The following is a 57,671-nucleotide window of genomic DNA, read 5'->3' as shown; positions in this document are numbered from 1 at the left end:
TCTCTGTTCCAGCTTGGTTATAAACCGTTGAATTCTCTTTTCTCTTGTTTCGGGTGTTTTTGCCTGATGCAAATGGTAGTATATAATAAAAAGGTTGGTTTTGTTAAGCGTATCAAAAAAGGCCCTGGCTTTTGTATTATTGTTTAACTCTTTCATAAAATCCTCCGGAATGATCGCCTCCTGTTGCGGAGCGTAAGCTTTTTCCCAGCGACCATCAGCTTTGGCCATATCTACCTGTGCAATACCCGGAGGGCGCATTTTTCCACTGGTGGTTAACCTTTGGATGTGCTCCGTGTTCCGGTAGGACCAAGTACTTCTGGCCCTTCTGGGTGTGAATTTTTGAATAAAGGATACCTCATCCAATTTCTTTTTAATCCCATCTATCCATCCAAAGCAAAGAGCCACATCTAAGGCCATCGCGTAATTAATGGATTTTATGCCCGAGTCCTTTTTGAATATCTTCAGCCAGATGCCATCTGTATTTTCATAGTTCTTGTCCAGCCATTTTTCCCATTGTGCGGAGGTTTTAAAAGAAAGCAACGGTAGCTCTTTTTTTGATGATGGAATGGTTTGTTTCATGAAACAAAGAAAACCGAGCCACATGACAGCCCTATGTCAGTAGTGCAAAAAGATGTTATCGATTAAATGAGAGGTGAAGAGGTGTTGATGAAGTGATCAGAACATTCCCTACACCCCTTCAATAGAGGAATCTCAATGCCCCGCTTTTTTAATTATCCTAACGCGCCATAGGATGAAGCCGGGTGATGGCATCCATTAACATACTTAATTTACGCCCCAAACTGCCGTAAATGATGGTCGATATGTTTATAAACAAAGGGACCGATCTGTTCGCGGGTCATAGAACCAAAAAATGGATGTATAAAGCCTGGATTGGAGAAATTAGCATAATCCCTGATCTTGGCGAGCCATTCCGTCCGCTCTGATACCATGTCGCCATTGCCGGTAATTCTAAGTTCGGGAAGAGTAGGGGTATTTCTCGCCAGGGGCGATTCATCTTTCATAACCCTGCGTAAAGCCACCCGGCCAAAAATACGACCGATAAATGCACGTTTGTATTTTTGCCTGCCTTGCATCATGTCTTCCCAAAGGTTGCAATGCCTTACCATCTGGTAAACATTCATTTTGCCCCATTGCGCCTTGCTGTCTCTGTTTAATGAATTCACCCTGCCAATGAGTTCATCCCTTGTTTGCTGGTCGAAGATCGATTTCATAGCTTAAGATTCAATTTGTGCCAATGAAAACCAGTTGCCAGAATCGTCTGTAAACAAGGCTTCATAGCCATAAAACTCTTTTGTTGGTACCTTTTTGAATACCACTCCTTTAGCCTTTAATTCTTCGTAGGTTGCCAGCAGGTCGTGGCAGGTGAATACGGCCGCACCGAAGGTTCCTTTTTGGATAAGGTGGGTCATGGTTTGTACGGTTTCCTTATCAAACATGCCACCTTCGGCAACCAGGAACAGGGTTATTTCCAGTTCGGGTTGTTCGGGCGGGGTTACGGTCAGCCACCGGGCACCTTCGCCCATGGGGGCATCTGTGTGTACCTTGAAACCCAGCTTGTTTACATAGAAATCGTATGCGCGGTTCTGGTCAAGAACATAAATGCACATGTGCGTTACTTTGGTGATCATTTTTTGTATGTATTTGGTTAACAATACAAACATGGGCAATGCATCACATTATTACCTCTTGAAAATTGCTATTTTTTGATGTAGCCGTGCGATTCTGCAAAGCAATTTGGAACAGCAGATAAGGGATTAGCTCGAATGGCCTGCTGCTTTGCTTTTTGACTGTTTTGAAACACTGAAGGTGTTTTACCCACCACTTTTTTAAATACGGCTGTAAACGATGTGGGACTGTCAAAACCGATGCTTACACAAACATCCATAATGGTATTGCCTTCGGCCAATAATAGGCGGGCTTTGTCTATCCGCACTTGGGTAAGATAATGATGCGGGGTTTTACCGTATATGGATTTAAAAAGCCTGATAAAGTGATATTTGGAGAAGCATGCTTCATCGGCTATGTTGGAAATATCAATGTTTTGGGAGAAATGACTGTCGATGAATAGTTTGGCTTGCACTATCCGTTTATACAGATACAGTTTCTCGTATTGTTCCATTTGGTTATAAATTAAGTATTCTGAACCAGAATTTACGGAATTTAAGAATTAACATAATAATAAATTCGATTGCTGAATCCGAAATTAAAAATAAATCAAAATTCGAACATCTGAAACGACGGCGCCCTCAACGAAGTTAATTCGAAATCAAGATGCTTTCCAGTAATTACCCGATACGATGATCATGTCAAGCATTTTGATGCTGTTATCGTAATAGTCGTAATCTCGGAGTTTAAAGGCAACCAGGTAATCCCATAGTTTATTGAGCCATTGTTGGTTACGCTGATCAACCGTGGCTGATACGGTGAAAGGGGCTATAAAACTCAGCGCTTCAAAATACCGGCCTTTGATATCATTCCCGGCCAGGGTATATCCTGCCGAAATATTATCGGGATTGCCATTGGTGGTTTCGCGGATCCAGTGGTTTATTTTATCGGTGAAAATCTTAGCTCTTTGGTCACCATATAATAAATAGTCGCTGGCTATTCGCCAGGGTACGCGGCAGGCATTGTAGTTATAATAACCATCGTATGGTGATTCGAGATAATTGCGTTGTGCCGGATGATGGGTTTTATTGATGCCGCGGATAAAATCGGGTACCAGGCCGGCATCGGGGCTGTATTGGGCTTGCATAGTAGAGAAGAGGTGATAATTATTATCGATTGCTGATTTCCATTTGCCGTTATGTAAAGTGGCTTCAAAGGCTTTAAAATGGGCCGGCATAAAGTCGGATGAACGCATATCGAAGTAGTCGGCGCTATCATATTCAATGGCGTCGCTCAGCAAAACGGAATAAGTCTTGGGGTTGATCTCGTGCTGCATAATGGCCGCTATGATGCTTTGCGCTTCGTGCAGGTAATTGATACTGCCGGTATTGCCCCATTGTTTGCCAGCCAGCAGCAGGGAATAGGCAATATCCATATCGCCATCGGTAGCGGTGCTGTGGTCAAGATCTTTACAGCCTTTTACCTGAGCCCAAGCCATGAGGTAGGGGGATGTTTTAGCCGGGTGGGCTTTGAAATACCGGTAAAGGCCGTCAAAAGTATGTCGTGCAGATGGATCATAACCGGCCATCAGTACGGTTATAACCATACCGTAGCCCTGACCTTCGGATACACATTCTTTGCCTTTTCTTTCAAACCAAATATAATATTGATCAGGTTTGCAGCCGGGTTTTACGTAGCGCTTTTTCCACTGATTATAAAATAGTTCTACCTGTTTATCCAATTGTTGTTGGGACAGGTGGTTGGGTTTGATGCTGCCTTTGGTGTAGGAGTAATGCTGCGGGAAGGGCATGGAGACCTCACCTAAATCCTCTCCTTTGGAGAGGACTTTACTCTGTATCTCTTTAATTCCCTCTCCTTTGGAGAGGGCCGGGGTGAGGTTTCCAATACTTATACCCAGTACAAAAAGGAGGTTAAACCACCTGTTCCAGTAATTCTTCAAAATGCTCTTCTTCCATACACATTTGATTCTCGGCAAAATACAGTTTCAGGCAGGCCAGGAAATTCTGGATAACCGGGTTATCCTTGCAGGTAGCGGCATACCAAGTGCGTTTGGCTACGCTGTGGTGTAATGGTTTGGCCACTACGTTCCGGTTGGCCAGGTAAGGTTTCACTATCCAGTCGGCCATTACGCTGATGCCCAGGCCCGCGTTTACCATCTCGATGGTAGCATCGGTGTAGTGGATGCGGTTGAGTGTTTTGGGTTTTACGTGTTGTTCCTGTATCAGGGTTTCAATAAGCGGGGTATCCTGGTAGCTGGGATCATAAAGGGCCAGTATCAGGTCCTGATCCTGAAAATCGCAGATATTGATTACATCCTTTTTGGCCAGTGGATGATCTGCTGGTAAAATAGCATTTAGGCGGTCCTCAAAAATAGGTTCGTAAGTTATTTTGGTGTTCACCATCTGGGTACGTACAATACCCAGATCCAGGTCGCCTCGCATGAGGTATTCCAACGGGCGGCGGGTGGCATCCGATACGATGTTGATATGGATATCCGGCCACTGGCTTTTAAAATCTTTGATAACACCGGGCAGCCAGTGGTAGGCCGTATAGCACTGCATACTGATATTGAGCTTGCCGGTTTTACCGTTTTTATAGTTGCGGATGTCCTCTTCCATCGAGCGTATCTCGGCAATGATCTTCTCAGAACTGCGCAAAAAGCGATAGCCAATCTCAGACAAATGTAATTTTTTGCCTTCGCGGTGAAAAACTTCAATATCCAGCTCTTTTTCCAGTTCCTTTAACTGGTGGCTCAGGGCCGATTGAGTAAGGTGCAGCGTTTCGGCTGCTTTAGTTAATGTGCCCTCTTTTGATATGGTATCAACTAAGCGGAAGTGGTGGAGTGCTATGTTCATTATGAATTTTACTAATGATTATGACAAAATTAATTCATTTTTTTCATACATCCTATAGCCCTACCTTTGCCGTGTATAAAATACACGTTATGTATAAGCTACCTTCAAAACAACTACTTCTGTTTTTAGGTGTTTTATTTGTCTTCCAGGCTCAGGCTCAGCAAAAAGTTTTAAACATCAAAGATGCTGAACAAATGGCACTCGCTAACTACGGTACCATCAAATCCAAAGCTAATCAGTTAAACGCTGCTAAGGCATTTCTAAAAGAAACACGTACAGAATATCTACCAGATGTAAGCATCTCGGCACAACAAGACTACGGAACGGCCAACGGCCAAAACGGACCTTTGTATGGTTACCGTGGTTTATCCGTAGCATCATCAGGCCCCGCCCAGGCTAATCAAAACTGGAACGCGGCATTTGGCTCCTTGTATTTAAGTAACGTAAGCTGGGATTTTTTCAGCTTCGGTAAATCAAAAGAACGGATCAAAGTACAAAAGAACATTGTTAACCGTGAAGAGACGGATCTGGTACAAGAGCAATTTCAGCACGAAGTTCGTGTAGCCAGCACCTATTTAAATCTACTGGCGGCTCAGCAACTGGAAAAGGCACAGCAGGATAACCTGAACCGTGCTATGGATCTGCAAAAAGTTGTGGCGGCCCGTGTAAAGAATGGACTGAATCCGGGTGTGGATTCGGCTTTGGCCAACGCGGAGGTATCCAACGCCAAAATCTCGTTGACCAATACGCAGCAAACTGTTCAAGATCAGAGCAACCAACTTTCGGTTTACCTGGGCATCCCGGCGCAGGATTTTTTATTGGACAGCGCCTTTGTAACCAAACTGCCTACCACATTGGATGCTACAAGCGCGGTACAACTGGCAGACCACCCGCAATTACGCTATCTGCAAAACCGCATCGGCGTAAGCGATGAGCAGGCCAAATACCTCAGAACTTTCAGCTACCCTACATTTACCTTGTTTGGTGTGTACCAGGGCAGGGGATCAGGTTTTAATTATGATTATACCACCAACCCAAACAGCGTTAACAGTAGTTATGGCGCCGGGGCCAATCCAACCCGGTACAATTATCTGTTTGGTGTAGCCATGGTTTGGAATATTACCAGCCCATTCAGGGTGCATTACCAGGTACAATCGCAAAAATATACCTCAGCGCAGTTCAAAAATGACTACGACTTGGTGCAGCAGCAACTGACGGCACAGCTGGCATTGGCACAAACCCGCATCGGTAATTCATTGAAAAACTACCGCGAGGTACCGGTTGAGGTTTCGGCCGCGAGCGATGCTTACAAGCAGAAATATACCTTATATAAAAACGGACTGGCCAACATTGTTGATTTTACCCAGGCTCTTTATACACTGAACCGTGCCGAGGTTGACCGCTACATTGCCTTAAACAATGTATGGCAGGCACTGCTGTTTAAATCGGCAGCTACCGGCGATTTCGGCATATTCATTAATAATTTTTAATAACAGTAATACACATTTATAATGGGAATGATCAAAGGGGCGCTACAAAAACCAATTACCATATTGGTTATAGTTGCCGGACTGTTTTTTTTCGGGATCAATGCGGTACGTACTATCAAGATAGATATCTTTCCTGATCTTAACTTGCCGGTTATCTACGTATCCCACCCTTACGGAGGTTTTACTCCCGACCAGATGGAGGCTTATTTTGGTAAGCAGTATGTGAACCTGCTGCTTTTTGTTTCGGGTGTTAAAACCATCGAAACCAAAAACGTACAGGGTTTAACACTGATAAAAGTTACTTTTTACGAAGGTACTAATATGGCACAAGCCGCGGCGGAGGTCACGGCGTTCACCAACAGGGCCCAGTCGGCATTCCCACAGGGTTCACAACCTCCATTTATTTTGAGGTTTGATGCCTCTACGCTACCGGTTGGTCAGTTGGTACTTAGTAGTCCTACCCGATCAAACAACGAATTGCTTGACTTCGCCCTGGTTTATATCAGATCGGCATTTACATCGGTTCCGGGATTGGTAGCACCTGCTCCTTTTGGTGGTAACCAGCGAACCGTGGTAATCAAGGTTGATCCTGGATTGTTACGCTCGCACAACTTAACACCCGATCAGATCGTGGCTGCTTTGCGTGAGAATAACCAAAACACCCCCGCGGGTAACGTACGTATAGGCGACTATAACTACCTGGCACCGGCAAATACTACCATCAAAAAGATTCCGGATTTTGGTAATATCCCACTATACAAAAATGGTGTACAAACAGTTTTTTTACATGATGTAGCTACTGTAGAAGATGGCGCGGACATCACCAACGGTTACGCACTTATTAACGGTAAACGTTCGGTTTATTTGCCTATCACCAAATCGGCTACGGCTTCAACCTGGGATGTGGTGCAGAATTTGAAAAAAGCGCTTCCCCGTTTCCAGGCTTTGGTTCCGGATGACGTAAAATTGTCGTTTGTATTTGACCAATCGGTTTACGTAATTAATGCGGTAAAGAGTTTGGCCGAAGAGGGCGCCATAGGTGCGGTACTCACTGGTTTAATGGTGTTGCTGTTCCTGGGTGACAAACGCGGTGCACTCATCGTAATATTAACTATACCAACCTGTATTATATCAGCTATATTTTTCCTTTCGCTTTTTGGGCAAACCATCAATATAATGACGCTGAGCGGTTTGTCGTTGGCTATTGGTATCTTGGTGGATGAGTCGACAGTAACGATCGAGAACATACACCAACACTTTGATATGGGTAAACCCAAAGCCCTGGCTATATGGGATGCCTGTAAGGAGATCGCTTTTCCTAAATTACTGATCTTGTTCTGTATCCTGGCAGTGTTTGCACCGGCCTTTACTATGAAAGGTATTCCTGGAGCGTTGTTCCTGCCGCTGGCGCTGGCCATTGGTTTCTCCATGATCGTATCTTACTTCCTGGCGCAAACCTTTGTACCCATCATGGCCAACTGGATCATGGTAAACAAACATGAAGACCACAGCCATGCAGATGGTTTTGCTTTGGAAGATGAAGGCGAACCATGGGAGCAAAAAGAAAAAGCCATGAAAAGGGCTTTGGAGCATACGGGTAAAGAAGTAACCCGTTTTGACAGGTTCAGGGATAGCTTTATGCGCCTCATGGACAGGATGCTGCCCAACCGCAAGATCCTGGTAACTGTTTATGTTGTTGTTGCTTTTGGCTTAGCCTTCCTGCTCTTTAACATTATTGGCCGCGACGTATTACCAAAAGTAAACTCCGGAACATTCCAGGTACGTTTGCGTGCGCCCGATGGTACCCGTTTGGAGCGTACCGAGATAGAAGTAGTGAAAGCGCAGCATATACTGGGTAACATTGTGGGTAAAAATCACATTGCTATTACGTCTACTATGGTGGGTACGCACCCATCTTCGTTCTCCACCAACCCGATATATATGTTTATGGCTGGTCCGCAGGAAGCAGTTATGCAGGTGAGCTTAACAGAAGACTATAAAGTGAACCTGGATGATCTGAAAGAAAAATTCAGGGACTCTATAGCTCAAAAAATGCCTGGCATAAAGATCTCCTTTGAGCCGATAGAACTGACTGACAAGATCCTGAGCCAGGGATCGCCAACACCGATAGAAGTTACCCTGGCCGGTAAAAACAAAAAACAAAACCAGGAATACGCGTTCAAGATATTGGATAAATTAAAACAGATCAAATATCTGCGCGATGCACAGATAGGCCAGTCGTTTAACTATCCGTCGTTAGATATTACTATCGACAGACAAAGAGCAGCGCAACTGGGTGTAGGTTTAAATGATATATCCCGCTCGTTGATCGCTTCTACCTCATCATCGAGGTTTACCGAAAAAAATAACTGGATAGATGAGCGCGTAGGATTAAGCTACCTGGTACAGGTGCAGGTGCCTGAATATCAAATGGCCAGCCTGAACGATGTGAAGGAAATACCGGTATTGGCTAACCAGGCACGCCCTACGCTGGGTGATGTGGCCGATGTGAAAACCGGCTTAGCTAATGGCGAAGATGATAACATTGGTGCTATACCAACCCTGTCTGTTACGGCCAATATCAATAAAAAAGATTTAGGTACCGCAACGCATGATGTGCAGGAAGCTATTAAATCTATAGGAAAATTGCCGCACGGGCTAACCGTTGAAATGCGCGGTTTAAGCCAGACATTAACCGATACATTGGATAGTTTACAATCAGGTTTGTTGGTAGCTATTATCGTGATATTCCTGATGCTGGCAGCTAATTTCCAGTCGTTCAAAATGTCGTTCGTGGTACTATCAACGGTGCCTGCGGTATTGTTCGGTTCGTTATTATTGGTTAAAATAACCGGGGCAACGCTCAACCTGCAATCATACATGGGTATGATCATGTCGGTAGGCGTATCCATCTCCAACGCGGTATTGTTGATAACCAACGCCGAAGAATTGCGTAAACACAACGGGGATGCGTTGAAAGCCGCCCGTGAAGCAGTGGCCCTGCGTTTGCGCCCTATATTAATGACCAGTTTGGCGATGGTTGTGGGTATGATCCCGATGGCATCCGGCCTGGGCGAAGGCGGTGACCAGACATCACCACTCGGCCGTGCGGTTATTGGCGGACTTATTGCTTCCACATTTGCGGCCCTGTTAATATTACCATTGGTTTTTGCCTGGGTACAAGGTAATGCCACCACACAATCAGTTTCATTAGATCCAGAAGATAAAGAAAGTAAATTTTATGTCCCTTTGCACCATCATGAAAAAGCTTAAAAATAGATCCACCATTATGCTTGCCGTATTAGCGGTAGCAGTAAGTTTCCTGAGTGCGTGTCATTCAGAGGAAAAAGAAAAAGAAAGCGCCGAAGAGCAACAACAGGAAGCAGTGGAAACCCCATCGGTCGAGCTGGTTTCGGTTCAAAAAGGAAAACTGAGTGGTTCAGTTACCATTCCCGGCGAACTGATCCCTTATCAGCAGGTCGACCTGTATGCCAAGGTGAACAGCTATGTGAAAAAACTGCTGGTTGATATCGGTTCCGAAGTACACCAGGGACAATTACTGGTTGTTTTAGAAGCACCGGAGATCAACTCGCAATTAGCAGGCGCGCAGTCAAGAATTAAGCAACAGGAGGCCATTTACTATGCCAGCAAAGCTACTTATGACCGATTGTTAAGTACCAGCAAAACTCCCGGTACCGTATCGCAAAATGACCTGGAGCAGGCTGAAGCCAAAAAGAACTCTGACCTGGCCAACGTAGAAGCAGCCAAATCGGCTTACAAAGAAGTTGCTGCTAACCTGGCTTACCTGGAAATACGCGCTCCGTTTGATGGTGTGATCACCAGCCGTAATGTAAACCTGGGTGCTTATGTAGGTCCGGGTGGTAAAAGCACCGATCCACTGTTTACTTTACAGGATCAGAAAAGACTGCGTTTGGTAGTATCCATACCAGAAAGCTCTACAGGTTCATTAAGCAACAAAAGTGAAGTTGATTTTACGGTGAAAGCTTTGCCTAACCAAAAATTCACCGCGCAGGTGAAACGTTTGGCCGGTGCTTTGGATGAAAAATTAAGAGCCGAGCGTTTAGAAATGGACGTATACAATAAAGATAAAAAGCTTTTGCCGCACATGTTTGCCGAAGTTAACGTGCCCCTGCCAGGTGGCGATAGCGCTTATGTGGTGCCAAAAACCGCTGTTTACACTTCTACCGAAAAGGTGTTTGTAATTAAGGTGGTAAATCATAAAGCGATATGGGTTGACGCTAAAAAAGGCTTAACATCGGGCGATTTGATGGAAGTTTACGGCGATATTAAACCAGATGATAAACTGGTAAAAGTAGCCTCAGACGAGATCAGGAACGGATCAACAGTAAAAGATAAATAATTAGTTGATAGGATAAGGATTGAGTTAATTCAGTTGACTGATTACTTTTGTTTTGCATCCCGCTTTGCTTTAAGCAAGGTGGGATGTTTTTTTATGGATAATTATAGATATAAAAAGGAATGTCATTTCGAACGAGCGGATAATTTAATCATGTCATTGCGAGGAGGAACGACGAAGCAATCTCATCGCGTTCAATATGCGAGCGAGGAGATTGCCACGCTACGCTCCAATGACATGATTGGGCAAAGATGCCGAAACAAGTTCGGCATGATGGGATTGTTTGCTTCTTACTTTTGCAGCAACTGCAGTATTTTAGTACCTATAAGATCTGTACTTTCTGCCGCGTTGGATAGTATTACTACAGCAAGGCTCTTTTGCGCATTAAAAGCCAGGAAGCTGCTGCTGCCGTAGGTACCGCCGTTATGAAAATAATACTCCACACCGTCAACAATAATAATATGCCAGGCAAGGCCCATTTTGGCATCCTTACTGAAAGTGATCTGATGAGTTAGCTCAAAAGCTTTACCGAGCTTGTCAGGAGCCGGTGTCATATTGGCCTTTGCATATACCAGCAAATCATTTACTGATGAATGGAGGGCCCCGCAAGGGGCTAAAACGTCAAAATCCCAGGCAGGAGTAGCTTCACCGCTGGCATTATATACGGTAGCGAAGTTGCTTAACCGGGCCGGACTTAAACGCTGGGTAGTACTTGACATGACCAGCGGGCGGCAGATGATTTCGAGCACCATTTGCTCAAATGTTTTACCACTCAATTTGGACAGGATGGTGCCAAGCAATCCCACACCTAAATTGGAGTAATCGTATCTTTCACCGGGTTGGCTATTCAGTTTACAGGTTTTAAGGTAGGCAAACAGCTGCTGCTTGGTGTAATCTTTATAAGGATTAAGCTCATCGGTCGCGCTAGCCTCCATATTATCCGGAATACGGGCTAAACCCGAAGTATGATTGCTTAATGATTCCAGCGTGATCAATTTTAACTCCGGATTTTTGGCCACAGAATCGGGCAGGTATTTAATAACAGGATCGGTCAGTTTTACTTTGCCTTCGTTTACATAGTAAGCCAGTAAAGTAGCCGTAAACGTTTTGGTGATAGATCCTATCTCATAAATGGTATGAAGTGTGGGCAGTTGCTTGTTACCTTTGGTGGTTTCGCCATAGTTGTAGGTGCTTATTTGGCCATCTTTTAAAACGCCTACACTTAAGCCCACGGTATTGGCTTTTTGAATATACCTGCGTACAACAGATTCGATCGCTTTGTCCATGGAGGTTAATAACTTATTGGTTGAGGCAGCCTGATTTAGCTTATCGGCGGTTACCTGGTTAAATGGTTGAAACAGGAAAAGATCCAGTTTATTGTCCTGATCAAGACTCATTTGCAGCTGTAAAGTAACCGCGCCGAAGATCAGCTTATAGGTACTTACTTTGTTATTAACAAAACTAACAAGCGATGAACCTTTAATATCGCCCAGTGGGAAAAGCTGCTGGTTGGCCACAGACCGGAAGCCTTCGGGAGTTAAGGTTTTTTTGAATAATTCACCGCCAAGGGAATAAAGTGAATCGGCTTTCTGGGCGTTAAAATATTTTTGAACCAGGGCAAATACCGAATCTGTTTTTACCTGCTGACGACTTTGAGACTGTGCGGATAAGGTATGAAATAAGGAAGCTATGAAAAGGCATAAACAGCAAATATTCTTAAACTTTATCATTTTACTTTGCTTATCAACGCTGACAACAAGCGTTGTTATATAAATAGGGTTAAGAAAACTGAACCTGCTTGCTTAATGAAATTTAAGGCGTTTGCCCGGCCAGCAGGTACAGTACAGCCATACGCACAGCTACACCGTTCTCTACCTGGTCAAGAATGATGGATTGCTTGCTGTCGGCTACATCGCTGGTGATCTCCACGCCGCGGTTGATAGGACCGGGGTGCATTACCGTGATCTCTTTATCTAATGAATCCAGGATGGTTTTATTCAAGCCAAAAAGCATAGTGTATTCTCGCAGGGAAGGGAAATACTTAATGTCCTGACGCTCCAGCTGTATGCGTAGCATGTTGGCTACATCGCACCAGTTTAGGGCTTTTATTAAATTATGTTCAACTTTTACGCCAAGCGAACCGATGTATTTAGGGATCAGCGTAGTCGGGCCGCAAACCATAACCTCGGCACCCAGTTGTTTCAAACAAAGAATGTTGGAAAGCGCGACACGGGAGTGCAGTATATCCCCCACGATCACCACTTTTTTGCCCGCCACATCACCATATTTTTCGCGGATGGAGAAAGCATCCAGCAAAGCCTGGGTAGGGTGCTCATGAGCGCCATCGCCAGCATTTACTATCTGGGCCTTTACATGTTTCGACAGGAAGATGCCCGCGCCCGCATAAGGGTGGCGCATCACCACCATATCTACCTTCATGGCCAGAATATTGTTTACCGTATCGATCAGCGTTTCGCCTTTGCTTACCGATGACGATGACGCCGCGAAGTTCACCACATCTGCCGAAAGACGCTTCTCGGCCAATTCGAATGACAGGCGGGTACGGGTGGAGTTCTCAAAGAAAATATTGGCAATAGTTACATCGCGCAAAGATGGCACTTTCTTGATCGGCCGGTTTAAAACGGATTTAAAAGTATCGGCAGTTTCAAATATCAGCTCGATATCTGCCCGGTTCAAATCTTTTATGCCTAATAAATGCCTTGTGCTTAGTCCTGCCATGATTTTTTATTTCGGATTTCGGATGTTCGATTTCGGATTTTTTTATTCTCTGAATTTCGATTCTGAAATTTATTTTTTTGTCCCTCTCGTCATTGCGAGGTACGAAGCAATCCCCAACTTACAGAGCGACCCTGTATAGCTTAGAGATTGCTTCGTACCTCGCAATGACGCTTTAATATATGTACTTTCTTATAATACTACTCCGCTGCTTCCGATACCAGCACAATTTTATCTTCGCCATCGGTATCTTTCCAGCTTACTACTACTTTTTGCGATGCGATGGAATCCACTTCAATCCCTACATAATCTGCCGATACGGGTATGTGTCGCGAGTAACGGCGATCAACCAGTGCCAGTAACTCCACCTTCTCCGGGCGACCAAATGCCTGCATGGCATCCATGGCGGCACGAATGGTTCGGCCAGTCCAGAGCACATCATCCATCATCACTACTTTTTTGCCTTCAATAATAAAATCTATCTTGGTTTGATTGGGTACCAGTTGCGATTCGCGCCTGCGGAAATCATCGCGGTAAAAGGTAATATCCAGGTCGCCCTGCAAAATGGTTTTGCCGGGTAATATTTTTCTGAGTTCTTCGGCTACGCGTTTGGCCAGGTATATGCCCCGCGGCTGAATACCAATAAGCACCGATTGTGAAAAATCATCATGATTTTCAATCAACTGGCGACATAAACGTTGTATGGTGATCTGAAATTTTTGTCCGTCGAGCAGTGTAAGATTTTGCATCGTATGGGTGGATTTGGGCAAAAATAGTAAATAGTTTTGAGTTTTGAGTGATGAGTTTAAAAAGCTGTTAACGGAAGTACAGTAACTAAAACATGAAGTCCCAGAATTTATTTCGGGATCCCATTATAAAAGTATATAAGATGCTTCACAAGCAACAAAAAAGCCCTTCCGTTTATTCGGAAGGGCTTTGTGAGAATATGCTTCAGTTAAAGCTTACGCTTCTTCTTCAGATCCTTCAGCTTTTTTAGCTGGTGCAGCCTTGCGGGCTTTGTTTTCAGCACCTTCCATTTGCTCTTTTAACTGAGCTAATACGCTAAGATCGCCTAAAGTTGATTTTTCAACTGATTCTTTCACTTTTTTCACCGCGTTGCTAGCAGATTTTGCCTCTTTTTTGCGGTTTTCAAATTCCTGTACACGAGCATCAGCGCGAGCTTCTTCCCAGATACGTGAGTGTGAAATAACGATACGTTTGTTCTCTTTGTTAAATTCAATGATCTTGAATTCAGCGGTTTCTTCAGCTTTTACTGATTTACCGTCTTCTTTAACCAGGTGTTTGGTTGGCGCGAAGCCTTCAACACCGTAAGGTAAAGCTACGATAGCACCTTTGTCAGTTACTTTCAGTACAGTACCTTCATGAATTGAATCAATGGTAAATACGGTTTCGAAAGTATCCCAAGGGTTTTCTTCCAGCTGTTTGTGACCTAAGCTTAATTTGCGGTTCTCTACGTCAAGCTCTAAAACAACCACGTCTAATTTTTCACCAACTTTAGTGAATTCGTTAGGGTGATTTACTTTTTTAGACCAAGAAAGGTCAGAGATGTGGATCAAGCCGTCGATGCCGTCTTCCAGTTCAACAAACACACCAAAGTTGGTCATGTTTTTAACTGTTGCAACGTGCTGAGTGCCGATAGCATATTTCTCAGCAGCATTTTGCCATGGATCTGGAGTTAATTGTTTAACACCCAATGACATTTTGCGCTCTTCGCGGTCAAGTGTTAACACTTGTGCTTCAATCTCGTCGCCAACTTTCAGGAATTCCTGAGGGTTGCGCAGGTTTTGTGACCATGACATTTCTGATACGTGGATCAAACCTTCAACACCAGGGATGATTTCCAGGAATGCGCCGTAATCAGCAACGGTAACAATTTTACCTTTAACTTTTGAACCAACCTGAATATCTTCAGAAAGGCTTTGCCAAGGATGAGGGGTTAATTGTTTTAAGCCCAGAGCAATACGTTTTTTCTCGTCATCAAAGTCAAGCACAACAACGTTGATTTTTTGATCCAATGAAAGAATTTCGCGTGGATGCTCGATACGGCCCCAAGATATATCAGTAATGTGCAGTAAGCCGTCAACACCACCAAGGTCAATAAATACACCAAAGTCGGTAATGTTTTTAACGGTACCTTCCAATACCTGTCCTTTTTCAAGGCGTGCAACAATTTCTGTTTTTTGGTTTTCCAAATCGTCTTCGATCAGCACTTTGTGTGATACCACTACGTTTTTAAACTCGTGATTGATCTTAACAACTTTGAATTCCATTGTTTTACCTACATACACATCGTAATCACGAATTGGTTTGATATCGATTTGTGAGCCAGGTAAGAAGGCTTCAACACCCATGATGTCAACAATTAAACCACCTTTAGTTCTGCTCTTCACAAAACCAGTGATGATCTCATCATTGTCAAGGGCCGAATTAATGCGCTCCCATGATTTTTGAGTTTTTGCACGTTTACGTGAAAGTACTAACTGACCGTTAGCATCTTCCTGTGACTCTACAAATACATCAACTTTGTCACCGATCTTCAGATCAGGTGTATCACGGAATTCTGATACTGAAACTAAACCGTCTGATTTAAATCCTACGTTCAGTACCACATCTTTGTTGTTAACATTAACAACAGTACCGGTGATAATTTCGCCTTTGGTGATAGAGCTGAAAGTTCCATCATACATTTTCTCGAATTTCTCACGGTCGCTATCGGTATAGTTACCAAATTTTTTGTCATCTGCATCCCAGTCGAAATCCGCACTTGGAGTAGCTGCAATTTTTGATTTGATCTCTTCGATAGATATTGAATCAGCTTCTGATTCAATGGTTTCTTTTTCGCCAGATGCGGTAACTGTTCCCAGTTCAGCTTCTTTCGCTTTTAATTCTTTTTCTGCTTCTTGTTTTTTTGCCATTAAATAATTTTTCTCCTTTTCCCAATTTGTTAATTGGGACTGCAAAGGTAGGTATATAATTTTATTAAATAAAAGAATATTTTAATGTTAATTGCTGATATTTAAGCCTTTTTGATATAAACCGGGCCTTTGTCATAGCGTTTTTACCGTTTGAAGTCTGAAAACTACCTGGGTAAATGACTTTTAACAATAGGTTAAATAAAATTTGATGGATTAAATAGCGATGAGCTTATTGGCTATTTCTTCAAATATCGACATGAAATCGGGCAGCAGATAATCGCGATAATTACTCAACACCGAGTTCATTTCTGTTTCGTGTTGCGGGGTGAATGGATTTCGCCAAATGCGCATGCAAATACGTTTTAAAGCATAGGCAATCTGGTGCGTCTCGGCGTAGGTATGCAAGTACTGACTGCGTTTGAAATCGTCATAAAACTTAAAAAAAACGCTGCTATCGGCTAATCCAGAAAAAGTTAAAAACTCGCTGATCACTGTAGTTTCGCAGGCTGCCAGGTTCGCGTAAAAATCGTCGACCTGTATTTTGCCGGTTGTAAGCAGCAGGTTATCGATGATGAGTTCCAGTGCCACGTGCCCCAGGAAAAAAGGTTTTACCGGCGACCCCTCAATAGCGGGCAGCAATTGCTTTTTTAACTGGTGGGAATGAAGAGTAAAAAAATCAGACGAGTGGAAATAGCGGTCAACCGCCAGATGTTTATTCCAGCCGGCGATAATGGAATTTACATTTTTATTGGTATGGTGCAGCTTTTCGGGGTGAAGGATGATGTTTTTATCGGCATTTTTTAAAAGATCGGGCAAAACGATACCTAAAATATGGTAACAGTTGTTGATATCACGATCAAAGTAATAATGCGATAAAAAATTCATAGACGCTGTGGTGCAAAATAGTGGCTTTTGCTCAAGGTACAAAAAATAAGTAATTATTTGAAATGGACTTTACCTTTAGTTAACCCTGTATTGGCCGGATTTAGCTATTCGGCTCAGCCAATTATTCTCTTATATTTGCAGCCTTTGAAATATTGAATATGAACTTTGTTGAAGAATTACGCTGGCGCGGTATGCTGCATACCGAAATGCCCGGTACCGAAGAAAAGCTAAATAAAGGCATGACTTCGGGATATATAGGGTTTGACCCAACTGCCGATTCATTGCACGTGGGTCATTTAACCCAGATCATGACGTTGATCCATTTTCAGCGGGCTGGTCATAAACCGTATGCTTTGGTTGGTGGTGCTACCGGTATGGTTGGCGATCCGTCGGGTAAATCGCAAGAACGTAATTTACTGTCGGAAGATGTTTTGCAACATAACCTGGAATCGGTTAAAAAACAATTGACCCGTTTTTTAGATTTTAACAGCGGCGCCAATAGTGCCGAAATGGTGAATAATTACGACTGGTTCAAGAACTTTACCTTCCTTGATTTTATCCGTGATGTAGGTAAACACATCACCGTTAATTATATGATGGCCAAAGATTCGGTAAAGAAACGCCTGGAAGGAGATACCGGTATGTCGTTTACCGAGTTTACCTACCAATTGGTTCAGGGTTACGACTTTTACTATCTGTGGAAACACCATAACTGCAGCATCCAGATGGGTGGCAGCGACCAGTGGGGTAATATTGTTACCGGTACCGAGCTTATCCGTCGTAAAGATAGCGGCGAAGCGTTTGCCTTAACTACCAACCTGATCAAAAAGGCTGATGGTACCAAGTTTGGCAAAACCGAAAGTGGTGCGGTTTGGCTGGATGCCGAGCGTACATCGCCATACCAGTTTTACCAGTTCTGGTTAAATACTACCGATGTTGATGCCAAAGCTTATATCCGCATATTTACTTTGTTTGAACGTGATGTCATTGAAGCTCTGGAAGTGGAGCATGATGCCGCGCCGCATACACGTATATTACAAAAAGCTCTGGCAAAAGATATCACTATACGTGTACATGGCGAAGCAGAGTATGAAAAGGCTATTAAATCATCCGAATTTTTATTTGGTAACATAGGTATTGAGTTTTTAAATGAACTGAATGATACCGAAGTGCTTGGCCTGTTTGCCGGTGTACCTAATTTTACGATAGCCCTAACCGACCTGCAACAAGGTATCAATGTAACTGATCTGCTGGCTGTGAAAACGGCAATATTTCCGTCGAAGGGCGAAGCTAAAAAAATGATACAAGGCGGTGGCTCAGCCATTAATAAAGTAAAAATTGCTACGGCCGATGATACGTATACAGCGGATGCATTGATCAATAATAAATTCCTGGTGGTACAAAAAGGCAAAAAGAACTATTTTCTTATTGTTGCTGAATAAATTAAGTCATTGTTTCATTAGCTTTTGGCGTCATCAAGTCATTAGTAGGTTAATGACTCAATGAATAATGACCTAATGATGAAAAAGCGATAAGTGCAAAACTTATCGCTTTTTTGTTGGCGTAAATTTTGAAATACGACAAATGGTAATTATATTTGTATATATGTCGTACAAAACAAAAACTGATAGCAAGAAAAATGAATTGAATGAGCCCATGGCAGCGTACGTTGTTCAGGCTCCGGTTCCTTCATTTTACCATTTACTGGAAGGGGCAAAGTCTGTCAAATTCTCTACAGATTTTGATATCATTAACCTGGCCCGTAAAGGTTTTCCTAAAAGCGTTTTACTTTCTTTAGCCAAAAAAATATCCCTCAATATACAAGAGCTGGCCAATATATTGCATATATCTGAGCGTACCTTGCAGCGTTATGATGATAACGCTATCATTAAAACCGAGTACGCCGAAAAGGCCGTTGAGCTTGCTCGTTTATATACTCGTGGCGAGGAGGTTTTTGGTTCCATGGATAAATTTAAAATATGGGTAAAAACTCCAGGTTATGTATTTAAAGGTGAAGCTCCTGTAACCATTCTGGATACCTCTGCTGGTTTTGATATGGTTTTCAGGGAGTTAGGGCGTATAGAGCACGGTATTTTTGCCTAATGGTTTTATATCGTATAGCGAAATGCCAGTATGTGGATGATCTGAGCGGAACGGGCGCCCGTTTGTACGGCGGCCGTTGGAACAGCGAGGGTAAGCCCATGCTTTACCTGGCCTCATCACGATCATTGGCTGTTTTGGAAGTACTGGTACATCTGGATCCGTTAATTGTCCCGGCGAATTTTTGTTTGGCTCAAATTGATATACCGAATTACAGCATTACAGAATTAAACCCGGATCTGTTGCCTGATAACTGGCAGGACGTTTCGGGGCCGGTAGCATTAAGAAAACTGGGCGACGAGTTTTTGAAAAAGCAAGAATACCTGGCCATGCGGGTACCGTCGGCCATAGTATCGGCAGAGTACAATTACATACTTAACCCGTTGCACCCCGAAGCCAGGAACATCAGGATAGTGAATAAAGAATCTTTTAGCTTTGACGACCGACTTTTAAATTAGTCATCATTATGAAGGTCATTAGGTCATTTGATAAATCGTCATTAAGGCATTACTAAAAACACTTAATGACCTAATGACAAAAAAGGGGGGATGAGTTTTAACTTATCGCCCCTTTTTTATAATGACTGAATGACTATTATAGATCGCTCAGCAGATCGAGCTTTTTGTGGTTGTATTCTTCCTGTGATATCAGGCCGTTATCAAACAGTGTTTTTAATTTTTTTAGTTTTTCGGTAAGCTCATCAGGCTTTGGAGCTTCATGCACAACTGGTGCAGGTGCTGGTGTTGGAGGAGCAATGGGGGCAGGCGCAGGCTGTTCAACAACTACCGGGGCAGGGGCTGTAAAAGCTTGCTGTGTTGTAGCAGTACGGGCCGCCGCAGGGTTATCAAACTGTATAGACCCTGATTCGGCACGTTTTTGTTCCAGATCGCGCTGGCGACGGGCCTCACGTTCAATTTCTTTACGCTCCTGGGCGTATTGGTATAATTTACGACCCTGGATCTTGGGCAGGTAATCAACCGCCATTTCGGCGCCATTGGTGGTTTTTACGCTGAATACCGCGCCAATGATCTCTTCTTTGGTGTGCACGTCAACAATATCCTTCCAAACAAAATCAACAAACTTGATTGATAAGCCCAGGTTAGCCGGGGTAAAAAACAATACACGTTTGTTGGTAATGGCAATACAATCCGGAAATAAGTTTACCAATGGTTTTTTCTGAACCGCTATATAAATGATCTCTTCACCAGAAGACAGCAGATCCACAAGGCGGGAGTACACCTTTTCAACTGCTTTAGGATCTTGTTCCTCGTTTAAAAATTTCTCAATCATGTTTTTAGCATTTATGATGCGTGCAAAAATAATAATAATACCGGTTAAAAGAGTGAAGATTTTAGTATCAAGTAGTTAGTATCAAGTATCAAGATTCTGAAACCCGGTATGATCATGCAGAAAATGTCGTGATACTTGATACTAACTACTTGATACTAAAATACGCTAAGCAATCAACAAATTACATCCGCGAATGTCTGACTGGTCAAACCGGCCCAAAACCTCAAATGTGCCATCTGTGTTAATCTTGCCCAAATCCTGTGTCGCAATGAAGGAGCAGGAGTTGATATTGGCCAGATCGATCACATTGATGCCGCCTGTTTTGCCCTTTGCTAACGTACTGATGGGGTCATTAGTATCGCGGATGATAATTTTCATCCAGGATGGGCATTCAAAAATACCGTCGCCTTTAGAGTAAGCCTGCGACAGTAGTTCGGTCATGCCGTATTCCGAATGAATATGGCTTACACCGAAGCCTTCGCATAGGGTGTCATGCAGCTCCTCGCGGATCATCTCTTTGCGCCGGCCTTTCATGCCACCGGTTTCCATCACAATCAATTCCGGGAAGTTGATCTGGTAGTTTTCGATAAAATCAAGCAGGCCAAAAGTAACGCCTATTAAAAGTGTTGGCTTTTGGGCTTGCTGTTGTTTTTGGAGTTGCTGATATAATTCGTCGTGATTATATAAAAAGAAACCGCTGTCTGGATATTGGGATTGTTTGATCAGATCATCAACCATGTAAATGAGTGATGAACCCTCACGTTCCAGGTACGATGGCAACAGGGCCAGCACAGTATAATCCCTGATATCGCCATAAAATAATTGAAATGCGTTTCGGAAACTATCCTCGTACCAGGTTTTATCACTCACTAAATGGCTACTGGTAATCATACCTGTGGTACCCGAACTGGTAAAAGTTAATTCAATTGGAGCATCCGTGCTCAATATCCGCTGCGATTTGAAAAACTCTATAGGTAAAAATGGGATCTGTTTAACCGATGTAATTTTATCTGCATCAATCCTTAGCCCCGAAATAAATTGCCGGTAAACGGCACAGTTTTTGGCCTGGTGCCGAAAGATCTGCAGGGTTGCCCGATCAAAATCGTGAGTGTTGTTGATAGAAAATACCTGTTGTTTATCCGGTGTGTTCATTGCGTGCAAAGATAAGCATATTGATGTGCGGATTTGAAATGTGCAAATATGATGATGTGCAGATTTTGAGTAAAAATAATTCTGAGAATTCATCAATTCTGTAAACGGCGAAGCCCTCGACGGAGTTAATTCTGATTCCGACAAAAAAACAAATGACTCTTTGCTTGCACAATTATGTAAACAAGTATGCGTTTTGGGGGTTAGTAGTTATATATAACATTGTACAAATTGTAATTTTACCCCATGAAAACATTAAAATTTTTGAAGTTCCCATTGATCCTAAGCTTGTTTTTTGTGCTAATATCGGCCAAGGCAGGCGATAAGGAAACGGAGCGCGTACATAATGCTGCAAACGTATTAAAAGAGTTTGGCAAAATGAAGGAGACTATTCCGCATCAATTAATGGAGCAGTCGGAAGGAATTGTTATTATCCCTAAAATGATCAATGCCGGTTTTGGTATTGGCGGTAAACGCGGAAGAGGCGTTGCTATGGTGAAACTGGCTGGTGGCAAATGGAGCGATCCGGTATTTGTAACCTTAACCGGCGGTAGCTTTGGTTTGCAAATAGGTGTACAATCTGTGGATCTGATCCTGGTATTCCATCATAAGGGTGTATTAACCAAGGTTGAAAATGGCGATTTTACTATCGGCGGAGATATTTCGGCTGCCGCAGGTCCGGTTGGTCGTAGTTCTTCGGCCAGTACCGATTATAAACTGGAAGCCGAAGTTTACTCTTATTCGCGCAGCCGTGGCTTATTTGCCGGTATAACCATTAATGGTTCAAACCTGGCTATTGATAAAACGGCGATCGCTAATTTTTATGGCGATAAATCAACCTCTCAGGATATCTTTGCTTCGGCCAAAAGCGATAAAGAGGGTGTAGCAACGTTGAAAGAGGCTGTAAGCGCGTTCTAAAATCAGGCACTAATTACATACGAGTGGCTTCGAATTACACGAATTGAATAGTTCAATTTTTGTTTGTGTTAATTCGAAGCCATTCGTGTAATTGGTGCCTATTCTTTTCCGAAGGCCTTTTGTAGCAATACACCCGAGAGCGCCGCGAAGCCGCTTACCAGGCCGCCGATTATCCCGGTGATCACCAGCAAATAACCCCAGCCCGGTAGATGAAACAATACGGCTATCTTTTTGGCCAGTATATGATCATTCGGGATACTTTTAAACAGAGCTAATACTATCCACACGATAAATACCGATAAAAAGCCCGACCAAAATGCCTGGCCCGATGTTTTGCCGATAAAGAAAGCGGCCGAAAATGCCGCTATCGCCACTACCCACCAGGGTAAAAAGAAACCGCTTGCAAATGATAGTATGAGTATGATGAGGAATAACATGATCTTATTTTCTTTAGAGTATCAAGTAGATAGTATCAAGTATCAAGATTTTTGAAATTACGAAAAAATGCTGATGTCGTGATACTTGATACTAGCTACTTGATACTAAATTTATTTACTGCCTATTGTTAATGTTGTTTTAATACGGTTTGACATTTCATCGGGCGATTGCAGGAACAGCAGTTCCTTCAGTTCGCCTTTTTGCCAGGTTTTTAACATATCATCATAAAAAAAACTGCCTGGGTTGCCCGATTCGCCGCCAGGCAAAATACCGTAACCTTTTACTGTTGGTCCCATTTGTACCACCATGCGCCATGATGGGCCGTGCCCGCCGGTTAACGCGTTTACCGTTGAACCGGTACCGCCTGTAGCAAAATTACCTGAGCTAAATGCCTCCTGGCGGGTAAGATGCACTATCTCCATCTTTTTTACCGAGCCCCATTGCCAGCTTTTGCCAGGTTTACCGTATTGCTTTGTTAAATCATCGATAGCGGTTTTGAAGGCTTGGGTCACTATATCGGTACAGGTTTCTTTGGCCGGTGTGCGAATATCATCGAACCATTTGGAATTGGGTTCTTTTAATAAGAGTTGCTCCGTTCTGTCAACTGATGGATAGTTTTCCTGCAGATCCTTCGCTGCAAATTCATCACTCCAGATCATGTTATACAATTTGGCCCACCAGTTACCAAGTATGGTTGCCCCGACTGAATTAGCCGCGAAATCTTTATTCCAAGTTTTTGCAATGCCGAGCGCTGTTAATTGGGGTTGATCCAGTTTGGAGGCGTCGACGTATTTTAACATGGTTGGTAAAATATCCTGTGCACGGATGCTATAGGTATCGGTTTGCAGGATCCGCATACTATCAACCGTAGCTTTTTGCATAACGCTGAGCCTGTCATTTATCCGTTTACCACGCTCATAAGGTGCAAACGACCAGTTGATATAATATGGATAAGTAGGGTCTGTTGATGATTGATTGGCCGAACTTACAAAGCCACGCGGCGGGTTTTTAACTGTGGGGTTCTGGTCAAAAGGAATCCAGCCGTGCCAGTCGTCGGCAGGGTCGGTACCATCCAGTATAAATTTACCCTGATCGCGATACTTTAAAGGGTATTTACCATTGGGGGTGATCGCAATATCATTATCCTTACTGGCAAATACAAAGTTGGATGCCGGGGCATTGAAATAAGTAAGCGCCTTACGATAGTCGGCATAATTTTTACCGCGGTTTAAAATGTACATGGTCATCAGCTCGTCCGATTCATCATGCGCAATCCACCGCAAAGCGTCACCCACGGGTACAAAATCATGCGAGCCTTCTGTTTTCTTGGTTTTATCTTCATAAACCACCGGGCCGTGATGGGTATAGATCACCGTATCATACAAAGGCTCCTGGCCGCGAATGTTGATCACCTCTACACGCCTGTTGGTTTTGTTCCATTGGTTGTTGTACCAATACTCTTCTTTTTTATTATCCCTGAACTTTACCTGGTACCAATCCAGCACATCGGCATCAACATTGGTAATACCCCAGCTAATATTGTTGTTAAAGCCCAGTATAACGGCGGGTGAGCCTGGTAAGGATACCCCATAAACATTAACAGTTGGGGATGTAAGCTGTATCTGGTACCATATAGAGGGGAAAGTAAGATCGAGGTGAGGGTCGTTAGCTAAAATAGGGTAGCCATTGGCCGTTTTACTGCCAGATACAGCCCAGTTATTACTGCCAATCCCTTCTTCTTTTACCGCGCGTTTAACACTATCGTTCATCAAGCCCAAAAAGTTGGCCGATGGATGAGGGATAGGCAGTGGTTTAAAATCCCATTTGGTACCCACGGGGATGATGGGATCCTCGTGCATGGGATAATCCGGAAACAGGTCGTTGGTGGTTTTAGCACCAAAACGCCTTAAGATATTGGTCATGGCAAACTCGTTGGAGCCGCCGGCCAGGGTTTCGCTCATGAGTTTAAGCAGGAACGCGCAGTTGATAGGCTTCCAGTCTTCTGGCGCGTAATCCAGCATTTTAAATTCGATGGGATACTGACGCGGGTGCAGGCGATGGATGTAGGCATTAATACCATCGGTATAGGCCAATATCATCTGGCGAACAACCGGCTCGCTCATCATCGCTTTCAAAGTTTTTTCGGCACCGTAAACCATGCCCATGCGACGGTGGTAACGGTCGATCTCCAATGCGGCGGGACCTACCACTTCGGATAGTCTTCCTGCCGCCTGGCGAGTTTGTATATCCATTTGCCAAAGGCGCTCCGTAGCGGTTATATAACCCTGCGCATAGTACAGATCATGATCGTTATCGGCAAAAATATGTGGAATGCGGTTCTCATCATACTTAATGGTTACCTTACCAGTTAGGCCGGGCAGCATGAGATGGGTGGTCGGTAAAATATTTTTACTTTCGGCATTTTGCCAAAATCCATTAGCCGGACTTAAAAAATCACCAAGAGGCGGTACCGTGCCAAATTTATGCTGCAGCGCCCAAATCAGCGCAAGGGTAAAGGCGATGGAAAAAAACGCTTTTGTAAACTTCATATGTTTTTAGTATCAGGTAGCTAGTATCAAGTATCAAGACTGCTTTGTTATAGCTACGTTTTCTGAAATCCTGATGGTAACTAAATCACGATATATCGATGTATTATTCGGTCTCGATACTTGATACTAGCTACTTGATACTGGACATAAAGTTACATTTTTAATATACATCCTCAAGCTTTGGTTTGCGCTTATAATGTTTTTTATAAGGATTATTATCGTAGCCTGATGAACGGCCTTCTTTACGGTATTCCCAGGGTGGGGTAGGATTGGCATCCTGCCAAAGGCCCAGCTTATTTTCGCGGGCATTTTGCTCCAGGCTGGCTAATTCGGCGTTTTGCGAATAAGCTTTGTATTGCCAGGCGAAACCATTTTTTACCAACTGATAATTAACATTGGTACCATCGGGCAAAATGACCAGGGCAACCGTACGGCCGTAACGGTCTTTAGTATTACCTATCAGGGTAACATCCTTACCAAAACAAAGATCGGAAGTGAATTTTTTGGCCGCTTTGCCAAAGGCCTGCGATTTTTCGGGACAATCAATTTCGGCCAGTCGAACGGTAATTTCCCGGTTATCATTGCTCAGCAATCCCAGTGTGTCACCGTCTTTTATCTTAACTACTTTGTATTGATTAGCGGGTTTGGGATTACAACCCCATAGCAGGAAGAGGCAGATGAGAAGGCAGGCGTGACACTTTTTGAACATTTTTCAAATGTGCAGATTTTTTTGCGATTGTTTGTTTTCAATGTCGTTTAAAAAAGCCTTACCAGCCGGGTCTTAAATACGTGGCAGATCATCGATTTTTTTATTTGGAATAAATGAATTAATAACTATATCTTTAGTTGTTAATTGCCCCTATGAAAATATTACCCCATGAGAATATTAGTTATCAAAACACTGCTCATTATCGCACTCCTCTGCGGATATCTCGCAATAACGCCCTCTGCACAGGTTGTTAAACAAAATGTTGCATTAACAACACAGATCGACTCCATGTTTAAAACCGATCAGTTTTGGCGTATAGAATTTACTAAAAAGTACCGGAAAGAAAAATCGGCCTACAGCGATGAAACTATCCAAAGTAAATGGACGGAAGCCGATCGTATTAACGAACTGAAAGCAAAAGCTATCATCAAAAAGTACGGTTACCCGGGTTATGACATGGTTGGCAGTTCGAGCGATAGCTTTTGGGCCGTTATTCAGCACTGTGATGATGATATACCTTTCCAGGAGCAGGTATTAGCTTTGATGAAGCGGCAGATGGTTAAAAATAATGCCAGCAAAGAGAAATATGCTTATCTAACCGATCGTATCCTGGTTAACAAAAATCAAAAGCAAATTTATGGTACGCAACTGTCGCGGAATACTAAAACCGGGAAGTATTCACCATTTCGATTAAAAGACCCTAAAGGGGTTGATAAACTTCGTCAGGAGGTTGGTCTTGAGCCACTTGCTGTTTATATAAAAAACTTTCAATAGGCTTCCGGTTACATAAATGGAACTTTATTGTTTTATCTTTGTTGTGTTAATGTTAACACTAAATTAAGTATCCTGATGGGCAAATTTACCATACCAGACAAAGTACTGTATGTATGCGTTGGTAGCAAATGCGGAAAGAGAGGAGGCAAGGATATGTATAAACTGGCTAAAGCATACGCCAAACATCATCATGGCCCCGAAGAAATAGAAGTGATAGAAACAGAATGTACCGACAGGTGCAAGTACGCGCCCGTATGCAGTATCCAACCGGGTAATACCTGGCTAAAGGAATATCACCCTAAGGATGTGTTGAAATTGATGGATCTGATATGACCCCTCTAAATCTCCCCGAAGGGAGACTTCTGAAAATAAAAAGGTCCTTTTGCCAGCGCAAAAGGACCTTTTTTATAGCCCTCTCTCCCGATAACTATCGGGATGGGGAGGGTTGGGAGGGGTTTACGCCTCGCTATCGTATTTGATCTGACCAACGTGTTTGTCGATCTGCCATCTGCCGGTACCTTCTTCGCCGATAACTTCGAACAGTTCAAGGGCACGACGGGCTTTGTATTCTTCTTCACGTTGTTCTTTCAGGAACCAGTTCAGGAACTCCATAGTCACAAAATCCTGCTCTTTCATGCAACGGGCATAAATGTTTTTGATAGATTGTGTAACGCTGATCTCCTGATCCAAAGCTTCTTCAAACACTTCGCGGAAAGAGTTATACTCCTGTTTAATGCCGGTAACTTCCGGAGATATAGCATTGCCGCCCATATCCAGGATATATTTGTAAAATTTTAACTGGTGGTGTCTTTCCTCTTCGGCTTGTTTAAAGAAGTAATCAGAAGAGAAATCATAACCATTACGGTTACACCATGAAGCCATTGATAAATATATAGATGAAGACAGGGCTTCTTTTTTTACTTGTTGGTTTAAAAGACCTTCAATTTCTGTTGAAATGAGGCTTTTTATGCGGAGTAGATCTTTCATAGTTTTATTAAATTAATAACTTGTTGCAGGTATGATGATGCAATAATAGTGCTATAAGTTAATATAACTATAATTTAAAAATAATATGAATTTAGTATTAGTCTAAATAGTTAACTAGCTATGCTACAGAGACGTTCATGCAGAATATGATTTAACTCAAGCATGACAAAAGTACCTTCCAATAATTCTTTCAGCGCGATGATCTGTAGTAAAGAAAGTACATAGCAATGATCGCAGGCGCAGATGAAAATGATCTCCACATCCGGATCTTTGGTGGTATTAAGCAGGGCTTGCTCAATATCGATATGATAAACGGACTTGCGCAGCTTTAACAGGCAGCGATAGTCGAATTTGGCCACCTTACCCCCAAAATCAACATACCAGCAGCGCTCGGTGTCGCATTGGTAAATAGCTCCTGCCGATGTTTTAAAAACATCTGTCCAGTGCGTAGTTGTTGTAGTGGTGGTAATCATATCTCGGCCACAAAGATTATTATTATTTATAATTAATCCAAATAAAGCGCTTGGTTTTTTTATTAACATATGGCAAAGAAGGTAGAAGAGAATGGATTTTGGGGCTTTTGGAGCAAGGAGCAAGGATTTTTTCTTTTGTCATTTCTCCAAAAATCTTTGCTCCCGCAATTCAAAAACAATACTTTAGGGTCCACATACACAGTATAAAATGAACAACATTAAAGCCTGTATTTTTGATCTTGACGGTGTGATTGTAGATACAGCCATATACCATTATAAAGCCTGGCGGCGCCTGGCCAACTCCCTGGGTTTTGATTTTAGCGAAGAACAGAACGAACAGTTAAAAGGCGTAAGCCGGATGCGATCATTGGAGATTGTGCTGGAAGCCGGAGGGATAACAAAAACCGATGCCGAAAAGGAACAGTTAGCCGAGCAAAAGAATGCCTGGTATGTGGAAATGATCAATCAGATGACCACCGACGAGATATTGCCCGGCGCACGCGAGTTTGTGCAAAGCTGCCGCGACGCAGGTATCAAAACCGCTCTTGGGTCGGCCAGTAAAAACTCCATGACCATTTTGGAAAAGCTAAAGATAGTAAACCTGTTTGATGCTATTATCGACGGTAATAAAGTAACCAAAGCCAAGCCCGATCCGGAGGTATTTTTAAAAGGAGCAGAAGCGCTGGGCATCGAGCCACAATATTGTGTAGTATTTGAGGATGCCATTGCCGGTGTAGAGGCTGCCAAAGCAGGCGGGATGAAAGCCATTGGCATAGGCGACCCGAAGGTGCTGCACGAAGCAGATTTGGTGGTGAGTGGGCTTAACGAGATGACTCTGGACAAATTATAATAAAAAAGCGTCATTGCGAGGTACTAAGCAATCTCTACATAAGTAGGTTCGCCCTGTTTAGTATAGAGATTGCTTAGTACCTTACAGCAATGACGTTTGTGAAAATCGCAACAAATGAAAAACTACATAAAACCCGACGCCTGGAGCATTATCGAAGAAGGCTTCGATCCGCATCATCATCAAATATCGGAGAGTATATTTAGCCTGGGCAATGGCCGCATGGGCCAGCGCGCCAATTTTGAGGAGGCCTACAGCGGGCAATCGTTATTAGGGAACTATGTGGCCGGGGTTTATTATCCCGATAAAACCCGCGTAGGCTGGTGGAAGAATGGTTATCCCGAATACTTTGCCAAAGTACTCAACGCCGCCAACTGGACGATCATCGACATCAGCCTGGACGGCGAACAGCTCGACCTGGCTAAATGCGATGTAAGCAGCTTTCGCCGGGAACTTAATATGAAAGAAGGCTTCCTCAAAAGAAATTTCACAGCCAAAACAGCGGGCGGCAAAGAGGTAAAGGTAGAAGCCATCCGCTTTTGCAGTATGGTTGATGATGAGGCTGCCGCTATAAAATATACCATCACCCCGGTAAACTTCGGCGGAACCATTACGCTGACACCCGCCATCGATGGTGATGTGGTAAACAAAGACTCCAACTACGACGAAAAGTTCTGGGACGAGATAGGCAAAGCCAACCAGCCTGATGGCGGCTATGTAGTGATGCGTACCAAAAAAACGGGTTTTGAGGTAGCTACGGGGATGAAATTTAGTCTGTTGCAAAACGGCCAGCAAGTACCGGTCAATGCAGAAACCATCGCCAAAGAAAAATATGTGGCTTCGGCTATAACCGTACAAGCACAGCAGGGGCAAAGTATCAGCTTAATAAAATACGTGGCTAACTTGTCCTCCCAAAATCATAAACCCGAAAACCTGGTAGCTCATTTGAACAATATCCTTAACCGGATTACCGCCAAAGGTTTTGATACTCTACTGGCCGAACAAGCTGCTGCCTGGGCCCAAAAATGGGAACATAATGATATTATTATTGAGGGCGATGTATCCGCACAGCAGGCTATCCGCTTCAATATATTCCAACTGAACCAAACCTATACCGGCGAGGACGATCGCCTGAACATCGGTCCTAAAGGTTTTACCGGCGAAAAGTACGGCGGCTCCACCTATTGGGATACCGAGGCTTACTGCGTACCTTTTTACCTGGCCACCGCCGATCAGAAAGTAACCCGCAATTTGCTGCTATACCGGTACAAACAACTGGGTAAAGCCATTGAAAATGCTGCCTTGCTCGGTTTCAAAAACGGTGCTGCCCTGTATCCGATGGTAACCATGGATGGTACTGAATGCCATAATGAATGGGAGATCACCTTTGAGGAGATCCATCGTAACGGGGCCATCGCTTACGCCATTTTTAACTATGTGCGCTATACCGGCGATGAGGCCTATTTAACCGATTATGGGTTAGAGGTCTTGATTGCTATTTCTCGTTTCTGGTCGCAAAGGGTAAGCTGGTCGCAGGCTAAAGAGCAATATGTAATGCTGGGCGTAACCGGGCCAAATGAGTACGAAAATAACATCAATAACAACTGGTACACCAGCACCATGGCAACCTGGTGCATGGGATATGCTATAGAAGTTATTGGAAAAGTAAAAGCTACAGATAAAGCTAAATACGATGCCCTGGCAGCCAGGATAAGCTTCGACGAAGCCACCGAAACATCGCGGTATAGGCACATCATCGAAAAGATGTACTATGGCTACGACGAAAAGCAGCAGGTGTTTTTACAGCAAGACGGCTATCTGGACAAAGAGCAGATCCTGGTAAAAGACCTGCCCGCGGCCGACCGTCCGTTGAACCAGAAATGGAGTTGGGACAGGATCCTGCGGTCGTGCTATATCAAACAGGCCGATGTGCTGCAGGGTATCTACTTTTTTGAGGATAGGTACGATCTGGAAACCATCCGCCGCAATTTTGATTTTTATGAGCCGCGCACCGTTCATGAGTCGTCGCTATCGCCTTGTGTGCACGCTATATTAGCCGCTAAACTGGGCGACGAAGACCGCGCTTATCAGTTTTACCTGCGCACCGCCCGCCTGGATCTGGACAATTATAATAATGATACGGAGGACGGCTGCCACATCACCTCGATGGCTGGCACCTGGATGTCGGTAGTGGAAGGTCTTGGAGGTATGCGTGTGCGCGATGGCAGGCTATCGTTCCAACCGTTTATTCCCACAAAATGGACTTCATTTTCGTTCCATATCGGTTTCCGAGGAGCATTGCTGAATATTAAGGTAAATAAGGACGGTGTGCGGATCAAAAATGCTTCGGATAAAGAAGTAAGTGTAGTGGTTTATAGCAGGGAGCACGTGATTGGAGCTGGTGGCGAAGTATTGATTGAAAAGTAGATTGATTTCCAGAAAAATAAAAATGCAGATACGCATATTTGCGTCTCTACAGATAACTACTTTAAACAAAATCCCCAAAAAAGTCTTGATACTTGATACTAACTACTTGCTACTAAAAAATGAACAAACTCATCATATATCAACTTCTGCCACGTCTGTTTGGCAATACAAAAACGCTCAACAAAGTCAATGGTTCCATTGAGGAAAATGGGGTTGGTAAGCTAAATGACATTACCGACAAAGCCCTGCAGGAAATCAAGGCTATGGGTTTTACACACGTATGGTATACAGGCGTTATCGAACACGCCACTATGACCGATTACACTGCTCATGAAGTACCCAATGATGATCCGGATATTGTGAAAGGCAGGGCAGGCTCGCCTTATGCCATTAAGGATTATTATGACGTAGCGCCCGATCTGGCTGTTGATGTGCCCAATCGCATAGCCGAATATGAGGCATTGATTCAACGTACACATAACAATGGTCTCAGGGTGATCATGGATCTGGTGCCCAACCACGTGGCCCGTACCTACGCCTCGGATGTAAAACCAACTGATGTACGCGATTTTGGGCAGGATGATGACAAGAACAAGGCCTTCGATCCTAAAAACGATTTTTACTATATCCCCGGTCAGCCTTTTGTGGTGCCGTCGGGCTATAACCCTGGTGGGGATGAGTTTCACAGTCCGCTGAAGGATGGGCATTTTGACGAGAATCCCGCAAAGGCCACCGGTAACGATGTGTTCAGTTCCCGACCGTCTATCAACGATTGGTTCGAGACTATGAAGCTCAACTACGGCGTTGATTATATGAACGGCCGCTACGGCCATTTTGATCCCATACCACCCCTGTGGAACAAGATCTATGACATCCTGAACTATTGGAGCCAAAAAGGGGTAGACGGTTATCGCTGTGATATGGTAGAGATGGTGCCCACCGAATTCTGGGCCTGGGTTATCCCCAAGTTAAAAGCGGCTTATCCCGGCACCATATTCATCGGCGAAGCCTATGATAAAAACAAATACGGCGACTATATTTTTAGGGGCGGCTTTGATTACCTGTATGATAAGGTAGGTTTGTATGATGCCATTCGCCGCCTAACGTGTAACGACTATGGCGCAAGTACCTGGGAAATTAACAACGTATGGAATACCCATTGCCACGGCATCGATCAGCACATGCTGCGCTTTATGGAAAACCATGACGAGCAGCGCATTGCCTCCCATTATTTTGCCGGCGACGCCTGGCTGGCAGTACCCGGCATGATCGTAACGGCTACTATGAACACCGGTCCGGTCATGATCTATTCGGGCCAGGAAGTGGGTGAACCAGCCCTGGGCAACCAGGGTTTCAGCGGTGATGATGGTCGCACCTCTATATTTGATTACTGTAGTGTGCCCGAGCATCAGAGATGGCTCAATAATGGTGCATTTGACGGAGCAAACCTGTCCGAAAGCCAAAACAATCTGCGCGGTTTCTATCAAAAATTATTGGTCACCGTAATAGAAAATGAAGCTTTAAGCAACGGTCTTTTTTATGAGCTGATGATGGCCAATGAGCATCAGCCCGGCTTCGATCAGCTATTATACATCTATCTGCGCTATACGGATGAACAGCGTGTACTGGTCATCGCCAACTTTAACCGCATCGAACGTCAATTGGTTGTTAAACTACCTAATGACCTGCTCAGCAAGCTCAACCTAAACGGCAAAACAGAACTAACCGACTTGCTCAGCGAAGTAAAATTCCATACAGATGATATCAGAAACGGGGTGGAAGTAAAGATACCAGCCTCGGGTGGCTTGCTGCTGGCGTTTTGATGCCTGACTATATTTTCCGCGCGTCATTGCGAGGAGGAACAACGAAGCAATCTCCTACTTACAGAGCGGCCCTGCTAATTGGGGATTGCCACACTACGTTCGCAATGACGTGTGTTTTATTTTTTCGTCAGTAGAACAGCTTCGGGCGAAAGCGGGCAGAACAATGGGGGCCTGTGCGGATGCGGGGCATAGCAAGTTTTTGCTGAAGGGCAGGATTGTGTGGGAACGAAGTAGAGCAAAATAATTGCAGCCCTGGTTCTGGCTGCTTTGTGGGGCAAGGGCCAAGTGCGGCAAAGAAGCATTTCTGCTGACTTGATCTTTTGGTTACTTTTGTATCAAGACAAAAGTAACAGCCTTAGCGGCAATTGAGCGCTCTACGATAGGCGTTCTTCGCCCTGCTTTTCACCCACCTCAATAAAAATTCGATATAAAAATTAAATTAAATTTATGAGAAATCGCGTTGAATGGCACGGTTAATGATTTTTCATTAAATCAATAGTAGTATATTGCGTAGTAAGTACACTTTATACATATTTGTAGCAGACCCCTAACCCAATTGAATGGAAAGTAATGTACCAAATGAGGAGTTGATACCTCGCAAGTTAGTTGAAGCGGAAAACATCATTGAAGAAGCAGATGAGGAGTTTCACCACCTTAATAACCCGGCCGATGCGATAAAACCCATCATCAAGAAATACCTCGGCACGCCTAATCATGCCGAGCAGTTGGGGAATAAATTCTACCTTACCGATGGCGATGCGAAAGTAGAGGTAGTAGTAGTGACCAACGAGATCATCCGGATCAGGGTTGCTCCGCATGGCGTTTTCCTGGAGGATTTTTCCTACGCTGTCCCAAAACTGGAACAAAAAGCCGCGGAATTTACCCTGTTTGAAGATGAACTGGAATTTCGCGTAGCCACTAAATCGATAAACTGTCATATCCGAAAAAAGGATTTTTTTATATCATTTTCTGACCAAAACAATCATGTAACCAGCACCGATGCTGTACCCATGCACTGGGAAGAGAATGTGAAGTTTGGTGGTTATTATGTTTTTTGTACCAAAACCTGCCACCCCGACGAAAGCTTTTTTGGCCTGGGCGATAAACCAACTGAATTTAACCTGCGCGGTAAACGCCTCAAAAACTGGAATACCGATGCCTATTCGTTCCAGTGGAACCAGGACCCGCTTTACCGTAGCATCCCTTTTTACATCAGTGTAAACGAAGGCATAGCACACGGTATTTTCTTTGATAATACCTTTAAAGCTCAGTTTGACTTTGGTGGCGAGGATACCACCAAAACCAGTTTCTGGGCCGATGGCGGCGAACTGCAATACTATTATATCCACGGTCCGCATATGATGGATGTGGTAAAAAGCTACCATATATTAACCGGAACGCACCCCATGCCACCGCTTTGGGCGCTGGGTTATCACCAATGCCGCTGGAGCTATTATCCCGAGGCTAAAGTGAAAAAGATCACCCGGGGTTTCCGCGATAACAAGATCCCATGCGACGGTATCTACCTGGATATTGATTATATGGACGGTTACCGCTGTTTTACCTGGAACCGCAAATACTTCCCTGATCCTAAAAAAATGATCAGCGAACTGGCTGCCGATGGTTTTAAAACCGTGGTGATCATTGATCCTGGAATCCGGGTCGACGATAATTATTCGGTGTTCAGGGAAGGTAAGGAGAAAAGATATTTCTGCCGCCGCAGCGACGACTATTTTATGGAGGGCCATGTTTGGCCGGGCCGCTGCCAGTTTCCGGATTTTACCAACCCCGAGGTTCGCACCTGGTGGGGCGGTTTGTTTGACGAACTGGTGCAGATGGGCGTAGCCGGTGTTTGGAACGACATGAACGAGCCCGCTGTATTTGGCGCAGGCACTTTCCCCGATGATGTACGCCACCAATACGATGGTTTCCGCGGATCGCACCGTAAAGCACATAATGTGTATGGTATGCAGATGGTACGCTCAACCTACGAAGGTTTGCGTAACATCATGAAAAATAAACGCCCTTTTACCATTACCAGGGCGGGTTACTCAGGTGTACAGCGTTTTTCATCCGTTTGGACGGGTGATAACGTGGCTTCCTGGGAACATTTGAAATTAGGTAATATCCAATGCCAGCGCCTTTCTGTATCGGGCATACCATTTTGTGGTACCGATATAGGCGGCTTTAGCGGCGAACCCGATGGCGAACTGTTTACCCGCTGGATCCAGATGGGCACTTTTTCTCCTTTCATGCGCGCGCACTCGGCGGGTGATACCAAGGAGCGCGAGCCCTGGAGCTTTGGCGAACCATTTACCGCCATCAACCGCAAGTTTATCGAACTGCGCTACAAGCTGATGCCTTACTTTTACTCCACTTTCTGGGAGCATCACCGTTATGGCTTCCCGATATTAAGGCCCATCGTAATGCATGAGCAGGATGTGAAACTGAACCACTTCCGCCAGGATGAGTTTACTTATGGCGATAAAATACTGGTCTGCCCGGTAATGGAGCCCGGCCAAACCAATCGTAACGTGTATTTGCCAAAAGGCAAATGGTTCAACTTCTGGACGCACGAAATTGTAGAAGGCGGCAAAGAAGTAAACGTAGCCACGCCACTGGAAACCATACCATTGTTTGTAAAAGCAGGTTCGGTAATACCAGAATACCCGGTAATGCAATACGTGGGCGAGCACGAAATAGAAGAGGTGAAGCAGAATATCTACTATTCAGATTATGAGGTAAACTCCTTCCTGTTTGAAGATTACGGCGAAACCTTTGCTTACGAGCAGGATATCTACCTCGAAAAAAAGTTTGTGGTAAACGGCAACTCCCGCGAAATGACCATCCACCAAAGCATGGAAGGTTTGTACACCCCGCGCTATGAGGGCTATCACTTGAACATTATCGGACTACCCTTTAAACCCGGCAAAATACTGGCCGATGGCAAAGTGGTCAACGATTTTGTGATCAACGCCGATGGCACGGTAGAGTTTAAATTCAGCAAGAATTTCAAACACATCGAAATTTTAAAATAACAAAAAGGCCCCAAACGGGGCCTTTTTGTTATTTACCTTTTCCGCCCTTTATTGTGAGGTACGAAGCAATCTCTAAACTATACAGAGTGAATATTTATGGTTGACCTGCTTATGTAGAGATTGCTTCGTACCTTACAGCAATGACGTGTTAAGAAAGTGCTTTCGCCAATGTTGGTGTTGTCACCAACACTGGCTCCAGGATTTAACTGAATCGCTCAACAGCTTCAGCAGAAACAGGTGTAAAAAAGTTAACCAAATTTCCTTCCGGATCGCGAAATAATAAGGAGCGATTACCCCAGGGCATTGTTGTGGGTTCTTGAATAACGTCGTTCAGGAAATCTTTAATTTTAGCATATTGATCATCAACATCTGCCACGCGAAATTCTATGATCACGCTTTTGTTATTGGCGGCCTCAGCAAAATCGTTCCCGAATAAGCTTAATGTCCGGGTACTGGCAATAGCTAAATTGCTACCGTCGGTAGTTATTTCTGCAAAGTCGTCTGTATACCATTTGGCGGTCAAACCAGTAGTTTTTTCATAAAACGGTACCAAATTTTTTATTCCGTTGGTGATAATTCTTAATGATGATAATTTCATACTGTTATTATTTGATGGTTATTTACAGGCAAACGTAAGTGTGCCTGATGACAACAGTATGTCAGGAGTATTTGCCCAAATCCTCGCCAATGTGGTGTTGTTACCAATATTTTTCTACTGCTTGGTCGATGATAATAGTTGTTGGTGACAACACCAACAACGGCGCGAGGGTTAATTTAAAAATAGTTCATTCAGCTTATGGTCAATGTTGTTACCGCACCATACCCGGCACTATCCGAATGTCTCCGACTTCAGACTAAAAACTTCCAACTCCCAGCTATTTTCCTTATCTTTATATCAGTGCCAGCCCGGGTTTTCTCCAAAAGAAAACCCGGGCTGTTTTGTTAAGGACAAAACAGGGTCAAAAATCGCGTGTTTTGAATATAGTTATTTGATAGTCAGAAAATTAATACTTTTTAAAGTTTTTAAAACCGCTCAAAACCGGGTTGAAATTTGTTAAAAAGTGTTAAAATGGAGTTTTTTCGAGTGTTTTTCGTCGGTTTTTACCCCGGTTTTGAGCAGAAAAATGTTAAAATTCAAGGCTTAAAAAGTTTTTCCGATAACCAAAGGTTAAAGACCGGGATTGTAAAAGCAGTGATCAAAGTATAATCTTTTAAATCAAATCAAAATCTTACAAATCCTGTTATATTTGATAGCATATAAACCAAACATTCCCGTACATTGGGTTATTCTAACATACCATAACAGGTTATTATATCATGGCCAAACAAACAAAGAAAACCGAAACCCCGTTACCGGAAGCTAAACCTGTAAAAGAGAAAAAAGCCGTAAAAGCGGCAGATAAAAAAGTGGCGACTCCTGCAGAAAAACCAGCGACAGCTAAAAAAGCTGCCGCGAAACCAAAACCTGCCGTGGCAGCAACACTTGTAGCAAAAGTAAAGCCGGCCGCGCCTAAAACCCATGTGATACTCAATGCTGTTGAACCCTACAGCCGTTTTACCGACTTTGATATCAGTTTGTTTAAGTCGGGTAAGCATTATAAACTGTACGAGAAATTTGGCTCACATGTGCTGGAATATAATGGAGTTATCGGGACCTATTTTTCTGTTTGGGCGCCAAACGCGCAGTATGTATCGGTTATAGCCAATTTTAACGGATGGAACCGCGGCTCACATAGCTTAAATGCCCGCTGGGATTCATCGGGTATCTGGGAAGGTTTTATCCCTAATGTGGGTGTGGGCGAAACCTATAAATATTATATCAAATCATCAACCGGCGAGGATCTGGAAAAGGCCGATCCCTTTGCACTGCGTTGGGAAGTACCGCCAAGTACGGCTTCTATTGTTGCCGACACTTATTATGAATGGAAAGATGCTGAGTGGATGGCTAACCGCCAGGAACACAATGGACTGGATAGGCCATACAGCGTATATGAGGTGCATCCGGGTTCATGGGCACGCAGCCTGGAGAGTCCGGACGAGTTTTTAACCTATACCCAACTGGCCGATAAGCTGGTGCCCTACGTCAAAGAAATGGGCTTTACGCATGTAGAGCTGATGCCAATCATGGAATCGCCGTTTTACCCAAGCTGGGGCTACCAGATTAGTGGATATTTCGCAGCCGCGTCGCGTTTTGGTGATCCTAAGGGATTAATGTACTTGGTTGAAGAATTTCACAAGGCTGGTATAGGGGTAATACTGGATTGGGTACCTTCGCATTTCCCAGGCGACGCACATGCCCTGTACAAGTTTGATGGTACGCACCTATATGAGCACGCCGATAACCGCAAGGGCTTCCACCCGGATTGGAAATCGTACATATTTAACTATGGCCGTAACGAGGTAAGGGCTTTCCTGATCAGCAATGCGCTGTTCTGGTTGGACAGGTACCATGCCGATGGTTTACGTGTAGACGCGGTAGCCTCCATGCTGTATCTGGACTATTCCCGTAAACACGGCGAATGGGAGCCCAATATTTACGGAGGCAACGAAAACCTGGAAGCTATTTCTTTCCTGAAAGAATTTAATGAGGCAGTTTACAGTCACTTCCCATCGGTACAAACTATTGCCGAGGAATCTACCTCGTTTACAGGGGTTAGTCGCCCGGTTTATTTGGGTGGATTAGGCTTCGGAATGAAGTGGATGATGGGCTGGATGCACGATACTATTGGCTACTTTAAGGAGGATCCCATCAATCGTAAGTACCATCATAACGAAATTACTTTTAGTACGATATACGCCTTCACCGAAAACTTTATGCTGCCTTTTTCGCATGATGAGGTGGTATATGGCAAAGGTTCTATGCTGCGCAAAATGCCCGGCGATGAGTGGCAGCAATTTGCCAACCTGCGTTTAATGTATAGCTATATGTTTACGCATCCAGGTACCAAGCTGCTGTTTATGGGAGCCGAATTTGGCCAGGGCGACGAATGGAACTTTGCGCAGTCGTTACAATGGCATGTGCTGGAGTATGCCAACCACCAGGGTATGAGCGAAACAGTAAAAGCGCTGAATCATTTATATCGCGATGAGCCGGCCCTGTATCAGAAATCATTTGACTTTAGCGGCTTTGAATGGGTAGACGGCGGCAATGCTAACGATTCGGTATTGGTTTACCGGCGTATGGGCCACCATGAAAAAGACGACCTGATGATCATCCTGAATATGACCCCGGTACCTCGTCATAATTACCGTATAGGTGTACCCGCAGCTGGCAAATGGAAAGAAATATTTAACTCGGATGCCAAAAAATTCTGGGGCAGCGGCTTAACCAATGCACCGGAAGTAACCGCCGAAGCAGTAAGCTGGCATGGCAAGGATAATTCCATTGTGATAACCCTTCCGCCATTGGGCGCTACTATATTTAAAATAGCGAAAGACGCGCCGGCCAAATACGAGTTGAAACGCTGAAGAGTTTAAAAAATCAATTAACAATGTAACCATTAACCGGTAATACCCGTTTAGTTGGGTTACATTGTTAATTGTATACCTATGAACCCGAAATTCCGTTACCTGTACATCGCTATCGGCGGTTTGCTGCTTATATCGTTAATTGTGCAGGTAATCATCACCTATCCGGAGTTTAATCCTAAAAATGTCTTGCTCAATGCAGTGCCGTCGCTGTTGTTTTTTTACCTGGCTTATAAAACCTATCACGAGAAGAAGGACAGCGAATTGATGTAAGTGTTCTTTAAATCGCTGATATTTAGTGATATGTGGTCTTGGCCCCTCTGTTCAATACTGAACAATAATTGTAACGAATCCGAACAGTTACTAAAGTTGAATTTATTTTAAATATCTGAAATTCAATAGTTTAAAATAGAGGTATACTTTTAGCGGTAACTGTGGCCTAAACTTAATTGATTATGCTGAAAAATTACTTGCTTGTAGCTTTTAGAAATCTCTCTAAAAACAAGGCCTTCTCATTCATCAACATTGTTGGTTTGGCTATAGGTATGGCAGCATGTCTTTTAATTTTGCAATACGTTAGTTTCGAATTAAGTTTTGATAATTTCCACGCCAAAAAAGATCGCATTTACCGCATCAATCAGGATAGGTATAACAATGGCAAACTAAGTACCCAGTGGGCAGGCGGGGCATTTGCACCTGGCAGTGCTTTTAAGGCTGCTTTACCAGAGATAGAGGACTTTGTAAAGATAGTAGGCGCCGGACAGGTACTGGCCAATTACAAAGACCAGAAAATGGTGATCAAGAACGATTACTTCGCCGGTGCATCCTTTTTTAATATTTTCTCGTTTCCGCTCATCAGCGGCGATCCCAAAACCGCACTAAAGGAGCCAAATACAGTGGTGATATCTGAAGAGGTAGCCCAAACACTTTTTCACAATATTGACCCGGTTGGGCAGTCATTGATCATCAATAGCAATAGACACTTGAAAATTACCGGTGTGATGAAAAACCTGCCGGTTAATTCCCACATGAAATTTGATTTTTTACAATCATACGCCACCCTTTTAAAAGATAATCCACCCAATAAGGATTACAACCTGGATAATGCCTGGTTAAGTGATGGTTGTACAACGTATTTGCTCCTTAGGCCGGGTGTTGATCCTAAGATACTGGAAAGTAAATTTATACCCGTAGTAAAAAAGGTTTACGATGCATATAAAAGTGCAGGCGAGGGTGGGGTATATACACTGCAATCTGTACAAAGCATTCATTTATATTCTAACCGGATGCTGGAGTTTCAACCCAATGGCGATGGTAAGTCCGTTTACTTATTGTTGGGTATAGCTATTTTTGTGATCATCATCGCCTGGATCAATTACATTAACCTGGCAACTGCACGCGGTATAGGCAGAGCTAAGGAGGTGGGGGTTCGTAAAACATTAGGTTCAGCCAAAGCACAATTGATCACCCAGTTTATGCTGGAGGCCATGCTGCTTAACGGATTAGCGATATTACTCGCCGTTGTGCTAATTCTAATTTGCCTGCCTGGTTTTTCACATGTATCAGGTTTACAAATGGGCTTTGATATGTTTACCCGACCTATTTTCTGGGGATCTATGTTGAGCATATTTGTCCTGGGATCATTTTTTAGCGGATTTTACCCGGCCATTGTGTTATCATCATTCCGGCCTGTTGAGGTGATGAAGGGCAAAATACTGGCATCGCCAAAAGGAGTAGTATTGCGCAAAGCAATGGTGGTATTTCAGTTTGCAGCTTCCATATTCCTGCTTATTGGTTCGCTAACGGTATTCAGGCAGTTAAAGTTTATGCAAAACCAAAAGCTTGGGGTTAAAATCGATCAAACACTGGTTATTAAACCACCACTTATTAAAGTGGATTCCTTTTACCGGGATATGAGTGCTTTTAAACAGGAAAGCTTAACACAATCTGCCATAAAAAACGTAACTGTATCAACTTCGATTCCTGGTGAACCGGTACCATGGAATGCTGGCGGTATCAAATTAACCACAGCCGACCAAAGCCAGGGTAAGCAATACCGTATCATTGGCAGCGACTATGATTACCTGGCAGCCTATGATCTAAAGCTTATAGCAGGGCGCAAATTCTCCAGAAGTTTTGGAGACGAGCCACATAGCGTAGTATTTAATAAAAAAGCGGTAGAGCAGCTTGGCTTTAACAAGCCCGAAGAAGCATTGGGAAAACGTATTGATTTTTGGGGACAGGTATATACGATTGTTGGCGTGGTTGATAATTTTCACCAACAATCATTGCGGGATGCCTATGATGCCATTATTTTTCGTTGTATTCCTGATGTAAGGGGCTATGTATCGGTAAAAATAAGCACAAGTAACTTGCCTAAAACTATTGCAGATCTCAAAAAAACGTGGTCATCTTTTTTTCCTGGCGATCAGTTTGATTATTTTTTCCTGGATCAGCATTTTAATGATCAATACCAAACCGATCAGCGTTTTGGGCAGGTATTTGGCGTATTTACAGGCATCGCCATATTTGTAGCCTGTTTAGGCTTGTTTGGATTAGTATCTTATACCATTGTGCAACGTACCAAAGAGATCGGAATCCGCAAGGTTCTGGGAGCTACAGTGAACAACATTTTAACATTGTTATACAAGGATTTCGCGGCGTTGGTGGTCATCTCTTTTGTGGTATCGGCTCCTTTGGCCTGGTATACTATCAACAAATGGCTGCAAACCTATGCGTTTAGAGTTGATATTGGTCCTTTCCTATTCCTTGTTCCGTTTTTGATTGTTATGGTGATCGCGTTTGCTACTGTGTCCTGTCTGAGTATAAAAGCCGCTTTAACAAACCCGGTTAAGAGTTTAAAAACGGAGTAGCCATTTAATCTCTTATCAGCGATGATGGCGTGACACCCCTGGTAGGGGTTTGGGGAAGCAAGGATTTTGGGAGCAAAGAGTAAGGATTTTAGGAGTAAGGATAAAAAATGAGAGGTCATGCTGAATTTGTTTCAGCATCCCATAGGAAAGTTGACCTATGTTGTTGTACACCTTGCATGACTAAAAAGGAGGGCTGTCAGTCTGAGCTTGTCGAAGACTCGCGTATAAAGGCCTGCCCAACATGCTTCGACAGGCTCAGCATGACAGCCTTTTGACCCTAAAACAACAAAGCCCGCGGTAAACCGCAGGCTTTGTGATATAAATTAAAATTGATTGATCAAAAATTAGATCTTGCCGATTTCCTGTACTAGGTCGATCAATTTGTTTGAATAACCCCATTCGTTATCGTACCATGATACAACTTTAACAAAGTTGTCATTCAGGCCGATACCTGCTTTTGCATCAAAAATGGATGTACGTGCATCTCCTTTAAAGTCTTCAGATACAACTTCGTCTTCAGTGTAACCTAAAATACCTTTTAATTCGCCTTCAGAAGCAGCTTTCATAGCAGCTTTGATAGTCTCATATGAAGCACCTTTTTTCAGACGTACAGTTAAGTCAACTACAGAAACGTCGGCCACAGGAACGCGGAATGACATGCCGGTTAATTTACCTTTTAACTGAGGTAAAACTAAACCAACCGCTTTAGCAGCACCTGTTGATGAAGGGATGATGTTTTGGTAAGCACCACGGCCACCTCTCCAGTCTTTTGCAGACGGGCCATCAACTGTTTTTTGAGTTGCAGTAACAGCATGTACAGTAGTCATCAAACCTTCTTCAATACCAAAGTTATCATCCAATACTTTAGCGATAGGAGCTAAACAGTTGGTAGTACATGAAGCGTTTGATACGATAGTTTGATCGGCTTTCAGTTCTTTATGGTTAACACCCATCACAAAAGTAGGGGTGTCATCTTTAGCTGGCGCGCTCATTACTACTTTTTTAGCACCGGCATCGATATGTTTTTGAGCAGTTTCTTGAGTTAAGAATAAGCCTGTTGATTCGATAACCACCTCGGCACCTACTTCATTCCATTTAAGGTTAGCAGGATCTTTTTCGGCAGTAACGCGGATAGTTTTACCGTTTACAACCAAATGTCCGCCTTCAACAGCAATAGTGCCTTTGAATTGACCGTGAGTTGAGTCGTATTTCAGCATGTAAGCCATGTAATCAGGCTCAACAAGGTCATTAATACCAACAACTTCAATGTCGGGTCTTTCAATTGCGGCTCTGAATGCCAGGCGTCCAATACGGCCGAAACCGTTAATTCCTATTTTCATGATTTTTTTAATTTTTATTAGAATAGTAGGTTAATAAATTATTTATAGGTTCTTTAATGATATTTGCTATTTGAAGGTTTGCTTCAGATGCGGCCTCATGTAAATACTCCTGAAAGTTGGCAGCTACCGTGCCTGCAAAATGTATAGAGGCACCGGGATGTTGCTTTGATAAAGGTAGTAAATATGTTGAAATTAGCTTGCTAAAACCTTTTTTTATGACGTTTTGTAGATAGTGGTCGTTGTGGTTATCCTGGTAAAATTCGGTGAATGAGCTTAAAAATAAAGCGGGTTGTTTTTGCCTGTAAACCTTCTCCAGCAAAGTTTTTCTGTCCACATCATATTTGCTTACAAACTTTTTCTTGATGTTTGGCGGCAAGGTTTCATTCATATAGCCTTTGAGTAACTGCCGCCCCAGCCAGTTGCCGGATCCTTCATCGGCCAGGATATAACCCAGGCCGTAATTGTTGTCCAACACTTTTTTACCATCGTACCAGGCCGCGTTTGAGCCGCTGCCGCAAATACTGATAATGCCGGGCGAGTTTTTACAACAGGCAATAGCCGCTGCTGTAATATCGTGCTCAACTACTACCTTGCCAAATTTAAAAAAGGCTGATAGCGCGTTGTGCACAATTTGCCGGCGTTCATCGGATGAGGCTCCAGCGCCAAAAAAATAGATACGTTTTATTTCTTCGGCGTGGTGTATCAGGTTAATATTTTTGTTGAGTAGCTGCAGGATATATTTCTCGTCGTTAAAATAGGGGTTGATACCATTGGTTTTAAACGAAGCAACAGTTCGGCCTTTATCGGCAAGGCGCCAATGTGCAAAATACGATCCGCTATATACAACTGCAATCATTAATTATATCGATAATATATCTGCCATTTCCAAAAGATCAGCCTCCAGCTTAAATTCATGATGGTTAAGGGCTTCTTCCAAACTGGTAAGCAGAATATGGTTGGCCTGCAAACCTACCATTTTTTGTGTTTCGCCCGCAATTAACGCATTTACAGCGGCATAGCCAAGTCGGCTACCCAAAATACGATCAAAACTTGATGGGCTGCCACCTCTTTGCAAGTGGCCTAATATAGTTACTTTAATATCGTAATCTTTAACTTCTTTTTGAACAGCTTTGGCTACATCGTATACACCGCCGTTTTTGTCGCCCTCGGCCACAATAACAATGCTTGATGATTTTTTGTTGGATGAACCATCCTTCAAATTCTTGATCAGATCTTCAATCGCGGTTTGTTTTTCCGGAAGAAGAATAGCCTCGGCACCACAGGAGATACCTGCACGCAGGGCTATAGCGCCAGAATCGCGACCCATTACTTCAATAAAAAATAAACGATCGTGGGCATCGGCTGTATCACGTATCTTATCAATAGCTTCAATAACGGTGTTGGTAGCCGTATCAAACCCCAGAGTATAGGTGGAGCCGCACAGATCGTTATCAATGGTGCCCGGTACGCCCATAACGGCAATGTCCGGATACTTTTTTGAAAAACGCAGCGCGCCGGTAAATGTACCATCGCCGCCGATAACCACCAGGGCATCAATGCCGTGTTCTTTTAGGTGTTTATAGGCGGTGGCCATGCCTTCATCTTCTTTAAAAGGCAAACAACGGGCTGTTTTTAAAATAGTACCTCCCAAATTAAGTATGTTACTTACCGAGCGTCTGTCCATATGGTACATGTCGTTCTCGATAAGTCCTTTGTAACCTTGCCTAACACCAACAACCTCAAGGCCATTATATAGTGCTGTTCTAACAACCGCCCGTATACAGGGATTCATGCCGGGAGCATCACCTCCAGAGGTTAAAACCGCAATTTTTGAAATTTTCTGCATTTTTACATTACTTAGATTTGCGCTACGAAGATAGTGTGTGTAAATTACACCATTAAATTTTATTTGTTTTTTTTTGGATTCGCGATTAAGGTCATATATTTAACAATTAAACTTAAATCCCAGTACCGTTTTGGAAGTAATGCTACCCAAGTTTGATTCCGTATTCTCTATTGACTGCGTAATTTTTGGTTTTGAAGCCGGCGAACTTAAAATTTTGCTCATTGAACGTAACGAAGAGCCCTATAAAGATGAACTCGCGTTGCCTGGTTATATTGTGGAACAAGATGAAAGTATTGACGATGCTGCCGAGCGTATCTTATATGAGCTAACCGGTTTGCGCGATCTGCACATGCAGCAATTCCACACCTTTGGCGAAGTGAACAGGCACCCTCAAGGGCGCGTTATCACTGTGGCTTACTATGCGCTGATTCGTATAAATGGTCAAAAAGAACTACGCCCGGTTACCCAGTATGCCAAAAAAGCTTTCTGGCACCCAGTCAATGAATTGCCCAAACTTGCGTTTGACCATAGTGAGATATTTAATACCGGATTTAACAAGATTCGCAGAAGGTTACATTATCAGCCGATAGCGTTTGAATTGCTGCCAGAAAAGTTTACATTGACCCAATTGCAATCGCTTTATGAGGCTGTTCTGAGCAAAAAACTGGATAAACGTAATTTCAGAAAGAAAATGCTGAGCTACGGGTTCTTGAAGGAGCTTGACGAAAAGCAAAAAGGTGTATCCTACCGTGCCGCCAAATTATACAAATTCGATAAACGTAAATACGGCAAAATATTCCAGGGCGAAATGAATATTGGATAAGTAGGAGAGAGAATCAAGAAATTAGAGTCAAGAATCAAGAGAGAAGGCGAAAACTTTAAATAAAAAACGAAAGGCCCGGAGATTAATTTCCGGGCCTTTTTTATCTTGATTATTGACTCTTACATCTTGCCTTTTTTTACAAAGAGCTTGGAGCCAGTTCCAGGTGGTATTTTACCAGGTTATCTATAGGCGAGCGGATTATGCTTCCTACAACCATGCCGTTTTCGGTAGCTACTTCTTCCAAAACGTTCCTGAAGTTGTAACCAACTGAGCCGATACAGTTAAAAGTATATTTTTGATAATCTGGGTAATGTGTTACCAGGTTACGGAAAAAGTCTTCAAATGAGGTACGTACCAGGTTACGTGAGTATTCGATGTGTACGTTGTTATCATAAACAAACTTGCTGAAGCTCGCGCAAAAACGATTTGCACGTGGCTGTGTATAAACCTGCTCGTTTATATCATCGGGTGTAAGCTTAAAGGTTTCCCAAAACAGGTTGCGTACCGGCTCTGGCATGTAACCACGCAGGTAATCAACCAATAATTTTTTGCCGATATAGCAACCACTACCTTCATCGCCCAAAATATAAGCGCCTGAGTCAATGTTGTTGATCACATCTTTACCATCATAGATACAGGTATTGGTACCGGTACCTAAAATGGCTGCAAAGCCTTCATTGTTACCCAACAGGGCGCGGGCCGCGGCAAGCAGGTCATGACCAATGTTCACCCTTGCTTTAGTGAATACAACCTTCATGGCTTCTTCAACAATTTTACGCATCTCGGGTGTTGAACAGCCGGCACCGTAATAATTTACTTCGGTTATTTCATCCTTCTCGAGGTCGGTTGGCAAACTTTCATTTAAAGATTGTATGATATATTCCGTACTTGAGAAATAAGGGTTATAACCCTCAGTGTTAAAATACACTTTTTTACCTTCTTCGGTAACCAGACACCAATTTGTTTTAGTTGAGCCACCGTCAGCAATTATGATCATAAATTAAGTTTTATTAAAAAAAATTGGGTTAAAAGTATGATTAACTTATTGTAAAAAAAACACTTTCCATTTTAAAAAACAAAAATTGCGATTTTCAAGTCAATAATGCTTTGTTTTTGCATAAATTATCACTCAAAAATACCTTAAATACCAATGTTGATACATGTTTTATCAAAAAACTTCTAATTATAACAAGTGTATGATTAACATGTAATTAAGGCGCCGGTAATTAAAATACTTAATTTGCAATTGTACGTAATGTTAAATTATTTAGCAACAAATAATGTCTACTCCTACTTAATTATCTGTTGCGTTTTACAACTACAAAAATGACAATGAATTGTTGGATGGTATATGGGTTATTTTAATGCCCGGGAGCTTTTCTTTTAGCCAGGTTGCCATAAATTCAGATCCCGGCTCTTCACTGGCGATATGACCCAGCACAATGAGTGATAACTTTTCACCTTTTGCTTGGGCATCGCGCACATATTCTGCGGTTTCCCATTCCTGTATCTCGCCGCATATTAGTGCGTCGGGTTTTTCTTTGCTCATGGCTTGTATCTGCCTTGTGCCGCCAGACGCGCCGGGCATTAATAGTATTTTCTGACAGTTTTGTTTCGGATCGCCAATATATCTCACCTTATCGATAAATAATTTCTGTTTTAAATGCCCGATTAATGAGCTTAAGGTAGTTGCCGGAAGCATCATTACATTGGTGACAGCCGAATTATAATAACCCTCCCAACCAAGCTGTTTTAATAATCCCATCCGTACCCCATCCGGGTTAATATGGTGGATATAATCGTGATTACGCCATACGGCTATGTTATGTTGTTTAAGCAGATCGGCCTTATAACGGTAAACATCGTCATTGGCCAGCCAGGCGGTTTCGTCCTGATGATTATAAAAAGTAGGTTCATGAGCGATGATAAAGTTGGCTCCTAAAGCAATAGTCTTTCTTATCACTTCGATGGTAGCAAACATGGTAGTAACAATGCCGGTAACCTGAATATCGCGACTGCCTGCTTTCAAGGTATCAACGGTATTACTGATAGGGGCTCCCGGTACCTGGCAGATGAACATATCCATGATCTCCCCAACGGTGACGGGTGCTGATGGAGTAAAAAAGCTATCCGCCTTACTTATTACGGGTGATGCCATTAATGCAGCAACACTGGTCACTTTAGTAAAATTATAAATGAATCTACGCCTGGATTGGTCCTGATTTAAACAAAATCGGTGATCTGTTGTGCTCATGCTAGTGGATTATGGTACTGATCAAATATAAAAATAGCCAGAGGGTTTATGCGTAATATTTTGCCCGATATTTTTCCCCATAGTCCATTGTTTTACTCATGTTAAAGGTGGGGCCTATCTCTCTGTGGCGCCTATATCATTGCCTTACGGTTAAATTAACTTTTTTCTTTAGTTAACAGGCAAACGGCATTTCAATTGCTTACTTGGCAGCAAACTCACAATTATCTAATTACAGCATATAAAGAAAAAACTACACCTTCCCCTTATCATGAAACTAAAGTTAAAAAGCCTTCTTATTGTATTAGCGGGTATCGCGCTATTGTACACCGCCTGCAAAAAAGAAGTTAAATTAAACCCCAAGGCTGAACCACCAACACCGGTCTCTAAGATCGACACCATGAGTCTTGCTGCCAGCCAGATCATCAGAAATGTAACACAGACCCTGTCTGGCGCTTATGGAGGTATCGACATCAATAAGGGGTTGATCCTGCCTAATCTTACTACTATAGGGCAAAAAAGACCACGTGTATCGGGGCTTGATAGCCTATGTTCTTTTTTTCCGGATACTGTAGTGAATTATAAAACAGTTATTGGTGATACCATCACCTCACAAACCAGCGGATTATTCAAATTTTATTTTAGTTGCATAAGTGATACTATACGAATTCCGGATATGAAACCCTATACTGTTTTCAGATTATTAAACGGATACGTAGCCTATGATTCTTTAGCAACAAATGGTCAAACACCAAGTGGCTTGTTTGTTCATAATATAAAAGCCTTTTATCAGGCAAATGCTTTTGATTTTACCGCACCTCTGGCTGTTAATGGCAGCAGCAGTAAACTTATTTCTTTTAACGGAAGTGTTAAATCATTTGTTGATACCGCATCAAGTAAGAAAACATTAAATCCTTCATCTGTACATGCTTATTATACATTGAAGGATGTAAGTATTGATCTGTCAAAAAATAACGATATTACCAGAGGGACTATAACTTTTGCGGCCGTAGGCGAGATTAACAGTATCAAGTGGTACTATGAAGGCCTTATTACTTTTTTGGGTGATCATAAAGCAACTGTAACCATTAAAAATAAAACCTATAACATTGATTTGCTTACTGGTAAAGTAACCAAAGCTTAGTCACCAAAAATGATGTAGTGTTTTAAAAAAGAAAGCGATAAGCATGCCCCAGGTCTGAATTGCAAAGGAATTCAAAAAAATGATTGATATTTCCGTGTAATTTTGCATCTTTGCACCGCGAAAAAGTCGTGATGGTCCTATAGCTCAGCTGGATAGAGCAACAGATTTCTAATCTGTAGGTCTTTGGTTCGAATCCAAATGGGATCACTTCTTTAAATTAAAAGCCTTTGATCGAGAAGATTAAAGGCTTTTTGCTGGATAAATCTTCCTGATTTCGGACTTGAAAAGACTTTGGTTCGGGTTTAAATGTGAGTTCATTAGTTATTGCGGCGGTGATAACACCAACCACAGGCTAATCATTGTTTAAATGACTAAAGCATAAAGACCTATTTTTCACTTTCTAAAAATCTCCACTCCTTAAAAGGTACGTTCAATACCGATCTGTATTCCTGGTCATTAATCAGCTCCAGTACTTCATCCAGTAAGTGTTCCAGCTGCCAACAGCATTCGCTGTATTTATTTTCAGGAGCATAGCCATGCTGCTTCCATATTAACCGTTGTAGTGTAAGCCTATCATTTAAAAGGCCTATCAGTGTAGCCATTAATTGAATTGTCATTGCATTAGGCCTTTCCGCTCTATGTAGTATTGTAGAATGCTTAGTTTATATACGTGGCCCTCTGTAAGATGGCCTGTTTTAATTTTTTGTTGTGTAAATGCCGCACTAATTCTGGTATTGTGTAGTTTTTTGCTATAGTTATATTTTTTAAATAATTGCACTACCGTCTGGTTGCTCATATTTATATCATATCGCTTCTTATTTGTCGAAATAGTAGCATTTACGTACTCGAAAGGTATCTTTAATTTTAATTCACATAGGATTTTTTTTGCAGGCATAATACTAAGGTGTTATTGCATGTGTGGCTATAGTGTGGTTTTTATGTGGTAAATATGTGGTATTTATTTTGATAATAAAACACTTTTTGAAGAAAAAATGCAACACTCTGTGGAATACATTTGTTTCATGCCTCATAAGGGAGAAATATTAGAAAGAGCAGTTAGGAAAACTGCTATCAGCATATCTGAATTGGCCCGTAAAGTGGACTATGATAGAGGTACTATATACCGGCATTTTAAGGATGAGGATTTAGAGGATTCAATCATTTTAAAATATTCTAAAGCATTAAAAAATGATTTTAGGAAAGAGTTTCCACAACTCCCTTCCTATGGTAATCTACTACAGGAGCCATTAAATGAATACCGTGCTTTAACGTTATCTGAGGCATTACAAGAGGCTGATATGTGGAAAGAAAAGTATATAAGCCTACTGGAGCAGTATAATAATTTGCTTAAAAAAATGGTAGATGAGGATAAATAAACCCGAATGCATATTATTGCGAGTCATTGTTGTTCTGTAGGTGTGTCAGAGCAACTTTATAAGCCGTTTTTTTCTCCCAGCGTGCTATTAACCAAGTAATAAAGCTTAATGTAAAAATGTCGTTATTGCCCACCTCATCAAGCAGTCTAAAAACCGTCTTTCTAAAAACCTCGTCAAAAACTACATCGGGCTTTAGCAGGTACTTTTCAACTAGTTTCAGAAACAATAGGACACGGTCTTCCGAAGTTTTTAGCAGATATTTCTTGTATCGCCGCCGGAAGCTGTTTAGCCTGGACATGGCAAGCTCGGTGTTAGAGAATTGCGCATGGACTAAAATTTCCATCAAATTTTTTCTAATAGTCCATAACATGCCCATTTTCTTTTCGTACCAGGCATCAGTACGGGTTAATAAAGTCAACTGTTTCAAGCTCCTTTGGTCATTACACAAGGCCAAAAACATAACTATGCATATTCGTAAATCCTCTATATCTTCGGGTTTAGACCTATGCTTTGTATTGGAGAGTGATTCCTGCAATAGCGAGATTGCGTCTGTTGCAAAGCCTGTAAAGAACAGATTGAGTGCGGTGAGTAACTGATGACGTAAATAAAACAGCGTATAATAGCGATTATCAGTCGCCATTAAGTCCATCATTTCCTGAAGATAAGATGTACTTCCGGCGAAATTCTTTCGCCGCAGATGGAAGTTAGCTAAAAAGTATAAGATGGATATATGATAAAAAAGATACGATTGTTTTTTATGCACCTGACCCTGCATAAATTGATTGGTTCGGTTGATATAATGCTCTATCAATCCATAATTCTGTTGTATCGCTGCATATTCATTCGCGATGAAAAGGATTTGATAGATGGACTTATAGGTCATCAGGTCCTGCGCAGAAATTTTGTATTTCCGGATCGTTGTTAACATCAAAGTTGTCAAATTAACGATCTTGCCTTTCAGCTGTATTTCCTGCAGCTCCTGCCTTAAAAAGGCATAGGCCATATTGAGCTTAGCTTCACGTTGCATAAGCAACTGGTTCTGCATAAAGCGCGTGGTTAAAGCTTCGAGATCTTCAGTTCCCGGTAGATGGGCATACTGCAGCTTTAAAAGTAACAGCTCATTCAATAAATTGAACTGTTCCAAATCTTCAGCCAGCCGTTCAGCTTTATCCAAACACTTGAACGCTACCTTCACTACGTCATTTTCCAATAAAAAACGCCCCACTACCACCAGGCGCAACGCGTCGTGCGTATCAGAATGGCTGCTTTCAAAAGTTTTCTGCGATAAAAATAGCAGCAAATTGTCCTGCAGTCTTTTGCGCAGCGCATGGTAGGCATCATTATTTTTCTCCGAATTGTATAACTTGTTTAAACCAATGATATCGTCAGTTTCTATCAAATCAAGTAACTGTAAATTTTTTACATCAGTCCTTTTATTTTTTCTTTTCAAAAACTGTTTAAATAGCTTTTTATCGTTACTATTGAGCAGATTGATCAACTCTGAAAGTGAATCCATATACTTGTATTAATGCATGTAAAGGTATAATAATTGTAAAATTATATCGTCAGTAATTTTCGAATTATGATTTTTTAAGATCCGCTTTATGCCCCACATTTGCTTCCATATTAATCAATAAAACAAATAAATATGGAACCGCTACAAAACAAAACAGAAGAAAATTTATCCACCGGAAAATATGGTGAAAAAGTTAGAAGCCCGTTTAAACCAACCGGCGCATTTATAGGCGCCTCCTGGTTTGCCCTATTAACAGGAGTGGTGGGATATTGCATTGGCTTATGGAATGCAACTATGGAGCTGAATGAAAAAGGCTATTATTTCACCATTTTATTATTTGGTTTATTCGCAGTGATCTCCGTACAAAAAAGCGTAAGGGACAGGTCTGAAGGACTTGCCGTAACAGACCTTTACTATGGCCTGAGCTGGTTTGCCACTATCGCTGCAATGATTTTATTAACGATTGGCCTGTGGGATGCCGGTCTCGCCCGAAGTGAAAAGGGTTTTTACGCCATGTCATTCTGCTTAAGCATGTTTTCGGCCATTGCCGTACAAAAAAATACCCGCGACGCAAAGATGTTTGAGGGTAAAGAGCTGTAACGTAGCGGTTGCCACCCCCGCAGTGCCTTGCCTGGCAAGCCTGCGGGGTTTATTTAAGCGCGTTATTAATTGCGGCTATTATTTTACATTACCTATAACCTGGCCCTGGAATAATCTACCAGGGATCACAGAAGTCGTTTTACTTTGGTAAGGCGGCTTTTTTGTTTTCATACACAAGCTGATTTCTTTATTTTAGATCCCTATGAAAACTTTAAACGAATTTAAAGAATCATTAAATTCAGAACTGCCCATCGGCGGGCTCTCTATACAGTTGAAAAGCCTTTGGTATGATGGCAAAGGCGATTGGCATAAGGCACATGCCCAGGTTGACCAACTCAACGACCAGGCTTCAGCATGGGTTCATGCTTACCTGCACCGTAAAGAAGGGGATATTTGGAATGCCGATTACTGGTATGGCAAAGCAAAACAAATTCGCCCAAACCTGTCTTTAGAGGAGGAGTGGGAGCAGTTAGTATTAAGATTTCTTTGATTGAATAAATTGCACTTCACACGTTACCTGTTGAACAGGAATGTACAATTATAAACCATGAACAAAATCAAATTCTTAAGCCTGGCTCTGGTTGCTTTAACCGGAACTTTGTTTGCCCAGGAGAAGGTAGTGCCAACACCCCAATGGCGGCCCGTATATCATTTTACGCCGTCAACCAACTGGACAAATGATCCAAATGGATTGATATTCCTGAACGGGGAATTTAATTTGTATTATCAGCATAATCCCTTTGAAAATAAATGGGGGCACATGAGCTGGGGCCACGCTACCAGTAAGGATCTGATAAGCTGGAAGCACTTTCCGGTTGCCATTCCAGAGATAGTGACCAAAGATACTACCACTTGGATCTATTCGGGATCGGCGGTGCTGGATAAAAATAATACGAGTGGGTTCGGTAAAAACGGCAAGCCACCATTGGTTGCTATTTTTACGGCCGATCAGCCAAAACAGAAAAAAGAATCGCAATTTATTGCTTATAGTAACGATGGCGGCCTAAGTTACAAGCAATATGCAAAAAATCCGGTTATTGATTTGAACATGCGCGACTTTCGCGATCCTAATGTTTTCTGGTATGCGCCAACTAAACAATGGATAATGACCGTAGCGATGGTTGATGACCATATGGTGCGTTTTTATGGTTCAAAAAATTTAAGGGAATGGACTAAACTAAGTGATTTTGGGCCAGCGGGTTTTACAAAAAATGGATGGGAGTGCCCTTCACTATTACCATTGGTGGTTGATGATAACCCTGCTCATATCAAATGGGTGCTTTTGGTATCATCAGGGGGCGAACATGGCCCATTGATGCAATATTTTGTAGGCGATTTTGACGGGACAACTTTTAAAAGTGTTAATGATAACCATAAAGTGTTAACTGTAGACTATGGTGATGCCTTTTACGCTGCAATAGCCTGGCGGGATGCTCCACAGAATAAAAAAGTACTTTTAGGCTGGCTCCAGAATGGCAGACCGGAAACCTATCCCTGGAAAGGGCAAATGTCTATCCCCCGCGATCTTTCCTTAAAAACTACCAGCGAAGGATTGGTGTTGAATCAATCTCCATCGGTATTTGTGAACAGGTCTTTGTCAAAGTATACAAAGGGTCTTGCAATCGAAAAAAAGAACATCAGTATAAATAGCCCGGGCTTGGCGCTACACAATGGAGGAAACGCGTATTGGATAAATGCTGAATTTAATATTAAAAACAGTAAAAAGATAGGATTTAATATAGCGGAAAAGGCGGGTACCGATAAAAAGATATTGGTGGGCTATGATGCCGAAAAGCAGCAGCTTTTTATAAACTGCACGGGATCAGAAGAAAACAATAAATCGCCAGAAAATCTGATCCAAACCGCTCCAATGAAGGCGGTCAACGGAGTGGTGAGGATTAAGGTATTACTTGATCAATCGTCACTTGAAGTGTTTGGTAATGATGGAGAAAAGGTTATTTCGACCATGGTGTATCCGGATAAAGATGCTCAAAGTTTATCTCTGTTTTCGGATGGAGAGACGGTACTTAAATATTTAAAGGTTAGTTTTTTTAACTAATATCTCCCTTAAGTTAGTAGCCAATCATAATGGAATATTATGGAGGGCCTTAACCCGGTAATGATACATCGTTACCGGGTTTTGTTATAGTTTATAGCGTAATTTAGCCTATTCATAGGGCTTTTATCATCATCTGCCAGCTTATCATTTCCTTATTTTTTACGAAAATATTAGTTTATATATTGAATATTATTTAATCTGAAGTTAAGTATTTTTCATATATTCCCAGATGTTTTAGCCAACGACAAGAATGAGCATTGGGAATAAGGGGCGGAGGAATTGATTTTTTGTACAAGCTAACATCATAGCATTCATGACCAATAGACCTTGATATGATAAACTGTATTGTATTAGATGATGATCCGGCTGTCCTGTTTTCCTTAAAACTCTATGTTGAACAAACGCCCTTCCTGCATTTAGTTGCTGCTCACTCAAATCCTTTAGATGCACTGAAAACGTTGCAAACGGCTGATGTACAGCTAATCTTTATAGATATTTTTTTACCCGAGATCAATGGACTTGAATTGTCGCGGATGATCACCTCGTTTATTGATCCGGTACCGCTTATCGTGTTTGTAACCGCCTATGAGAATTACGCTATGGACGGTTACAAAGTAAATGCGCTGGATTATTTAATGAAACCTATTTTTTATGAGAGTTTTTTGGCGACTGCCTGCCGGGCTAAAGAGCGGTTGGAAAATAGAACACGGGTTTATAACGATAGAGACTACTTGTTTTTACGGGTAGAATATGAGTTGCAGAAAGTATATCTTAAAAATATTCTTTACCTGGAGAGCTTCAAAGATTATGTAAAGATATTTACCAACTATCAGGACACCTTTATCAAATCACTCACAACAATGAAAAGCCTGGCCGAGAAATTGCCGGCAGATTCCTTTGTTCGCATTCACCGCTCTTTCATAATATCTGTAGATAAAATTGATAGTATAACCAAAACGTCGGTCCGGATCAGGAATATGGTTATTATGGTGAGCGAACAATATAAGGCCGATTTTAGAAAGATCACGGGCCGGTGGTTTTAAAGACTACCATAAGCCGTTTGTTTTTAACGGCTGTATCTGCCTTTCTGTCGATGAAGAATCAGTGAGTGTCGAAAGTTAAAAACAAACCATCTGATGTGCTAATTTTAGTATTAGATATCAACCAGGATGCTACTTTCAGAGGAGGCGGTGTTGTTAAAATCGGGTCGGTATTTATCACTGAATGACGCAAAGTGCCACGAAGTAAATAGCCTATTACACGCTTTAACCCCAGGCCTATATGATGGAACTTTTACACTCTTATCACTTTCTATACAATGTGTTAATACTGCTTGTATCCACTCTTATAACCAGGTTAACCATCCCGTCCATATTACATGTGGCGCGGGCACGTCATTTATATGATGATGTGGGTCATTTTCGTAAACAACATGATCACGGCATACCACGGCTGGGAGGAGTGGCCATGTTTGTGAGCTTTATAATCACCATGCTATTGTTTAGTATTGTTGACAAGGCTCTGCCCATCAGTTACTTGCTGATAGCCTGCATCATTTTATTTGCCATGGGCTTAAAGGACGATCTTTCGGGCGTAAACTCCAGTACTAAATTCCTCATCCAGTTTATAGTGGCCGCTATCCTGGTTTTACCGGGCGATATCCGTGTTACCAGCATGTATGGCATATTCGGTATTTTTAGTTTGCCCTACGTGCCCAGCGCCATCTTTTCCATCCTATTGATTATGCTGATTGTGAATTCCTTTAACCTGATAGATGGAATAGATGGACTTGCGGCCACCACGGGACTGATCGTTAACGGAACGCTGGCCCTGATGTTCCTGTCGGTAAAGCAATATGAACTGGCAGCCATTTGCCTGGCCATGGTAGGCGCAGTAGCCGGGTTTTTACGGTATAATATTACCCCG

50 protein-coding genes and 1 tRNA gene (1 of these 51 running past the window's edge) are annotated in these 57,671 nt (G+C 42.7%); 25 read left to right on the top strand and 26 right to left on the bottom strand.

Annotated elements, in window-relative coordinates:
• The 6 genes from FHW89_RS16800 to FHW89_RS16775 form a co-directional block, all read right to left on the bottom strand.
• Positions 1-579, bottom strand: partial view of a YdeI family protein gene (locus tag FHW89_RS16800; RefSeq protein WP_172336222.1) — the 5' portion only. The gene continues 15 nt to the left of window position 1, outside the view; the window shows 579 of its 594 coding nt (coding positions 1-579); its start codon is at positions 577-579; its stop codon lies beyond the left edge, outside the window.
• Positions 580-788: 209 nt separating this feature from the next.
• A complete protein-coding gene (locus FHW89_RS16795; RefSeq protein ID WP_172336221.1) occupies positions 789-1,232 on the bottom strand; it encodes a DUF1569 domain-containing protein in 444 nt (147 codons plus the stop codon).
• A gap of 3 nt (positions 1,233-1,235) precedes the next feature.
• The gene (locus tag FHW89_RS16790; protein ID WP_166089626.1) at positions 1,236-1,649 is read right to left on the bottom strand and encodes a VOC family protein; all 414 of its coding nucleotides are present in this window, start codon (positions 1,647-1,649) and stop codon (positions 1,236-1,238) included.
• 68 nt (positions 1,650-1,717) lie between these two features.
• Positions 1,718-2,140 carry an AraC family transcriptional regulator gene (locus FHW89_RS16785; RefSeq protein ID WP_172336220.1) on the bottom strand — a complete coding sequence of 141 codons (423 nt, stop codon included), beginning with the start codon at positions 2,138-2,140 and terminating at the stop codon, positions 1,718-1,720.
• 147 nt (positions 2,141-2,287) lie between these two features.
• Entirely contained in the window at positions 2,288-3,586 is a 1,299-nt protein-coding gene (locus tag FHW89_RS16780) for a glycosyl hydrolase family 8 (protein WP_172336219.1), read from the bottom strand.
• Entirely contained in the window at positions 3,558-4,502 is a 945-nt protein-coding gene (locus tag FHW89_RS16775) for a LysR family transcriptional regulator (RefSeq protein ID WP_172336218.1), read from the bottom strand. Before FHW89_RS16775 ends, FHW89_RS16780 begins: the two co-directional genes overlap by 29 nt.
• 89 nt (positions 4,503-4,591) lie before the next feature.
• Here FHW89_RS16775 and FHW89_RS16770 point away from each other — a divergent pair, with 89 nt between their 5' ends.
• From FHW89_RS16770 to FHW89_RS16760, 3 genes are read left to right on the top strand one after another with little or no spacing between them, the layout of a single operon-like run.
• On the top strand, positions 4,592-5,992 hold the full coding sequence (locus FHW89_RS16770; RefSeq protein WP_172336217.1) for a TolC family protein: 1,401 nt from the start codon (positions 4,592-4,594) through the stop codon (positions 5,990-5,992).
• Positions 5,993-6,013: 21 nt separating this feature from the next.
• A complete protein-coding gene (locus FHW89_RS16765; RefSeq protein WP_172336216.1) occupies positions 6,014-9,265 on the top strand; it encodes an efflux RND transporter permease subunit in 3,252 nt (1,083 codons plus the stop codon).
• Positions 9,252-10,373, top strand: a complete 1,122-nt coding sequence (locus tag FHW89_RS16760; RefSeq protein WP_172336215.1) for an efflux RND transporter periplasmic adaptor subunit — start codon at positions 9,252-9,254, stop codon at positions 10,371-10,373. The genes FHW89_RS16765 and FHW89_RS16760 overlap by 14 nt, the downstream gene beginning before the upstream one ends.
• A 287-nt stretch (positions 10,374-10,660) precedes the next feature.
• On the opposite strand, the gene FHW89_RS16755 is transcribed toward FHW89_RS16760, so the two are convergent.
• From FHW89_RS16755 to FHW89_RS16735, 5 genes are all read right to left on the bottom strand, one after another.
• Complete coding sequence (locus FHW89_RS16755; protein ID WP_172336214.1) at positions 10,661-12,100, bottom strand: serine hydrolase; 1,440 nt, start codon at positions 12,098-12,100, stop codon at positions 10,661-10,663.
• An 82-nt stretch (positions 12,101-12,182) separates the two neighbouring features.
• The gene (locus tag FHW89_RS16750; protein ID WP_090467170.1) at positions 12,183-13,109 is read right to left on the bottom strand and encodes an aspartate carbamoyltransferase catalytic subunit; all 927 of its coding nucleotides are present in this window, start codon (positions 13,107-13,109) and stop codon (positions 12,183-12,185) included.
• Between the two features lie 197 nt (positions 13,110-13,306).
• A complete protein-coding gene (pyrR, locus tag FHW89_RS16745) occupies positions 13,307-13,855 on the bottom strand; it encodes a bifunctional pyr operon transcriptional regulator/uracil phosphoribosyltransferase PyrR (protein ID WP_166089608.1) in 549 nt (182 codons plus the stop codon).
• 213 nt (positions 13,856-14,068) lie between these two features.
• The gene (gene rpsA / locus FHW89_RS16740) at positions 14,069-16,042 is read right to left on the bottom strand and encodes a 30S ribosomal protein S1 (RefSeq protein ID WP_172336213.1); all 1,974 of its coding nucleotides are present in this window, start codon (positions 16,040-16,042) and stop codon (positions 14,069-14,071) included.
• Positions 16,043-16,255: 213 nt separating this feature from the next.
• Positions 16,256-16,927: a hypothetical protein gene (locus FHW89_RS16735; RefSeq protein ID WP_172336212.1), complete on the bottom strand. Its 672-nt coding sequence runs from the start codon at positions 16,925-16,927 to the stop codon at positions 16,256-16,258.
• Positions 16,928-17,085: 158 nt separating this feature from the next.
• On the opposite strand from FHW89_RS16735, the gene tyrS reads away from it, so the two are divergent.
• The 3 genes from tyrS to FHW89_RS16720 all read left to right on the top strand — a co-directional run bounded on the left by tyrS (position 17,086) and on the right by FHW89_RS16720 (position 19,485).
• The gene (gene tyrS / locus FHW89_RS16730; protein ID WP_172336211.1) at positions 17,086-18,369 is read left to right on the top strand and encodes a tyrosine--tRNA ligase; all 1,284 of its coding nucleotides are present in this window, start codon (positions 17,086-17,088) and stop codon (positions 18,367-18,369) included.
• A 163-nt stretch (positions 18,370-18,532) separates the two neighbouring features.
• Positions 18,533-19,030 (top strand): antitoxin Xre-like helix-turn-helix domain-containing protein, encoded by a 498-nt coding sequence (locus FHW89_RS16725; RefSeq protein ID WP_172336210.1) that lies wholly within the window; start codon positions 18,533-18,535, stop codon positions 19,028-19,030.
• A complete protein-coding gene (locus tag FHW89_RS16720) occupies positions 19,030-19,485 on the top strand; it encodes an RES family NAD+ phosphorylase (protein WP_172336209.1) in 456 nt (151 codons plus the stop codon). The genes FHW89_RS16725 and FHW89_RS16720 overlap by 1 nt, the downstream gene beginning before the upstream one ends.
• Positions 19,486-19,621: 136 nt before the next feature.
• On the opposite strand, the gene FHW89_RS16715 is transcribed toward FHW89_RS16720, so the two are convergent.
• Together FHW89_RS16715 and FHW89_RS16710 are read right to left on the bottom strand one after the other, a co-directional pair.
• Entirely contained in the window at positions 19,622-20,317 is a 696-nt protein-coding gene (locus FHW89_RS16715) for a PH domain-containing protein (RefSeq protein WP_172336208.1), read from the bottom strand.
• Positions 20,318-20,482: 165 nt separating this feature from the next.
• Positions 20,483-21,469, bottom strand: coding sequence for an acyl transferase (locus FHW89_RS16710; protein WP_172336207.1), 987 nt, complete (start codon positions 21,467-21,469; stop codon positions 20,483-20,485).
• Between the two features lie 243 nt (positions 21,470-21,712).
• On the opposite strand from FHW89_RS16710, the gene FHW89_RS16705 reads away from it, so the two are divergent.
• Positions 21,713-22,384: a lipid-binding SYLF domain-containing protein gene (locus FHW89_RS16705; RefSeq protein ID WP_172336206.1), complete on the top strand. Its 672-nt coding sequence runs from the start codon at positions 21,713-21,715 to the stop codon at positions 22,382-22,384.
• A gap of 98 nt (positions 22,385-22,482) precedes the next feature.
• On the opposite strand, the gene FHW89_RS16700 is transcribed toward FHW89_RS16705, so the two are convergent.
• The 3 genes from FHW89_RS16700 to FHW89_RS16690 all read right to left on the bottom strand — a co-directional run bounded on the left by FHW89_RS16700 (position 22,483) and on the right by FHW89_RS16690 (position 26,080).
• Positions 22,483-22,821 (bottom strand): hypothetical protein, encoded by a 339-nt coding sequence (locus tag FHW89_RS16700; RefSeq protein WP_172336205.1) that lies wholly within the window; start codon positions 22,819-22,821, stop codon positions 22,483-22,485.
• A gap of 111 nt (positions 22,822-22,932) precedes the next feature.
• Positions 22,933-25,371: a penicillin acylase family protein gene (locus tag FHW89_RS16695; RefSeq protein ID WP_172336204.1), complete on the bottom strand. Its 2,439-nt coding sequence runs from the start codon at positions 25,369-25,371 to the stop codon at positions 22,933-22,935.
• 160 nt (positions 25,372-25,531) lie between these two features.
• Entirely contained in the window at positions 25,532-26,080 is a 549-nt protein-coding gene (locus tag FHW89_RS16690; RefSeq protein ID WP_172336203.1) for a thermonuclease family protein, read from the bottom strand.
• Between the two features lie 168 nt (positions 26,081-26,248).
• Here FHW89_RS16690 and FHW89_RS16685 point away from each other — a divergent pair, with 168 nt between their 5' ends.
• A complete protein-coding gene (locus FHW89_RS16685; protein ID WP_172336202.1) occupies positions 26,249-26,854 on the top strand; it encodes a DUF6624 domain-containing protein in 606 nt (201 codons plus the stop codon).
• A 75-nt stretch (positions 26,855-26,929) separates the two neighbouring features.
• Positions 26,930-27,187 carry a (2Fe-2S) ferredoxin domain-containing protein gene (locus tag FHW89_RS16680; protein WP_172336201.1) on the top strand — a complete coding sequence of 86 codons (258 nt, stop codon included), beginning with the start codon at positions 26,930-26,932 and terminating at the stop codon, positions 27,185-27,187.
• 123 nt (positions 27,188-27,310) lie between these two features.
• Here FHW89_RS16680 and FHW89_RS16675 read toward each other — a convergent pair whose 3' ends face one another.
• Both FHW89_RS16675 and FHW89_RS16670 read right to left on the bottom strand, forming a co-directional pair.
• A complete protein-coding gene (locus FHW89_RS16675; protein ID WP_172336200.1) occupies positions 27,311-27,841 on the bottom strand; it encodes a ferritin in 531 nt (176 codons plus the stop codon).
• A gap of 110 nt (positions 27,842-27,951) precedes the next feature.
• A complete protein-coding gene (locus FHW89_RS16670; RefSeq protein WP_172336199.1) occupies positions 27,952-28,314 on the bottom strand; it encodes a hypothetical protein in 363 nt (120 codons plus the stop codon).
• 208 nt (positions 28,315-28,522) lie between these two features.
• Between FHW89_RS16670 and pgmB the strand changes: the two genes are divergently transcribed.
• The 4 genes from pgmB (at position 28,523) to FHW89_RS16650 (ending at position 36,449) form a co-directional block, all read left to right on the top strand.
• A complete protein-coding gene (pgmB, locus tag FHW89_RS16665) occupies positions 28,523-29,164 on the top strand; it encodes a beta-phosphoglucomutase (RefSeq protein ID WP_172336198.1) in 642 nt (213 codons plus the stop codon).
• A 114-nt stretch (positions 29,165-29,278) separates the two neighbouring features.
• On the top strand, positions 29,279-31,588 hold the full coding sequence (locus FHW89_RS16660) for a glycoside hydrolase family 65 protein (RefSeq protein ID WP_172336197.1): 2,310 nt from the start codon (positions 29,279-29,281) through the stop codon (positions 31,586-31,588).
• A 119-nt stretch (positions 31,589-31,707) separates the two neighbouring features.
• Positions 31,708-33,411, top strand: coding sequence for an alpha-amylase family glycosyl hydrolase (locus tag FHW89_RS16655; protein WP_172336196.1), 1,704 nt, complete (start codon positions 31,708-31,710; stop codon positions 33,409-33,411).
• A gap of 560 nt (positions 33,412-33,971) precedes the next feature.
• On the top strand, positions 33,972-36,449 hold the full coding sequence (locus FHW89_RS16650) for a glycoside hydrolase family 31 protein (RefSeq protein ID WP_172336195.1): 2,478 nt from the start codon (positions 33,972-33,974) through the stop codon (positions 36,447-36,449).
• 202 nt (positions 36,450-36,651) lie between these two features.
• On the opposite strand, the gene FHW89_RS16645 is transcribed toward FHW89_RS16650, so the two are convergent.
• On the bottom strand, positions 36,652-37,047 hold the full coding sequence (locus tag FHW89_RS16645; protein WP_172336194.1) for a VOC family protein: 396 nt from the start codon (positions 37,045-37,047) through the stop codon (positions 36,652-36,654).
• 719 nt (positions 37,048-37,766) lie between these two features.
• Between FHW89_RS16645 and glgB the strand changes: the two genes are divergently transcribed.
• From glgB to FHW89_RS16630, 3 genes are all read left to right on the top strand, one after another.
• Positions 37,767-39,917: a 1,4-alpha-glucan branching protein GlgB gene (gene glgB / locus FHW89_RS16640; RefSeq protein ID WP_172336193.1), complete on the top strand. Its 2,151-nt coding sequence runs from the start codon at positions 37,767-37,769 to the stop codon at positions 39,915-39,917.
• 81 nt (positions 39,918-39,998) lie between these two features.
• Positions 39,999-40,190 carry a hypothetical protein gene (locus FHW89_RS16635; protein WP_172336192.1) on the top strand — a complete coding sequence of 64 codons (192 nt, stop codon included), beginning with the start codon at positions 39,999-40,001 and terminating at the stop codon, positions 40,188-40,190.
• A gap of 182 nt (positions 40,191-40,372) precedes the next feature.
• The gene (locus tag FHW89_RS16630) at positions 40,373-42,790 is read left to right on the top strand and encodes an ABC transporter permease (RefSeq protein WP_172336191.1); all 2,418 of its coding nucleotides are present in this window, start codon (positions 40,373-40,375) and stop codon (positions 42,788-42,790) included.
• Positions 42,791-43,134: 344 nt separating this feature from the next.
• On the opposite strand, the gene gap is transcribed toward FHW89_RS16630, so the two are convergent.
• From gap to pfkA, 3 genes are read right to left on the bottom strand one after another with little or no spacing between them, the layout of a single operon-like run.
• Positions 43,135-44,130, bottom strand: a complete 996-nt coding sequence (gene gap, locus FHW89_RS16625) for a type I glyceraldehyde-3-phosphate dehydrogenase (protein ID WP_172336190.1) — start codon at positions 44,128-44,130, stop codon at positions 43,135-43,137.
• Between the two features lie 7 nt (positions 44,131-44,137).
• Positions 44,138-44,986 (bottom strand): hypothetical protein, encoded by an 849-nt coding sequence (locus tag FHW89_RS16620; RefSeq protein WP_172336189.1) that lies wholly within the window; start codon positions 44,984-44,986, stop codon positions 44,138-44,140.
• 3 nt (positions 44,987-44,989) lie between these two features.
• Positions 44,990-45,976 (bottom strand): 6-phosphofructokinase, encoded by a 987-nt coding sequence (gene pfkA, locus FHW89_RS16615; protein ID WP_172336188.1) that lies wholly within the window; start codon positions 45,974-45,976, stop codon positions 44,990-44,992.
• 130 nt (positions 45,977-46,106) lie between these two features.
• On the opposite strand from pfkA, the gene FHW89_RS16610 reads away from it, so the two are divergent.
• Entirely contained in the window at positions 46,107-46,799 is a 693-nt protein-coding gene (locus tag FHW89_RS16610) for an NUDIX domain-containing protein (protein WP_076374039.1), read from the top strand.
• A gap of 136 nt (positions 46,800-46,935) precedes the next feature.
• On the opposite strand, the gene FHW89_RS16605 is transcribed toward FHW89_RS16610, so the two are convergent.
• Together FHW89_RS16605 and FHW89_RS16600 are read right to left on the bottom strand one after the other, a co-directional pair.
• Positions 46,936-47,796: an N-acetylglucosamine kinase gene (locus FHW89_RS16605; protein WP_172336187.1), complete on the bottom strand. Its 861-nt coding sequence runs from the start codon at positions 47,794-47,796 to the stop codon at positions 46,936-46,938.
• A gap of 321 nt (positions 47,797-48,117) precedes the next feature.
• Positions 48,118-48,978, bottom strand: coding sequence for a Nif3-like dinuclear metal center hexameric protein (locus FHW89_RS16600; RefSeq protein ID WP_216650598.1), 861 nt, complete (start codon positions 48,976-48,978; stop codon positions 48,118-48,120).
• Positions 48,979-49,321: 343 nt separating this feature from the next.
• Between FHW89_RS16600 and FHW89_RS16595 the strand changes: the two genes are divergently transcribed.
• Both FHW89_RS16595 and FHW89_RS16590 read left to right on the top strand, forming a co-directional pair.
• Positions 49,322-50,194 carry a hypothetical protein gene (locus FHW89_RS16595; RefSeq protein WP_172336186.1) on the top strand — a complete coding sequence of 291 codons (873 nt, stop codon included), beginning with the start codon at positions 49,322-49,324 and terminating at the stop codon, positions 50,192-50,194.
• Positions 50,195-50,327: 133 nt separating this feature from the next.
• A tRNA-Arg gene (locus FHW89_RS16590) sits at positions 50,328-50,401 on the top strand.
• Between the two features lie 179 nt (positions 50,402-50,580).
• Here FHW89_RS16590 and FHW89_RS16585 read toward each other — a convergent pair.
• Positions 50,581-50,811, bottom strand: coding sequence for a hypothetical protein (locus FHW89_RS16585; protein ID WP_172336185.1), 231 nt, complete (start codon positions 50,809-50,811; stop codon positions 50,581-50,583).
• A gap of 405 nt (positions 50,812-51,216) precedes the next feature.
• On the opposite strand from FHW89_RS16585, the gene FHW89_RS16580 reads away from it, so the two are divergent.
• Positions 51,217-51,570 (top strand): hypothetical protein, encoded by a 354-nt coding sequence (locus FHW89_RS16580; RefSeq protein WP_172336184.1) that lies wholly within the window; start codon positions 51,217-51,219, stop codon positions 51,568-51,570.
• Positions 51,571-51,583: 13 nt separating this feature from the next.
• Here FHW89_RS16580 and FHW89_RS16575 read toward each other — a convergent pair whose 3' ends face one another.
• Positions 51,584-53,086: a hypothetical protein gene (locus FHW89_RS16575; RefSeq protein ID WP_172336183.1), complete on the bottom strand. Its 1,503-nt coding sequence runs from the start codon at positions 53,084-53,086 to the stop codon at positions 51,584-51,586.
• Between the two features lie 132 nt (positions 53,087-53,218).
• Between FHW89_RS16575 and yiaA the strand changes: the two genes are divergently transcribed.
• The 5 genes from yiaA to FHW89_RS16550 form a co-directional block, all read left to right on the top strand.
• Positions 53,219-53,686 carry an inner membrane protein YiaA gene (gene yiaA / locus FHW89_RS16570; protein WP_172336182.1) on the top strand — a complete coding sequence of 156 codons (468 nt, stop codon included), beginning with the start codon at positions 53,219-53,221 and terminating at the stop codon, positions 53,684-53,686.
• Between the two features lie 202 nt (positions 53,687-53,888).
• Positions 53,889-54,176 (top strand): hypothetical protein, encoded by a 288-nt coding sequence (locus FHW89_RS16565; RefSeq protein ID WP_172336181.1) that lies wholly within the window; start codon positions 53,889-53,891, stop codon positions 54,174-54,176.
• Between the two features lie 57 nt (positions 54,177-54,233).
• Positions 54,234-55,745: a glycoside hydrolase family 32 protein gene (locus FHW89_RS16560; RefSeq protein WP_172336180.1), complete on the top strand. Its 1,512-nt coding sequence runs from the start codon at positions 54,234-54,236 to the stop codon at positions 55,743-55,745.
• 332 nt (positions 55,746-56,077) lie between these two features.
• Positions 56,078-56,788: a LytTR family DNA-binding domain-containing protein gene (locus tag FHW89_RS16555; RefSeq protein ID WP_172336179.1), complete on the top strand. Its 711-nt coding sequence runs from the start codon at positions 56,078-56,080 to the stop codon at positions 56,786-56,788.
• Between the two features lie 238 nt (positions 56,789-57,026).
• Positions 57,027-57,671 (top strand): MraY family glycosyltransferase (locus FHW89_RS16550; protein WP_172336178.1); only part of this gene is annotated, 645 nt, incomplete at its 3' end.

This window comes from Mucilaginibacter sp. SG564 (assembly GCF_013149275.1).
In the GTDB taxonomy this organism is placed as follows: Bacteria; Bacteroidota; Bacteroidia; order Sphingobacteriales; family Sphingobacteriaceae; genus Mucilaginibacter.
Note: the sequence above shows the minus strand (reverse complement) of the source record. Positions and strands in the feature narration are given on the sequence as shown.

What these genes read in the sequence shown, in the direction of transcription:
- FHW89_RS16795 (WP_172336221.1), bottom strand. Translation starts at nt 1,232, where the DNA reads ATGAAATCGATCTTCGACCAGCAAACAAGGGATGAACTCATTGGCAGG.
- FHW89_RS16790 (WP_166089626.1), bottom strand. Translation starts at nt 1,649, where the DNA reads ATGATCACCAAAGTAACGCACATGTGCATTTATGTTCTTGACCAGAAC.
- FHW89_RS16785 (WP_172336220.1), bottom strand. Translation starts at nt 2,140, where the DNA reads ATGGAACAATACGAGAAACTGTATCTGTATAAACGGATAGTGCAAGCC.
- FHW89_RS16775 (WP_172336218.1), bottom strand. Translation starts at nt 4,502, where the DNA reads ATGAACATAGCACTCCACCACTTCCGCTTAGTTGATACCATATCAAAA.
- FHW89_RS16770 (WP_172336217.1), top strand. Translation starts at nt 4,592, where the DNA reads ATGTATAAGCTACCTTCAAAACAACTACTTCTGTTTTTAGGTGTTTTA.
- FHW89_RS16765 (WP_172336216.1), top strand. Translation starts at nt 6,014, where the DNA reads ATGGGAATGATCAAAGGGGCGCTACAAAAACCAATTACCATATTGGTT.
- FHW89_RS16760 (WP_172336215.1), top strand. Translation starts at nt 9,252, where the DNA reads ATGAAAAAGCTTAAAAATAGATCCACCATTATGCTTGCCGTATTAGCG.
- FHW89_RS16755 (WP_172336214.1), bottom strand. Translation starts at nt 12,100, where the DNA reads ATGATAAAGTTTAAGAATATTTGCTGTTTATGCCTTTTCATAGCTTCC.
- FHW89_RS16750 (WP_090467170.1), bottom strand. Translation starts at nt 13,109, where the DNA reads ATGGCAGGACTAAGCACAAGGCATTTATTAGGCATAAAAGATTTGAAC.
- pyrR (WP_166089608.1), bottom strand. Translation starts at nt 13,855, where the DNA reads ATGCAAAATCTTACACTGCTCGACGGACAAAAATTTCAGATCACCATA.
- rpsA (WP_172336213.1), bottom strand. Translation starts at nt 16,042, where the DNA reads ATGGCAAAAAAACAAGAAGCAGAAAAAGAATTAAAAGCGAAAGAAGCT.
- FHW89_RS16735 (WP_172336212.1), bottom strand. Translation starts at nt 16,927, where the DNA reads ATGAATTTTTTATCGCATTATTACTTTGATCGTGATATCAACAACTGT.
- tyrS (WP_172336211.1), top strand. Translation starts at nt 17,086, where the DNA reads ATGAACTTTGTTGAAGAATTACGCTGGCGCGGTATGCTGCATACCGAA.
- FHW89_RS16725 (WP_172336210.1), top strand. Translation starts at nt 18,533, where the DNA reads ATGTCGTACAAAACAAAAACTGATAGCAAGAAAAATGAATTGAATGAG.
- FHW89_RS16720 (WP_172336209.1), top strand. Translation starts at nt 19,030, where the DNA reads ATGGTTTTATATCGTATAGCGAAATGCCAGTATGTGGATGATCTGAGC.
- FHW89_RS16715 (WP_172336208.1), bottom strand. Translation starts at nt 20,317, where the DNA reads ATGATTGAGAAATTTTTAAACGAGGAACAAGATCCTAAAGCAGTTGAA.
- FHW89_RS16710 (WP_172336207.1), bottom strand. Translation starts at nt 21,469, where the DNA reads ATGAACACACCGGATAAACAACAGGTATTTTCTATCAACAACACTCAC.
- FHW89_RS16705 (WP_172336206.1), top strand. Translation starts at nt 21,713, where the DNA reads ATGAAAACATTAAAATTTTTGAAGTTCCCATTGATCCTAAGCTTGTTT.
- FHW89_RS16700 (WP_172336205.1), bottom strand. Translation starts at nt 22,821, where the DNA reads ATGTTATTCCTCATCATACTCATACTATCATTTGCAAGCGGTTTCTTT.
- FHW89_RS16695 (WP_172336204.1), bottom strand. Translation starts at nt 25,371, where the DNA reads ATGAAGTTTACAAAAGCGTTTTTTTCCATCGCCTTTACCCTTGCGCTG.
- FHW89_RS16690 (WP_172336203.1), bottom strand. Translation starts at nt 26,080, where the DNA reads ATGTTCAAAAAGTGTCACGCCTGCCTTCTCATCTGCCTCTTCCTGCTA.
- FHW89_RS16685 (WP_172336202.1), top strand. Translation starts at nt 26,249, where the DNA reads ATGAGAATATTAGTTATCAAAACACTGCTCATTATCGCACTCCTCTGC.
- FHW89_RS16680 (WP_172336201.1), top strand. Translation starts at nt 26,930, where the DNA reads ATGGGCAAATTTACCATACCAGACAAAGTACTGTATGTATGCGTTGGT.
- FHW89_RS16675 (WP_172336200.1), bottom strand. Translation starts at nt 27,841, where the DNA reads ATGAAAGATCTACTCCGCATAAAAAGCCTCATTTCAACAGAAATTGAA.
- FHW89_RS16670 (WP_172336199.1), bottom strand. Translation starts at nt 28,314, where the DNA reads ATGATTACCACCACTACAACAACTACGCACTGGACAGATGTTTTTAAA.
- pgmB (WP_172336198.1), top strand. Translation starts at nt 28,523, where the DNA reads ATGAACAACATTAAAGCCTGTATTTTTGATCTTGACGGTGTGATTGTA.
- FHW89_RS16660 (WP_172336197.1), top strand. Translation starts at nt 29,279, where the DNA reads ATGAAAAACTACATAAAACCCGACGCCTGGAGCATTATCGAAGAAGGC.
- FHW89_RS16655 (WP_172336196.1), top strand. Translation starts at nt 31,708, where the DNA reads ATGAACAAACTCATCATATATCAACTTCTGCCACGTCTGTTTGGCAAT.
- FHW89_RS16650 (WP_172336195.1), top strand. Translation starts at nt 33,972, where the DNA reads ATGGAAAGTAATGTACCAAATGAGGAGTTGATACCTCGCAAGTTAGTT.
- FHW89_RS16645 (WP_172336194.1), bottom strand. Translation starts at nt 37,047, where the DNA reads ATGAAATTATCATCATTAAGAATTATCACCAACGGAATAAAAAATTTG.
- glgB (WP_172336193.1), top strand. Translation starts at nt 37,767, where the DNA reads ATGGCCAAACAAACAAAGAAAACCGAAACCCCGTTACCGGAAGCTAAA.
- FHW89_RS16635 (WP_172336192.1), top strand. Translation starts at nt 39,999, where the DNA reads ATGAACCCGAAATTCCGTTACCTGTACATCGCTATCGGCGGTTTGCTG.
- FHW89_RS16630 (WP_172336191.1), top strand. Translation starts at nt 40,373, where the DNA reads ATGCTGAAAAATTACTTGCTTGTAGCTTTTAGAAATCTCTCTAAAAAC.
- gap (WP_172336190.1), bottom strand. Translation starts at nt 44,130, where the DNA reads ATGAAAATAGGAATTAACGGTTTCGGCCGTATTGGACGCCTGGCATTC.
- FHW89_RS16620 (WP_172336189.1), bottom strand. Translation starts at nt 44,986, where the DNA reads ATGATTGCAGTTGTATATAGCGGATCGTATTTTGCACATTGGCGCCTT.
- pfkA (WP_172336188.1), bottom strand. Translation starts at nt 45,976, where the DNA reads ATGCAGAAAATTTCAAAAATTGCGGTTTTAACCTCTGGAGGTGATGCT.
- FHW89_RS16605 (WP_172336187.1), bottom strand. Translation starts at nt 47,796, where the DNA reads ATGATCATAATTGCTGACGGTGGCTCAACTAAAACAAATTGGTGTCTG.
- FHW89_RS16595 (WP_172336186.1), top strand. Translation starts at nt 49,322, where the DNA reads ATGAAACTAAAGTTAAAAAGCCTTCTTATTGTATTAGCGGGTATCGCG.
- FHW89_RS16585 (WP_172336185.1), bottom strand. Translation starts at nt 50,811, where the DNA reads ATGACAATTCAATTAATGGCTACACTGATAGGCCTTTTAAATGATAGG.
- FHW89_RS16580 (WP_172336184.1), top strand. Translation starts at nt 51,217, where the DNA reads ATGCCTCATAAGGGAGAAATATTAGAAAGAGCAGTTAGGAAAACTGCT.
- FHW89_RS16575 (WP_172336183.1), bottom strand. Translation starts at nt 53,086, where the DNA reads ATGGATTCACTTTCAGAGTTGATCAATCTGCTCAATAGTAACGATAAA.
- yiaA (WP_172336182.1), top strand. Translation starts at nt 53,219, where the DNA reads ATGGAACCGCTACAAAACAAAACAGAAGAAAATTTATCCACCGGAAAA.
- FHW89_RS16565 (WP_172336181.1), top strand. Translation starts at nt 53,889, where the DNA reads ATGAAAACTTTAAACGAATTTAAAGAATCATTAAATTCAGAACTGCCC.
- FHW89_RS16560 (WP_172336180.1), top strand. Translation starts at nt 54,234, where the DNA reads ATGAACAAAATCAAATTCTTAAGCCTGGCTCTGGTTGCTTTAACCGGA.
- FHW89_RS16555 (WP_172336179.1), top strand. Translation starts at nt 56,078, where the DNA reads ATGATAAACTGTATTGTATTAGATGATGATCCGGCTGTCCTGTTTTCC.